Genomic DNA, 57,671 nt, shown 5'->3' on the forward strand with positions numbered 1-57,671 from the left:
CAAAAACAGATTTTGTTTTAAACAATTCTACTTACTCAGGAAAAATTCTTGTTGGAGGAAAAAACTTTGGTTCTGGATCCTCTAGAGAACACGCCGCTTGGGCAGTTTACGATTACGGATTTCGCGCTGTAGTTTCTAGTTTCTTTGCAGACATCTTTAAAGGAAATTGTTTAAACATTGGAGTTTTACCTGTACAAGTTAGCCCTGAATTTGCTGATACAATCTTTAAAGCAATTGAAGCTGACCCTAAAACAGAGTTAGAAATTAATCTACCTGAACAGACAATTACTTTATTGGCAACTGGACAAAAAGAATCTTTTGCAATTAACGGCTACAAAAAGAACAATATGGTTAATGGCTTTGATGACATTGACTACCTACAAAACATAAAAGAAGATATCGTAGCTTTTGCTGATAAGCTTCCTTATTAAGACAACAAATAAAAGCAGTTACACTAGCTTCAGCTTTAATACTGGGCTAGCAACTGCTTTCATAATTTTTATTTCAAACCACTCTATACAATTTCAAACAAAAAGAAATAGGTATTAGCACCCAGTTTATAATGAAAAAAAGAAAAATTGAAATAATGGACACCACACTCCGTGATGGCGAACAAACATCGGGAGTGTCTTTTTCTGCTGCAGAAAAACTAACCATTGCACAATTACTATTAGAAGAATTAAATATTGATCGAATAGAAATTGCTTCGGCACGTGTGAGTGAAGGCGAATTTCAAGGCGTAAAAGGCATAATGTCTTGGGCTGAAGAAAGAGGATACACTAATCGAATCGAAGTTTTAACTTTTGTTGATGGCGGTCTTTCTATTGAATGGATGAAAAAATCAGGAGCTAAAGTTCAGAACTTACTGACCAAAGGATCTTTGAATCACCTAACGCATCAATTAAAAAAAACACCCGAACAACATTTTGCTGAAATTGCAGAAACTATTGCGTTAGCAAAAGAGAACAATATAGACACCAATGTTTATCTCGAAGATTGGAGCAATGGTATGCGCAATTCTCCCGAATATGTGTTTCAATATTTAGATTTTTTAACTCAACAACCTGTAAAAAGAATTTTGCTTCCAGACACGCTTGGTGTATTAATTCCATCACAGGCATTTGAATTTATTTCTAAAATCACAGCTAGATACCCTAACATTCATTTTGATTTTCATGCACATAACGATTATGACCTAAGTGTTGCCAATGTTATGGAAGCCATTAAAGGTGGTATCAAAGGACTTCACGTAACCGTAAACGGAATGGGGGAACGCGCTGGAAATGCTCCGCTCGAAAGTACTGTAGCTGTAATCAATGATTATTTACCCGAAGTGAGCATTAACATAAAAGAAACTTCTTTATATTCTGTTAGCAAACTAGTTGAAACGTTTACTGGATACCGAATTCCTGCCAACAAACCAATTGTAGGAGATAATGTTTTTACCCAGACAGCTGGAATTCATGCTGATGGAGACAATAAAAACAATTTATATTTTAATGACTTACTTCCAGAACGTTTTGGGAGAAAACGTAAATACGCCCTCGGAAAAACTTCTGGAAAAGCCAATATCGAAAAAAATCTTCAAGAATTAGGATTAAAACTAAACCAACAAGATTTAAAATTGGTTACCCAGCGTATTATAGAATTAGGCGACAAAAAAGAAACTGTTACCAAAGAAGATTTGCCATATATCATTTCTGACGTACTAGACAGTCATACGTATCAGGACAAAATTACGATTGATTCCTATATGCTAGTTCACTCTAAAGGAATGCGTCCATCAACAACACTATCCCTAAATTTAAATGGTGAAGTAATAGAAGAAAACGCCCAAGGCGATGGTCAGTTTGATGCCTTTATGAATGCATTGACTAAAATCTACAAAAGCAAAAAAATGACTTTGCCAAAACTGATTGATTATGCTGTTCGAATCCCTCCAGGAAGTAGTTCTGATGCTCTGTGTGAAACGATTATCACTTGGATTAACAACGGAAAAGAATTTAAAACAAGAGGATTAGATTCTGATCAAACGGTTGCTGCAATTATCGCTACACAAAAAATGCTTAATGTAACTACTTAAAAAAGATACAGAGGTTCAAAGAGACAAAGTCACAAAGGCTTACAACCAAACTACACTTTGCTTCTTTGAACCTTTGCATCTCTGAACCTTAAAAAATAAAACACCAAAATAATGAAATTTAACATAGCCCTTTTAGCAGGAGACGGAATTGGTCCTGAAGTAATTAATGAAGCTGTAAAATTATCTGATGCTATTGCAAAAAAATTCGATCACGAAATAACATGGACACCAGCACTTACAGGTGCTTGCGCAATTGATGCTGTTGGAGTTCCTTATCCAGATGAAACTCACGAAATCTGCATGAAAGCGGATGCAGTTTTATTTGGAGCAATTGGTCACCCAAAATACGATAATGATCCAAGCGCAGCTGTTCGACCTGAACAAGGATTATTGCTAATGCGTAAAAAACTAGGGTTATTTGCCAATGTTCGACCTACATTTACTTTCCCATCACTTATAGATAATTCTCCTTTAAAAAGAGAAAGAATTGAAGGAACTGATCTAGTTTTCCTAAGAGAATTAACTGGCGGAATTTACTTTGGAGAAAAAGGAAGAAAAGATGGTGGAGAAACTGCTTTTGACAATTGTGTTTACACTAGAGCTGAAGTACAACGTTTGGCAAAAAAAGGTTTCGAACTTGCAATGACTCGTAGCAAAAAATTATGTTGCGTAGATAAAGCAAACGTACTAGAAACATCTCGTTTATGGAGAGAAACCGTACAAGCAATGGAAAAAGACTATCCAGAGGTTACTGTTTCTTATGAGTTTGTAGATGCTGTTGCAATGCGATTGGTACAATGGCCAAACTCTTATGATGTATTAATTACAGAAAACTTATTTGGAGATATCTTAACTGATGAAGCATCTGTGATTTCAGGCTCAATGGGATTAATGCCTTCTGCATCTGTTGGAGAACACACTTCATTATATGAACCTATCCATGGTTCTTACCCACAAGCAACTGGACTAAATATTGCTAACCCATTAGCTACTGTATTATCTGCAGCTATGATGTTTGAAGATGCTTTTGGACTAAAAGACGAAGCTGAAGCAATTAGAGCGGTTGTTAACAAATCACTAGAACAAGGAATTGTTACAGAAGACTTAGCTCCAAAAGGAACCAAAGCATACAAAACCAGTGAAGTTGGAGATTGGTTAGTTGCTAATCTATAATATGTATTTTGGTAGCAGGTTATACAACTTGAAACAAAATTCTATAAAACAAAAAAGGTGTCAATAAATTGACACCTTTTTTTATATCTTAGAAAAAAATATTAATATCCTCCTCTGTTTCCACCACCACGGTTATCTCCACCACGGTTGTTTCCACCATAACCACCACGGTTGTCTCCACCACGGTTGTTATTAAAACTTCTTCTTTCGCCTTCAGGTTTTGGCTCAGATTTGTTTACAACAATTGCACGTCCTTGAACAGTAGCTCCGTTCAATTCGTCAATCGCTTTTTGAGCCTCATCATCATTTGTCATTTCAACAAAACCGAAACCTTTACTTCTTCCAGTGAATTTATCAGTAATAATTTTAACTGAATCAACTGCTCCGTAAGCCTCGAAAGACTCTCTTAAATCTGCTTCCTCAATACTGAATGGAAGGCTTCCAACAAAAATATTCATATGTACTTATTTATAATATGCAACAAATGTAATCTTATTTTTTTCTAATCTACTATAAATTAGCTTATTTATGTTTTTATTATCAATAAAAAAAAGTAAGAAGACTCGCAAATAGATTTTTTTTATATTCTGTAAAATTGTCTAATCGTGTGAATTAATCAAAGTGACTGGCACTTTATAAAAAACACCTTCTTTAAAACGAGCCGATTTTTCAGCTGCCATGACATCATTGCCGTTTGGCGCTACAAATATAAAGGTTCCAGAAACGGTATTTGTTTCTTTATTATACTGAGTAATAACTATCTGACCACTCCCTAATTCCTTTCCTGTTTTATACAAAGTTTCTTGTTTTGATAATGAATTCATGTATGTAGCGGTAGAAACATCGTCAACACCCAAAACATACGTTTGAACTTTTGTCGAAGCTGTTTGCAAAACTACCGTATCATTATCCAAACTACCCGTAATTATAAGCTTCCCATCACCATCAATATTTGCGCTAAAACTTGTAGCTCTCCAAAAAACGTCATTTTTTAAGGATTGAAAAGCAGGATTATTAGCCACCACTTCTTCTTTATCACATGAAAAAAACAGCAAAAGTAGAGGTAATAGAAAAAACCTTTTCTTCATATTCAATTAATTTTTTTGCAAAATTATCAATTAAAAAGGTAAAACGACCCGATATCTCTCTTAAAAGAACCATAAAAAACCAACTAACAAACACTTAACTTTTAATTATAAAAATAGAAATTGTAATTCAGAATAAAATTATATCTTTGCACCCTTAATTAACAGAGGTCGAGTACCTCAAAATTTAATCATACGATTATGTCAGTAAAAATTAGATTACAAAGACACGGTAAAAAAGGAAAACCTTTTTACTGGGTTGTAGCTGCAGATGCACGCTCAAAAAGAGATGGTAAATACTTAGAGAAAATCGGTACTTACAATCCAAACACAAACCCAGCAACTATCGACTTAAACCTTGATAGTGCAGTTAAATGGTTAAACAATGGTGCGCAACCAACTGATACTGCTAAAGCAATTCTTTCTTACAAAGGAGCTTTGTTGAAACATCACCTAGAAGGTGGTATTCGCAAAGGTGCTTTAACTCAAGAACAAGCTGATGCAAAATTAGCTACTTGGTTAGAAGCTAAAACTGGAAAAGTTGATGCTAAGAAAGATGGTTTAACAAAAGCGCAAGCTGATGCTAAAGCTAAAGCTTTCAAAGCTGAGCAAGATGTAAATGCAAAACGTTTAGCTGCTGCTGCTCAAGCTGAAGCTGACGCTATCGCTGCTGCTACACCTGCTGCAGAAGAAGTTGCTGAAGAAGCTCCTGCTACTGAAGAAAATAACGAAACAACTGAAGCATAATTATATTTAGCGGGAATGCGTAAAGAAGAATGTTTTTATTTAGGTAAAATCGCTAAAAAATTTAGTTTCAAAGGTGAAGTCTTGGCTTATTTAGACACGGACGAACCTGAGTTATACGAAAACTTGGAATCAGTGTTTGTCGAATGCGACAAACACTTGGTTCCTTTTTTTATTGAAACTAGTTCATTGCACAAAAACGATTTCTTAAGAATTCGTTTTGAAGACATGACTACAGAGGAAGATGCCGATGCTATTATAGGCAACGCGATTTACCTACCTCTAAGTATGTTACCTAAACTTACTGGTAACAAATTTTATTTCCACGAAGTTATTGGCTTTGAAATTGAAGACCAACGCTTAGGTGTTTTCGGAAAAATAGCTTCTGTAAACGACACTACTGCACAACCTCTTTTTGAAGTTATTAATGGTGAAGTAGAAATGTTAATCCCTATGATTGATCATTTCTTAGTGAAAATTGATCGTGACAACAAAAAAGTCATCATGAATTTACCTGAAGGCTTAGTTGAAATGTACCTATAGAGAAGTATTCAGTTCTCCATTTTAAGTATTCAGTTTACCATTTTAAATCAAAAACTGTTAATCTACAATCATAAATCATTATGTTCCAATTCAAGCAATTTTCTATTCAACAAGATAAAACTGCTATGAAAGTTGGCACCGATGGTGTTTTACTGGGTGCTTGGACTCCTATAAACAATCATCCTTTTAGTATTTTGGATATTGGAGCCGGAACTGGACTTATTGCCTTAATGTTAGCACAAAGAACGAGTGCTGAACAAATTGACGCTTTAGAAATTGATGAAACAGCCTATGAACAAGCTGTTGATAATTTTGAAAACGCTCCTTGGAATGACCGATTATTCTGTTATCATGCTGGACTAGATGAATTCATGGAAGAGCCTGAAGATGAATATGATATTATTGTATCAAATCCACCATTTTACAGTGAAGATTACAAAACTGATAACGAACAAAGAGATTTAGCGCGTTTTCAAGATGCTATGCCTTTTGAAGATTTAGTTGAAGCAGCCGATTTATTACTCTCAGAAAACGGTATCTTCTCAGTAATCATTCCATTTAAGGAAGAAGAAAAATTCATTACCCTAGCCAAAGAATTCGAATTATACCCTTTCAAAATCACTCGAGTTAAAGGTACACCTACAAGCGACATTAAACGCAGCTTATTAGCCTTTAATCGCATTGAAAATCCAGATATTTCAATTGATGAATTAATTATCGAAACCGGAAGACATATTTATACTCCCGAATATATCGAACTGACCAAGGATTTTTATTTGAAAATGTAGATTTAAAAACAAAGAGAGAAAGTAAACTTCCTCTCTAGTATATGATTATTTTTCACAACACCAATCTCCAGGATATTGTTTCGAATAAAGTGCTCCACTACAAGTAGCCAAAGGATTAACACAATAGCCTGTTGCCTCAGAATATCTCCAAGCCCCTCCGTTTATTAATTTTTGTTCTTTTTTGGTTAATTTTTTGATACCTTCTAAGTTTAAAATGCTTTTTAACATAATTTAAATTTTTATAGTTTCGCTAATACCTCAATCGTTTAAAGACATTTGAGTTTTCTGTCTAATCTTGCGCAAGAATATTTTAAATCCTTTTTCAAGCTCAAACGAATCAGTCGCTTCAAATAGAATATTGTTTTCAATTAATTATTTTAAAAACCCAAATGGAAATATTTAAAACACAATATTAAAGATAACAACATAACTAATTAAAAAACAAACACCTATACAAAAACAACAAACATTACGAACCTATTTTGTTAAATTTTAAACCTAAAATTTGGTTGATTTAAATTAAAAGAAAATGCAACAAAATGGATGCAACCAAAATTTTAATTCTGTCTAAAAAGACTTCTGAATTGATATAATATTCTTTCTAATAATCGAAGATCTTCAGTAACAATTTCAGCATTACCTTTCATTTCCTGTTGAAAAGGAATCTTCTTATTATATGATGTTTCTAACCCCTTAGGAAGGGATATATCCAACAACAGATTTCCGTCTTTATCTGGAATAAGGGAAATGTTTTCAACTTTACCTCTAATAACACCAAACTCTCTATCTGGAAAATTAAACAATCGAATATTAACTTGTTGCCCTAATTTAATTTTTCCTGAATTCTGAGCCTTCGCTTTGGCTTTACCAATATACCCTTTTTCAGTATCGGGAATAATCGAGAAAACATTCTCTCCAGAAGTAATGGTTTGGCTCTCTGTCCATACTTGCAAGAATGTAACAACACCAGGAATTGATGATCTTAAAGTATATGCTAATTCCCAATCTTTAATCCCTTTCTTTAACTGATAATACGATTGCATCAGATTGCGCTCTAAGTTCACCTCCTCTTTCGTTCCACTTATTCTAGTACCTTGACTTGATCTAGAGTTCTCTATAAGTGCAGATTTAAGCTGCGATATTGACGAAAGCAAGCCTTTGTAGTTTTTATCCGCCTGAAGGTAACCTAGCTTTTTATTTTCTAGATCCTGTGTCGAAATAACTCCTTTTGCATATAAGACCTCAAAACGATTAACATCGTTTTTTTGAAGTTGTAATTCACTTTCATTAATACTTTTTTGCTGCTGCAAAATAGCCAGTCGTTCTTTAATTTGGGTATGCTCAGAATTTTGAGCATTATTTTCAACCTGAAAAGGTTGTAGATTTTCATTAAGTTTCCAAGCTGCATAATCCTTTTGGAATACTCCATAAGTACTTTCTAACTCTCCAAACTGCATATTGTTTAACAAAGCAAAAGGAAACTCTTTATTTCTGTCATTTATATTAAAATTATCTACTGTGTTCTTTAAAATAAAAACATCTTTATAATTAGCTGAATTTTCAATAATTGCAAGTGCAGTATTCTTAGATACTTTTGCTTTGTCCTTTACTAAAATCGCTTCTATTCTACCTGTCGTTTTTGCTACTAGTTTCTCAGGTGGTATAGATGTCGTTATACTTATCTCTGTACTTACTACATCTGGATATTTAAGAAACCATGAAACAAAAAACAACATGCATATTATCGCAAAGATCAAAACTGTCCCCCATCGTATCATCCAATGTGGCACTTTAGTAAGGATATCTTGTACCTCTTCGCTTCTTAATTCAAATTTCGTATTGTCTTCTGCCATATTTTAATTCCCTAATTGCAATTGATTACGAACCAATTCAAAATAATTTCCTTTTTGTTCCACCAATGCCGAGTGACTACCAATTTCGATAATCTTTCCTTTATCTAAAACAACAATTTGATCTGCATTCATAACTGTACTTAATCTGTGCGCAATTACCACAACTGTTTTATCCTTGAAGAAAATATCTAATTTCTCCATAATTGATTTTTCATTATTAGCATCTAATGCCGAAGTTGCCTCATCAAAAAACAGCATTTCTGGATTTTTATAAACTGCTCTTGCTATTAACAATCGTTGTTTTTGCCCTGTACTCATACCAACTCCTTCTGACCCTATTTTGGTATTATAACCTAGTGGCAAGCTAGTGATATACTCTTTAATGTTTGCCACATCTGCCGCATACATCAATCGTTCTTTATCTATTTTATCAACTCCAATAGCTATATTATTAGCAATTGTATCACTAAAAATAAACCCTTCTTGCATTACCGCACCGATATTATTACGCCATGCTTTTTGTGAAATATTTTTAAGCTGTGTATTTCCTATATTAATTTCTCCATTATTTGGCTCATAGAATTTCAATAACAACTTCATTAACGTTGTCTTTCCACTTCCACTTACTCCCACAATTGCCGTTACTTTATGCGCTGGAATAATTAAATTTAAATTATCTAAAACCGGTATATCTGAACCTAAATAACGATACGAAAGCTCTTTGATAATAATATCACTATCTCGTGGAATATCTTGCGTCTGATGCTCTTCTTGCTGTACCTCGTCTTCTTTATCATGGATTTCTGACAATCGAGCTAATGATATTTTTGCATCTTGTACCTCTCGTACAAACTCAATAAGCTGAGTAATAGGACCGTTTAAACTTCCTACGATAGAACTTATAGCAAGCATCATCCCAAGAGTAATCTGTCCGTCGATTACCAATTTTGCTGAAAGGAAAATTATAAAAATATTCTTTAATTCATTAATTACTGATGACCCTATTGTTTGTGTTTGCTCTAAAACTAATCCTTTTATAGAAACTCGAAACAATCTTGCCTGTACATATTCCCACCCCCATCTTTTTTGCTTTTCGGCATTATGCAGTTTTATTTCCTGCATTCCGTTTATGAGTTCCATAACCTTACTTTGCTCTTGGCTTACTTCTGAGAATCGCTTATAATCTAATTCTTCTCTTCGTTTTAAGAATAGAGTTATCCAGCCAAAATAGAGTATACTTCCTGCAAAAAACACTAAGAATATCTTAAGATTATAATAGGCTAAAACCCCACCCATAATAATCATATTGATAACTGAAAACAGCACATTTAATGATGAAGTGGTAAGAATTTTTTCTATACGGCGATGATCATTTATGCGTTGCATAATATCTCCTGTCATCCTTACATCAAAAAACGAAATGGGTAAATTCATTAATTTAATAAAGAAATCCGAAATTAATGAAATGTTTATTCGTGTAGATAAATGCAATAGTATCCAGCTCCTTATAAGCTCTAATCCTGTTCTTCCTGCAAAAAGAAATAATTGCGCAAAAAGGATTAAATAAATAAAATGTATGTTTTGGTTTTGTATTCCAACATCAACAATACTCTGTGTAAGAAATGGAAAAATAAGCTGTAATAAACTACTCGCTAATAAACTTATACTTAGCTGGATCAGGAACGATTTATATCGCAAAACATATTGCGACAGCAATCCAAACCCTAAACCTTTTTTATCTTCTTTATCAAAATCGGATTGAAAAAAACGTGGGGTAGCTTCTAATAATAAAGCAATTCCTTCTTGTGTTGATTCATCTGCATTGTTTCCGATCCAGAACTTAATAAAATCCTTCTGGCTATATTCGATCAACCCAAAAGCTGGGTCTGAAATATAGTAAACACCCTTTTTTATTTTATGGAGTACTACATAATGTTCCTTATTCCAGTGCAATACGCAAGGCAACGGAGCTTCTTCAAGACTTTGCACACTCAATTTTACACCTAAAGTTCGAAAACCAATTTTCTCTGCAGCATCGCTTAAGAATAATAAATTGCTTCCTTCCCTAGTAGTCTCACTAAAATCACGCAGTTCTTGAATGTTTATAGATTTACCATAGTACTTGGCAATAATTTTTAAACAGGTAGGACCGCAGTCCTTAAAATCTGCTTGTATATAATTGGGGAATTTTTTCAATTTTAAATCTTGTTTTACAAGGACAATATAGTATATTTTCTACAATCTAATATAAAATAATAAAGAGGAAATTACATCCTCTTTATCATTTTTTTCCAATAAACATAAACCAACTCTTAACAAATTATAATTTTATAAAGGAATATATTTAACAACAAACCTCTATACTATTTTTACTAAATAATTTAAATAAAACCCTTGGTTTAAGATTTCATTTAAGGCTCTATAGGTGGATCTATAAGTTCTATACGACATGGAGGAGCACAAGATCGATTGTAGGTTCTACATCTATTTGTAGCAGGATCAATACAATCTATCAAACCACCTTTAATACTTTTTTGCTCATTTTTAGTTAATTTTTGAGCACCTTCTAAATTTAAAATTTTCTTTAACATAATAAAATAATTTTTAGATTAATTAAGACTCTAGTCCTTACAAAGGACACAATTTTTATAAATATTCATACAAAAACCAGAAGCACAATCATATTTTGGCATCACAGTACTTCCTTTAATTCTTTTTTGCTCATTTTTACTTAATTCTTGAGCTCCTTCTAAATTCAAAATATTTTTTAACATAGTCCGTCTTTTAAATTGTATTAATACCTCAAAATTTATTTTTAAAATTAACAAATACCCTAATTATCATTACAATAATTAGGGCTTAAGCTAATAGCCCAATCTAGAGGCTATATTTCCAAAAAAAATGAGAATTCTTAATTATTATATAGCTTTTAAAGCTCTACCGTAATATAAAGAAAACTATACTTGACACTCAATATATCTGCAATCTGGGTATGCAATACCGTCTTCTGGACAACAAACTTCCCAATGTTTTTGTCCTCCATTAATTGCTTTTTGCTCATTTTCTGTTAATTCTTGAGCACCCTTTATTTTCGAAATATTTTTTAACATGAGTTATTGTTTTAAAATTTTATTAATAATTTAATTGATTTTCAAATACTCCGGTTTATTTCAAAATTTTACAAACCTGAGTACAACTAACTATCTAGAACACTCGATATACCTACAGTCTGGATATGCGATATTATTATCTTCTGGACAGCAAACGATAAACTCTCCAGGTCCACTTCCTTTTACTCTTTTTAGCTCATTAATAGTCAATTCTTGAGCTCCTTCTATTTTTGAAATATTTTTTAGCATAAGTGATGTTTTTTTTGAATTTATATTACTTTATAACATGGATGCTTTCACATCCTAAATCTTAAATAAAGAAAACTATTATCTAATCTGTTTCTTTATCGCGACATGGTCTACCTCTATGATCAGTACCATTAGGCGGGCAAACTCCTTCACCACCATTTATTTTTTTTTGCTCATTTTTAGTTAATTCTTGAGCTCCTTTTAAATTTGAAATACTTTTTAACATAATTGATATTTTTAAAATTTGATTATTAATTTGAGCACTAGCTAGCATTTTTATTACACTGGTCTACAATTACCATCATAACCATTTGCAACATCTCTACCAACGCATACAGTATTAGGAGGGCAATTCCCATCGGCAGTACAAGCTAATCCACCCTTAATGACCTTTTGCTCACTTTTAGTTAATTCTTGAGCCCCATTTAAATTTAAAATGCTTTTTAACATAATTGATATTTTAAGGTTTGATTATTTTAATCACATTATACAACTCTTAGCAAGGAGCTAACATAATTGAACATTGATTTGGACCAATATAAACTGGTCTATAATAAGGATCATAATTACGACAAGCTGTTTCACTCAAAGGAAGAATTTGGTAAGCACCACATTCTCCATCTGGCGGGATGTTCCCTCCTTTAATTTCTTTTTGCTCATTGTTTGTTATTCTTTTAACTCCATCTAAATTTAAAATGCTTTTTAACATAATTTGTTTTTTGAATTTGTTAATACTACTATGATCTTAAAACACTTAATTTATATTTATCTAAGATAACATACATGGTGTTCCTGCTGGAGCACACCCGCACTGCCCATCTGGACAACAAATAAGAATATCAATACCTTGACAAACTATTCCTGATCCATTAATAGATTTTAGTTCTTTTTTTGTTAACTCTTGAGCCCCTTTTAAATTTAAAATGTTCTTTAACATAATTTGGTTTTTTGAATTTGTTAATACTTCAATCATTTTAAGACACTTGAAGTTTATGTCTAGTCTTGCAAGAATTTCATATATGCTTTACATGTACACCAGAGAATCTCTCTCTAATGTTTCATTATTTTCTAAGATATCATTGATGAAATATTTCAATTCACCTAATTCATATTCGCTTGGATACAATTTTGTATTTATAATTTTAACTGGCGTGTAATTAAATCCATTTTTCGAACACCAATCGTACTGCTGTTGAATTTGCTGATTGACTTTCATAGAAATCGAGTCCACAGTCCATTTTTTTTGCCATAGTTCCAATGACATCTTTTTTATATGCCAATCTGATATAGCCTCTACAATATTTTCAGGATTAACATCATTAATCATCAAAAGTCTCTCTACAACAACTTTATATGGATTCTGATTGTTTTCTGGATTAATATTAAATAATACATTCAAAGAAATTCTCTCAGGAAATTTCCATATTAATTCAAAAGCATCCTCAAATGCTTTATGACAATGCCCGCAACTTGGACTTATAATAATTGAAAGTTTAGCTGCCGCTTCACTATTACCAAAATGCAATCCTTCTAATTTATCGAACCCATCGAATGAAGTAATCTCTTTAGATAAGAATTCAAAAAGAGTAAAATTTCTTCTAAACTTAGTTAGACCCTTTACCAATTTTTCAGCTTTTAACTTATCTTCTACAATTGGTTTTACCACAGACCATAATGACGAAACAACTATTAGAGAAAACAAATACTGAAAGAGACTAGTCAACGTAAAATTTACCCTGAATTCAGATTCAAACCCCCATAATGCGCCTTGAATTATCACTAAAAAAGAAATAATTAAACACAATACACACCATTTTTTTATTTGAAATTTTTGAATCCAAATAGAATACAAGATTACTGGTACAGCTATTAAACTAAGAAAGCCTACAAGACTAGAATTTGCTGGTCCAATCAATATTGCAAGTGCAGCTGTAACAAAAAAGATCAATGGTAAATCTGAAAAATCAAACCATTTATTGGTCTCTATATTATCTGATTTAATAACTGATTCACAAGAAGTATTTGGATTGATATTACACAACTTAGACGCCACTTGATTATCGATACCAAATTTTTCTTGAACAATAAAAACACTAATTAACAACCCAAATAAGGATGTAATTAAAAAAGCGTAATCAAATACTCTATAATCATTATAAAAACTTGACAAGACGATTAACGCCAAAAACAAGATGCCGTATTTTAATCCTTTAGGATTTTCACTCAAAGCTTTTTCTTCTTGAACATCATTAGCTTCAATTGCCAATACAACCCCATTCCAGCCCTCAGAAAAATCATCAATTGTCAAAGTAACCTTCTTATTTTTTTCAGTTTCAATTATGATTGAAGATTCTGTCTTATCAACTAGAACCAGATCATGATTAAAAATTGCCAAGAAAGAATTAGGCAATTCATGTAGTTGCTCTTTAGGAACTTTTATTACAATATTCTCTATTGACAATATATTCAATGAATCTGTAACAGCAAATAGACTTGGGTAATTGGGATGTGAAAGAAATAACTCTTCAAACTCCTTTTTTGCATTTGAATAATTATTCAAATCAAGGTACTTCTCAACCAATTTAATCATAGTGATAATCTTAATTATTATAAAAAAGGAACATCACAAATATTGATAATCTTTCAGTTAAAAAAAGTTAATTTTTTATTTTTTTAAAAAAAATGGATACATAATTTATAAATAGTTAAGTGTTTTTTACCCACTTAAAACACTAAATTACAAATAGATAACAAAAACGATGTTCAGAAATCATCTCCAAAGCTACAATCCAAATTATGGAAATACCTTTTCCATAATTTTGATATTCTAACAAATAAAACTTATGAAAAAATCCCCCTTAACATTAGAAGATTTTAAAAAAAATGAGCTTCCAAAAAAACATTACAAAATGATTAGAGGAGGTGAAGATCCAAAAGATGGTACTGTTACTACACCACCAGTAACTGACCCACCGGGAACAGTAAAACCTCCTGGGCAATCCTAATTAAGAAATGATTAGAAACTACAGGTTTATTCTTTTAAAAATCTGTAGTTTCTAGTTTTTTAGTAAACTGAGTTGGCGTTACTCCAGTTCTTTTACTGAATGATTTTGTGAAAGAAATGGCATTCTTAAAACCTACACTTTCGGCTAGCGCCTGAGTTGAATATTTTCTATATATTGAATTTGTTATTAATTCGTTGATAACATAATTAATCTTTAATTCATTGGAGTATTCGCTAAAAGTCTTACCGAATCTCTTATTAACAACATAAGACAAATAGCTAGTATTTGTTTTAATTTTTTTGGCTACAGATTGTTGGGTAAAATCAGAATTCAGGTAATAATGTTTCTTCTCTAACTGCTTTAGTTTCTCAAATATTTCTTCTTCTTTCTCTAAGTCCAAATTCATTTTAGCAACCATTTTTGGAATACTCTCTATAACTACTTCTTCTTTATCTATAGTTACTGGAGCTGCATCATTTAATTCTAGCCTTAACTTATACTCTTCAATTAAAGCATTTACCTTTTTGTCTGTCTCTCTTTTTTTCTTGACACTCTTTACATACAGAACAATTAATACCAATAACACTCCTACAAAAAGAAAAATCATCAAATTCCAAAATCGAATTTTATTCTGATTTTTAGTTTGAAGTTCCTCCATGTCTTTTTTAACGTTCACATTCCCTAAACGGAAGTTAACCTCCTGAACTTCATTATCTAATTTTGATTGAATCTGTTCAAACTTATCAAAATATTTATCGGAATACTTTAATGCTTCTTGAGGATTATCTTTTATAGTATAAATCTTAGCCAAATAATAATTTGAATTTATATAATACAAATCATTAACCTTATTCATTTGATAAATTGAGTCTACTTTTTTAAAAAAGTACAATGATTTGTCATAATCTTTACTATTGAAAAACAAACTCCCCAAATTATAACTAGCAATAAAAAGCTCTGGTTGCAAATTATTTTCTTCACTGTATAGCAAAACATCATAATATACCTTCTCCGCGTTTGCAAAATCATTCTTCATATAATAAATATTCCCTAAACTCATTTTAGAGTTTAGTTTCGTATTTAAATAATTTTTAGAGTATGTGATTGATTTAGTGTAGTAATGTTCTGCAGAATCCAAAAGCTTAGGGTTAGAATAATTTTTTCCGTAAGCTTTTTCAAAAGCACGCCCTAAATTAAAATTAATATTGCTCTTATAATTTGTAAACTTTTCTTCAGAAAATGAATGTTTTATCTGATTTATAATTTTATTTGACTCTTTTAAAGATAAGATTGCTGCTTTATAATTCCCTACCTCTATATTAATTAGTGAAATATTCATATAAAACTTCACCATCCGTATCTGGTCATTCTGCTTCTTTGCAATACTTAACCCTTTTTCAAATTTGTCAAAGGCTGCTTTTAGATTATTTTTTCTCCAATCTATAAGTCCACCATAATTTAATAAATCAGCATTTAATATGCTTTTTTCTTTTGACTGTTTTACTTTTCCTAGAAGCTTAAAAGCTTGTTCATAATACTGCTTTGACCTAATACTATCTTCTTTAAGTTGAAACAAATAAGCTTTTGCTCCACTTGCAAAAGTCTTGTGTGAATAATTACTTGATCTTTCTATTTTATCTGCAAAAACAAAAGCGCTATCTACATTAGAATTTGCACATGACCTCACTTTATCTTGTAACAGAGCGTACTCTTTATAGCTTAATTCTGAATTTTTCTGAGAAAAAACAGCACTTGAAATAAAAAAAAACAGAAGACATTTAACAAATTTCATTAACCTTTTAGTTTTGAATTACTCCAAAATTAGTTCATTAATACCAATAAGCAAATAATAATTTATAATGGAAAACATAAAATAATCACAATTTTATTCTGATTATTATTTCCAAATCCGTAAAAAATATAACGATTTACTTTTGTTTTGTTATATCTATATTGTGTAAATTTGTTTTTGAAAAAAAACATAAATTATGAAACCAGACCTATTTCAAGCACCAGATTATTACAACCTAGACGACTTATTAAGCGACGAACATAAACTCGTAAGAGACTCAGCCCGAGCATGGGTAAAAAGAGAAGTATCCCCTATCATTGAAGAGTTTGCACAAAAGGCAGAATTCCCAAAACAAATCATAAAAGGTTTAGGAGAAATAGGTGGTTTTGGCCCATACATCCCTGTTGAATATGGTGGAGCTGGACTTGATCAAATTTCTTATGGCTTAATTATGCAGGAAATCGAACGTGGTGATTCAGGAGTTCGCTCAACTTCATCTGTTCAATCTTCATTAGTTATGTATCCTATCTGGAAATATGGAAACGAAGAACAAAGAATGAAATATTTACCTAAACTTGCTACAGGTGAATTTATTGGTTGTTTTGGATTAACAGAACCTAACTATGGGTCTGATCCTGGAAGTATGATTACCAACTTCAAAGACATGGGAGATCATTACCTATTAAACGGAGCAAAAATGTGGATATCAAACGCTCCTTTTGCTGATATCGCTGTCGTTTGGGCCAAAAACGAAGAAGGAAGAATTCACGGTTTAATTGTAGAGCGTGGCATGGAAGGATTTACAACACCTGAAACTCACAATAAATGGTCACTTCGTGCATCTTCTACTGGAGAATTGATTTTTGACAATGTAAAAATCCCTAAAGAAAATTTATTACCGAACAAATCTGGATTAGGAGCTCCATTAGGATGCTTAGATTCGGCTCGTTATGGAATCGCTTGGGGTGCAATTGGAGCTGCAATGGATTGTTATGATACAGCTCTAAGATATGCTAAAGAAAGAATCCAATTTGACAAACCTATAGCAGGAACTCAACTACAACAAAAAAAATTAGCTGAAATGATTACTGAAATCACAAAAGCACAATTACTAACTTGGCGTTTAGGAGTTTTAAGAAACGAAGGAAAGGCAACAACTGCTCAGATTTCAATGGCAAAAAGAAACAATGTTAATATGGCAATTAACATTGCTCGTGAAGCTAGACAAATATTAGGTGGAATGGGAATTACTGGTGAATATTCTATCATGCGTCATATGATGAACCTAGAAAGTGTTATCACATATGAAGGAACTCATGACATACATTTACTAATTACAGGTATGGATATTACTGGGATTCCAGCTTTTAAATAGAATTCATCTATTAAAAAATACATAAAAACAATTCAAAAGCTTCTTGTTACCAAGAAGCTTTTTTATATTTGTAAAAAAAATACCAGCATGAATATTGAGACTATAAATAATAGCATTCAACCCCAAAAAGATCTTTTATTACAACATCCTCTATATAAAAAAATTCAAAGTATTGATGACTTACATTGCTTCCTAGAAAGCCATGTGTATGCTGTTTGGGACTTTATGTCTTTATTAAAAGCATTACAATCAAAACTTACTTGCACAACCACACCATGGTTTGCTAGCAAAAACCCAGAAATAAGATATCTAATCAATGAGATCGTACTAGCCGAAGAAACGGATTTAAGTATTGATGGCCGTCGTCAAAGTCATTATGAAATGTACCTTGAAGCGATGGAAGATTGTGGAGCTAGCACAAAAAACATTGAAGGTTTTTTAAATGAAGTAAACTCATTACAAAATATCTTTGTTGCAATAAAACAAAGTCAATTACACCCTAATATTAAAGCTTTCTTAGATTTTACTTTTAGAGTAATTGAAGAAGGAAAACCACATGAAATCGCAGCTGCCTTTACCTTTGGAAGAGAAGATTTGATACCAAATATGTTTACTGCAATTTTAAAAAACTTTCAAGAGAATTTCCCCAATACAGATTTAAGCAAACTAATCTACTATTTTGAGAGACATATTGAACTTGACGCAGATGAACATGGTCCTATGGCAATGAAAATGATTACTGATTTATGTGAAAATGACCCTAAAAAATGGTCTGAAGTACAAGAAATATCTATTCTATCCCTAGAAAAAAGAATCGGTTTATGGAATGCTATAGAAGAAGAAATTAGTATAAAAATCGAAATGGTATAAAAACCAAAACAGTATTTTTAGCGTAAGTATTATTGAGAAAACGACAAACATCTTAATAAATACATTATGAAAAGTAGATTCAAAATAATACTTACGTCTTTATTCGCGATTTTTACGATTAGCTGCGATTCAGCAAATGAAACAAATCAGTCCCCTTCCATTATTCCTCCAGTCGCTATTACACCACTACTAGCTGCAAAAACAATAAACTATCTAGCACTTGGCGATAGCTATACTATTGGTCAAAGCGTATGCGAAACGTGTCGTTATCCTGAACAATTAAAACGTAGTTTATCAAACTCATACCCAGCAACCGCTTTCTCACTAAAAATCACCGCTAAAACGGGCTGGACAACATCCAACTTACTATCAGCTATAAAAGCTGAAAATCTCAGCTCAAATTACGACCTAGTAACGTTACTAATAGGAGTTAACAATCAATTTCAAAACATATCTTTTTCTGTATACGAAAACGAGTTCCCAGAATTGGTAAACAAAGCCATTTTTTTAGCTAAAGGAGAAAAGTCTAATGTTATAGTTGTTTCGATACCTGACTATGCCTATACTCCCTTCGGACAATCATCTGTGTACAATAATAAAACCATTACGTTAGAGATAGACAAATACAATGCTTTTGCAGAAAGCTATTGTAAAGCCAATAATATCGTGTTTGTCAATATAACTGATATTACACGACAAGGATTATCAAATCCAAGTTTGGTTGCTCAAGACGGGCTGCATCCATCAGAATTAGCATACTCCTTATTTGTTGAACGTATTTTACCAAAGGCTAAATTTGCGATAAGTGAATAAAAAAAGCGAGAAAAATTTTTCTCGCTTTACTTTATTTTAATATTCTGGTGCTAACTCTAGCTCTAAACCTTCTAAACCTTCTGTTATTGGAATTTGACAACCTAAACGACTATTAGACTTAACATAAAAAGCCTCTGAAAGCATTGCCTCTTCTTCATCTCCCATTTCTGGTAATTCAACATCATTTAATACATAACACTGACAAGAAGCACACATCGCCATTCCACCACAAGTACCTTCTACAGGTAGCTCGTAAGCTTTACATAACTCCATTACATTCATTGCCATATCAGTTGGAGCCTGTAGTTCATGAACAACTCCCTCTCTATCTTTAATCTTTATTAATACATCCATCTTTAAATTATCGGAATTTTGATTATTAACGCATTTACAAGTAGCAAAAATACATTATCTTTTACAAAATACTAATTGCTAGGTTTAAAAGTGAATGCATATTCCTTGGATTTATCTTTTAGGTGCATTTTAAGTCCCAAAACGCTGTTTTTTTCTAATATTGTGACTACAGCAATAACAGAATAATAATCTTTATCGTTTTGAAAAATCAATGTCCCCTCATAAGTAGAATTTACTATACCTTGTTTGTCTGTTGTTGTTTTAATTTTTCGAGGATGAGAAAATTCAGCAACTGTATAGCTTTGTTTATTTGAGAATTTAGCTTTTCCTTCACAAAAGTCAAATAAAAAATCATAATTAGAAATTCTCAAACTCCCTTCCTCCGTAATTGGAGAAACAACAATCTGACCTTCATAATCAAAATCGGACCAAACTTCATACTCATTTACCCACGCCTTGTCAACATATAGGTTCCCACTAATTTCCTGAGCATAACAAGTAGAAGTAAAAATAAACAGAACGACTAGTTTGTAATAATTATTCATATATGTAAGATTTAGGTTATATCGCAAATTTAAGTTAAATATATATTAAATCGCACTACAAAACTCCTAATTCTTAACACTTTTTTTTATCAAAATTAATTTAATTCACTATTTAAATGAATATTTCTTAATTTTAACACTATTTTCTTACTAATACTTTTAATTAAAAAAGAAACAGGCCTTTATTTTGATGATATATCATTAAGTGTCTAAATTACACAAATAAACACCAAAATATTCACATTAGTATTACCGATAATCTAACATAAAGCCCAAAAACAAAACACCTTTATAATAGCAAATTGCTAGAACTACATAATGTTTACTACCGTTTCAATCTGTGGAGCAAACTTTTTAATTGTAGTTTCAACCCCTGCTTTTAGTGTCATTTGATTTACACTACAGCTTGTACAGGCTCCTTCTAAACGAACCTTAACATGTTTATCATCTTCTATAGAAACCAATGTTATATCACCACCATCTGAATTCAGAAATGGCCTGATTTCATCTAAAGCTCTTAAAACATTGCTTGTTAATTCTTCTGTTGTCATAATTTTAATATTCAATTAAAGAGTTTAATATCTTAGATTATGAATCAACTAGAAAACTATAAGCTCTCCAATTATTTCATAATCTAAGTTATCTATTTATCTCAATTATCTAATTTTTCTTTACTGCAGAACATCCTGCCATTGTTGTAATTTTTATTGCTTCAGTAGCTGGCAAACTCTCATTGCGATTTACTACTTCTTGTACCACGTTTCTAGTAATTTCCTCAAAAACAGTTTCGATAGTAGATGCAGTTTGTAGCGCCGCAGGACGTCCATAATCTCCAGCCTCACGAATAGACTGTACAATTGGAACTTCTCCTAAAAACGGAACTCCTAAATCTTCTGATAAATTCTTAGCTCCTTCTTTTCCAAAGATATAATATTTATTCTCTGGTAATTCTTCTGGTGTAAAATACGCCATATTTTCTATAATTCCTAAAACAGGTACATTGATGTTGTCTTGCATAAACATCGAAACTCCTTTTTTAGCATCTGCCAAAGCTACAGCTTGTGGAGTACTTACTACAACTGCTCCAGTTATAGGAAGTGATTGCATGATTGAAAGATGAATATCTCCTGTTCCTGGAGGTAAATCAATCAACATAAAATCTAATTCTCCCCAATCAGCATCAAATATCATTTGATTTAAAGCTTTAGAAGCCATTGGTCCTCTCCATATTACTGCCTGACTTGGTGCAGTAAAAAATCCAATTGAAAGTATTTTAACTTCATAACTTTCAATCGGTTTCATTTTTGATTTACCATCAACTAAAATTGAAACTGGTTTTTCTGATTCTACATCAAACATAATTGGCATAGATGGCCCATAAATATCAGCATCTAATACTCCAACTGCAAAACCCATTTTAGCTAATGTAACAGCTAAATTTGCTGTAACTGTTGATTTACCAACTCCACCTTTTCCAGAAGCTACAGCAATAATATTTTTAATTCCTGGTATTGCACGACCTTTAATCTCGTTTTTCTCAGGAGTTTCAACTTTAATATTTACTTTAATTTTTGCATCTGCAGAAACTAAATCATGAATTGTTTTTTTAATATCGTCTTCTGCACGTTTTTTTATGTGCATAGCTGGTGTGTGCAAAACTAAATCAACTACAACTTCATCACCAAAAGTAATGACATTTGCAACTGCTCCGCTCTCAACCATATTCTTACCTTCTCCAGCTATAGTAATCGTCTCTAAAGCTTTAAGGATTTCTTTTCTGTCTAATTTCATTTTAACTTACTATTTTCTATTGACAATAATCGCTTCAAAAACTATATTAATTTAAACCGATTTCAGATTACAAAGATAACAGATTAAGTTCTTATTCTAATGGTTTTAGATTGGATTTATTGATAGGCTAATCATTTGAAGTTATTACTAAATCATTTTACATAAATTAATAAAACATTTTACAGACAAAGAATTTAATTCTGTAAGTCACAAAACAGTCATCTAATAATCTATAAAAATAATATTATTAAATATAGCGTTTAAATTTTCCATACCTTTATTAAGACATTGAGTGCCAGTCTTTTTTAAACTTGACACTGTATTAATCAAATAATTATGAGAAAAATTACTTTATTATCCGCAATTCTTCTGTTGGCCTTTTCATTAACTTCATTTAATTCCAACAAAAAAAACAGTTTACGTATCGAATCTTATGCTTCTCTTAAAATCGATAAGAAATCTAATAATAGCAAAGTAATTGTTATGATTAATAATGTTACAATCGCTACCTTTTTTAAAAACTACCCAAAATACACAACATATCAATCAGATGTAAATCAGCTTTATAAGAGTCGAAATTACAAAATGATCTGGCATGACAATAACGAGCTTATCGAATTTGCTCATTTGCTATACCAAAAAGTAAACATGCTTGAAAAAGAAGGTGTAAAATCGACTGTGCCTTACAAAGATCAAATAGACTTAATATTTAATGAAACCGAAACTAACAAACCTTCCCAAACTGACACTGAACTATTACTAACTTCCTTATATGTATTTTACACCAACAAGGTTTACGAAGGAATCGACGCAAAGAAAGTTCAGGATTTAGGATGGTTTTTACCCAAAAAAAGCATCTCCTATGACAAACTATTAGATTCGTTGTTAGTAGACCCTAAATTATTAGACAAAGACAAAATTGGCTTATTTAGCCAATATTATAAATTACGTGATGTTTTAAACAAATATCGTGAAATCCAAAAAGCCAACGATTGGAACCCAATAACCATGGATCCAACAGCACAAGAACTAAAACCTCTTGATAGCTCAAAAACTATTGGCCAAATCAGACATCGCTTGGTAGTCATTGGAGATTTAAAAGAAGATTCCAAAAGAGAGGTGTATGACCAAGAACTGATGGATGCCGTATTAAATTATAAAAGAAGATATGGCTTAGCTCTAAATTACAAGATTACCCCTGAACACATCGATCAAATGAACGAACCTATCGAGGACCGCATAAGAACAATTATGTTAAACATGGAGCGTTGCCGATGGATTCCAGCAGAATTAGAAAATGGCAAGGAATACGTAATGGTAAATATTCCTTCTTATCATCTGATTTATGTAAAAAACGGAGCTTACGAATTGGTTTCAGACGTTTTTGTTGGCTCTAGATTAAATAAGACAGTGATTTTTAGCAGCAAAATGGATCGAATTGTTTTTAGCCCTTACTGGACAGTTCCTCAAAGCATTGTTAAAAATGAGTTGAAATCTGTAATAGCTTCCGATAAGAATTATTTAAAAGATCACAACATGGAGTGGTATAACGGAACTATTAGACAAAAGCCAGGTCCTAACAATTCGTTAGGATTAGTAAAATTTTTATTTCCGAATCCAAATGACATCTACATGCACGACACTCCTGCAAAAAGTTTATTTCTAGCTCAAGACAGAGCATTTAGTCATGGCTGTATAAATGTTCAAAAAGCCAAAGATTTAGCAGTTGCTATTTTAAAAGATTATCCAGATTGGCCTATTGATCGTATTAATAATGCTATGAGCGGTGAGAAAGAAACGGTTTGCATGCTAAAAACCAAAATCCCAGTTTACATTGGTTATTTTACTGCTTGGGTAAATGATGCTGGTGAGATTAGTTTTTACAAAGATGTATATGACAGAGATAGTCGCTTATCTACATTGTTATTTCCTGATAAAACAATCAACTAAATACACAACTCTCTGTGTAATTCTAAAAATGGCATATACTCATAAAAATAATTACATTTTGCCAATTATACTATATTATTTGTTCCAAAAAAAGACCCGACCAGCGGTTATGCTGTCGGGTCGGGAACCAAAACTCAATTCTAATTAATTGCTCAGATTAATTATTCGTATTTAAGATATTTAAGTATATCTATTTTTGTTACTTGATATGCTTTTGCCAAAACAATCACCAAAGTTAAGAAAAGTAACACAATCAATGCAATAATAAAAGGCAAGACAGGGACATCAATTCTAAAGGCAAAATTCTCTAACCATTTACTAAGCAAGAAATAGGCAGGAAATACTCCAACCACAAAGCCTAACAAACAAAAAAGCACATATTGTTTTGATAGTTCTTTAAGCAAAACATCCGTTTCTGCACCAAGTGTTTTTCTAATGGCAATTTCTTTCAATCTTCTTTCCATCGAAAATGATGCTAAAGCAAATAATCCAAAAATAGCGATAACAATCACAATCATATTAAGCACAAAAAATAAGTTTTTTTGTTTCACCTGCTCCTTGTATGTTTTTGCAAATGCTTTATCTACAAATTGATAATTAAAAGGATAATCGGGATTCACATTCTTTTTCCAATAAGTCTCTAATTTAGAAATTGTTTCTGTTAGATTTTCAGGCGAAACTTTTATATATACTTTGCCTAAATTATTCCATTTTAAGGTCTTAATATTAACAAAAATCATTGGTGGAACTTTATTCTTAAATCCTGTAAGGTGAAAATCTTTTACCACACCTACAACTTTAAATTTCATATTACCATCTTTATTACCCCAACCTGAGCTAATAACTGTATTTATTGGATTTTTAAGATTTAATACCTTAGCACATGTTTCATTTATCAACCAATTATTTATACTGTCTGATGCATACTTAGGTGACAAGTCTCTCCCCTGAACCATTTTAATTTTCATCATTTCAAGAAAACCAAAATCCATCTCTACGTTTCCAGGTTGTATAAAAACACCATTGTGTTTGAATCCTGAACTAGAATTTGTTCCTTCTCCAAAAGAGCCTGCAAAAGTAGAAACATTCTCAACCCCTTTCATTTTCATCAATTCCTGTTTGGTTGTAAAATATTTCTCTAGTCTTTTTTCTCGATCTGGGTAATTAAACGAAACGCTGATAACTTGACTTCCGCTAAAACCTAAATCTTTATTCATCATATAATTTACCTGAGAATAAACGATTAATGCTCCTATAATAAAAAAAGCAGCAATTGTAAATTGAAAAATCAACATTGAGTTTCTTATCCAAATACCACTTTTGCTTCTTGAAAAATTCCCTCTTAAAACCTTCAATGTTTCAAAATTAGCTACATAAACTGCTGGAAATATACCCGCAAGAACAATTACAGCAATAAAAATAAAAATAATTTGCAGATAAAATTCAACTCCATTCATAATGAGGGCTTTCCCCAAAAAATCATTATAAAAAGGCAAAGACAACTCTACGATAGCTAACGCTAAAAGGATAGCCAAAATAACAATTATAGCCGTTTCAAAAATAAACTGTAATACGATTTGAGATTTATTTGCCCCAACGATTTTTCGAACACCAACTTCTTTAGCTCTCTTAATTGCAGATGCTGTTGCTAAATTAATGTAGTTCACCAAAGACAAAGCCAAAATAAGCCCAGACAAACCTACCATAATATACAATAATTGTAGATCTCCCCTTCCTTCAGGATAACTCCCTCCAACACTAGAACCTACACCATAAAGTCGTGCCGTTTTAAGCTGATCAAGAATAACTGTAATTGCGCCATTTTCTTTTATATACTGTTCAACTGTCTGCCCGTTTTCTTTAGCATCTTTCATTGTTCGATTAACAAAATTAACATGCTGCATTTTCTTTAAAAGAGTTCCTGCATCTGTTCCTTTTTTCACTTTTACGCAAAGAGTATGATTAAAATTCCCCCAACTCCCCAAATCTCCTTCCTTGATAAGCCCTCCAAAAACATAATTAGGCTCAACAGAAGATGGTCTCATGATTTTATAAACCGCTTTTACGATAAAAATATTTCCATCATTGATAATCGTTTTCCCGATAGGGTCTTCATTTTTAAAAACCACTTTTGCTTCATCTTCCGAAATTGCAACACTATTTTTCTCTTTCAGAATATCTTTTTTAGCACCTTTAACAATTGGGAATGGGAATATTTCAAAAAAATCATAATCGGCAACTATGATTTTTTTACCCATCCATTTTTGATTTTGATATTTAAGTACATCTTCATAGTACCAACTATCAAAGAAAGTAATGTATTCAATTTCTGGAATTGTAGCCTTAGATGTTATTCCAAACGGAATAGGACTAGAATTCCATATATTTCCTGTTTCATCTCCCATGTTGTTGAGAACCTGATAAACGTTCTCCTTTTCTGGATTCCACTGATCGTATGAATTCTCATCATTCCAATATAATATTGCAAAAATAACTCCTGCAATCCCTATGCTTAATCCCAATACATTTAAAAACGAAAACAGTTTGTTTTGTTTTAAATGGTAAACAAATATTTTTATCCAGTTAAGTATCATCCTATTTTATGTATAATTTGGTTGGTTTGATTAGTATCAATAATTTATAAAAACAACGTTTTACAAAACTCTATCACCACTATAATTACTATTGTTATCAATTTTATCATGATTTCTATACTTTAAAAACGTCTACATTTCTTTGATTTAGCTTTTCCGAAAAAACAACCCCATCTTTCATATGAATCGTTTTTTGCGAAAAAGAGGCGTCGTAATCCGAATGTGTTACCATAAGTATTGTTGCTCCTTTGGCATGCAAATCGGTTAAAAGTTCCATAACTTCATTTCCATTTTTACTATCTAAATTCCCTGTTGGCTCATCGGCCAAGATAATCTTAGGGTCATTTACCAAAGCTCTTGCAACTGCAACACGCTGTTGTTGTCCTCCTGATAGTTGTTGAGGAAAGTGTTTCAATCGATGAGAGATATTTAACTTCTCAGCAATTGCTTCTACTTTTTGTTTTCTTTCTGATGTCTTTACATTATTATAAATCAAGGGCAGCTCTATATTATCATAAACTGAAAGCTCATCAATAAGATTAAAGTTTTGAAAAATAAACCCTATATTTTCTTTACGAACAACAGCTCTTCCTTTTTCTTTAAGACCTATCATTTCGTTATCCAACAACTTATAACTCCCACCACTTGCACTATCTAGGAGTCCGATTATATTAAGCAAAGTCGATTTTCCACATCCTGAAGGCCCCATAATGGTTAAAAAATCTCCTTTTTTAATTTTCAAATTAATACCACTTAATGCCGCAGTTTCTACTTCTTCTGTTCTAAAAACTCTAGTTAAATCTTGTATTGTTATCATGTTTTTTAAAATAATTAGTTGTTATTGATTGTGTTTTTTGATTGATGATTGATGATTGATGATTGAACTCTATTTTTTTAATTATTTAGTCTTTATTGAAAGCTCTTCTATGTCTCTATAATCCGAATAAGAAGATGTTATTACTTTTTCTCCTTCTTTTAATCCGCCTAAAACTTCATAATACGAAGGATTTTCTCTACCCAATTTGATTACTCTTTTATCGGCTTTGTTTCCATTTATAACAAAAATCCATTTTCCCGCTGTTTCCTGATTAAAACTTCCTTTTGGCAAAACAAGGATTTTATTTCTCTCTGATAAAATTAATTTTATTCCAAAGCTTAATCCGTCCTGCAAAGCAATTTTATCCTTCGAAACAAAATTTAATTCGACTGAAAAATGACCACTTTTAACTTCTGGAATTACTTTCGTTACGATTACTTCTAGTGTCTTTCCCTGATAGTCAACTTCTCCTTTTAGACCTTCACGCATTTTTTCCAAATAAAACTCATCTACTTCTGCTACCAATTTATAACCTTGTCTGGAATCTATTCTTCCTATACTTTCTCCCGCTTGAAATGTCTTTCCTAAAACTGGCTGAAATGAAGTTAGTCTTCCCGATTCTGGTGCTGTTATCAAAAAGTTCTTTTTATTATTTCTCAAAATATCCAAACTCTTTTCCATAGTTTGAATGGAACGATTGATTTGTGAAATCTGCAATGAGTTAGTTTGCTTCTCTTTTTGAATGCTTTGCTGAATTGTTTTTTTTCGCTCATCCTGAAAACGCAAACTTTCTTTAAATGCATTCCAATCATTTCTAGAAATCACATCCTTCTCATACAATTTAGAATTCATATCATACAACCGTTTAGCATCATTATAATCATGTTCTATTGCAACTAAATCTTTAGTCAAATTCAACTCTTGATTTCTAATGTTCAATTTACCAGTATTCAGATTATTAATTTGTTCTATAATTGCTGTTTCCTGTGTAAGATAATTAAGTTCTGTATTCGGATTATACAATCGAGCCAATGACTGTCCCTTAACAACTGTTGCCCCATTTTCAACAAATATTTCCTTAACAGAACCACCTTCGGTTATATTTACCAACATAACATTCAAAGGTTCCACTTTTGCTTGAAAAACCATAAAATCTTCAAAGAAATCTGTTTCAACAGTTTTTACAATAAGTTCATCTGCCTTAACATTCAGACTTCTTTTTTTGTTAAAAGAAAAAAAGACTACAATAGCCAATGCTAAAAAAGCTCCGATTCCTATTGCCAGATACCTAATTTTTTTACTTTTACGAGGAATTACTTTGTCCATGTTGTTTAATAGTTTACTGATTACCAATAAGTAAATACTGTGCCAGAAGAATTATATTTTGTAAAACACTGGTTTGCAAAGTCATTCAGAATTCATAAAAAAATCTACTGTTCGATAATGAACAGTTGACCGTTCACAACCGAACAAAAAAACATATCATGCGAAAAAAACAAGCCAATATATTAGTTGTCGATGATCAGGAAGAAATTCTTTTTTCGGTAAAAATGATTCTAAAAAAACATTTTGAATCTATTTTCACTGCAAATGACCCAAAAAAAATCATCTCACTTTTATCTGAAAATCCGATTGATGTCGTTTTATTAGACATGAATTATCGTATTGGCTTTGAAGATGGACGCGAAGGAATTCATTGGCTCAAAGAAATTCAATTATTATCACCCCAAACGGTTGTTATTTTGATGACTGCTTTTGGAAAAATAGAAACTGCTGTAGAAGGCATAAAAATAGGTGCTTTTGATTATGTTCTAAAACCTTGGAATAACGAGAAACTATTAGTTACAATTGACAATGCTGTTAATGAAAGTCGAAAAAAATCAAAAAAAACAATCCTAAAGTCTGAAGAGAAAAAATATTTCACTGGATCTTCTGATAAGATAAAACGCGCATATACAATTGCTGACAAAGTAGCCAAAACGGATGCCAATGTGCTTATTTTAGGAGAAAACGGAACTGGTAAATTTGTTTTCGCACAACACATCCATCAAAATTCGCAACGAAAAGACAAGCCTTTTGTTCATGTTGATTTAGGCTCTTTAAGCAATAATTTATTCGAAAGTGAACTGTTCGGTTATGCCAAAGGTGCATTTACAGATGCCCAGACTGATACTCCTGGTCGATTTGAAGCTGCAAGTGAAGGAACTATTTTTCTAGACGAAATTGGGAATATCCCTTTACACTTACAATCAAAACTACTACATATTTTACAAACTAAATCGGTAACCCGCTTAGGCGAAAGTAAAACCAGACCTTTAAACGTGCGTATTATAGCCGCTACTAATAGCGACATAAAAGCTGAAGTAATAAACAAAACATTCCGTGAAGATTTATTGTATCGCATCAATACTATGGAAATTACTTTACCTCCTTTGCGTGAACGAAAAGACGATATTGTACCAATGGCTGAGTATCTTCTTAATGAGATTGGAGAAAAATACAATCAGACCGATATCGTTTTTGATAATAATGTCGCCACATATCTAGAAAAATATCCATGGAAAGGAAACATCCGTGAGATGGAAAATAAGATTGAAAGGGCCTTAATTTTATCTGAAAATAATATCATTACTGTAAATGATTTAGATATTCTCGACTTTGAAGACATTCTAATGGATGACGAAAATCCATTATCAGAAATAGAGAAAAATGCTATTGAAAAATCTTTATTTAAAAACAACAGAAACATTAGTAAAACTGCCGAAGAATTAGGGCTGTCTAGAGCTTCTCTCTACCGTAGAATTGAAAAATATGGTTTAAAAAATATTGAATAATGAAAAACTGGAAATTCTACAACCTCTTATTTTTACGGGTTTTTATTGTTATAATCATCCTTTTTATCGCTCTATATCTAGCACAAAAAGAACTGTACTACAATAGTGTATTGACTGCTGTTGTAGTTATTATTGCATTGATAGAAATGTATTCTTTCATCAAAATAAAAACTAGCTTTTACGACAAAACTATTCTTTCAATTCTTCAGAATGATTACTCAACTAATTTTCCTGAAGAAGAAAAAAAAGGCAGTTTTAAGAATCTTGCTCTTTTATACACTACTCTAAAAGAAAAGCAACAAGAACAAATTTCTAAAGAATTGATTTATCGCTCTATTTTAAATAATATAGACACCGCTACTTTAATTCTAGAAAAAGATGGTAACGATTGGAATATATTCTTAATGAATGATTATTTCTCTTCCTTATTTAATGTCCCTAAAGTGAGTCATTGGAATTATCTTAAAAATTACCTTCCATCGCTTTGTGAAGAAATTGAAAACTCACATTTTAGTGAGCTAAAAACGGCTATCAGTGTCAAGATTGAACAACAGGATTTGCAAACCTTCACTCTACAAACTTCACTTACAAAGTCATTAAACAAAGAATACTTTATTATTCTACTAGACAGTATCCAGCGTGTTATTGACAAAAAAGAAAAAGAAGCTTGGATTACTTTAATGAAAGTCATATCACATGAATTAATGAATTCCCTAACACCAATTCGCTCACTTTCACAAAATTTACTTCAAATAATAGATCAGGAAAAACTCGAAGAAGATGATTTTGAAGATATCAAAAATAGTATATCTACTATTATAAACCGTAGCGATCATTTACAAGTTTTTGTAGAAAACTACCGAAAACTAACTATGTTGCCTACCCCTAATAAAAAACCAACATCGATTAATGCTCTTTTTAATGATTGCCTAAAAATCATGTCGCCAATTTTAAAAGAACAAGGAATTGAATTAATAAACAGCATTAACAGCTCTCGTTCTATTTTCATAGATAAGAGTCAAATGGAACAAGTAATTATCAACTTGATTACCAACAGTATTTTTGCTTTAAAGGATAAACATGAAAAGAAGATATTCTTATCAGCATTGAACGAAAACAATCGTTTTTTCATTACAATCTCTGATACCGGAAAAGGAATTGATCCTGAAATAAGAAATAAAATATTCCTTCCTTTTTTTACAACCCGAAAAGAAGGTGCAGGAATTGGTCTTACTCTTTCAAAGAATATTATTGAAGCTCATGGGGGCTATTTAAGCTACCAAACCGATGACAATAAAACTAATTTTGTGATTTGCTTGATTTAGTTTGCAGTCGCAGGATTTAGTCTCGGTTTGCAGTCACAGTTATCAGTCGCAGTATGGAAGTTGGAATAAAAAACAGTCGCAGTTTGCAGTCACAGTATAAGACTTTAAAATTATTAGCAAAGTACTTTTTAACTGGAAACTAGAAACTGAAGACTAAAACAGACTATATCTCTATTTCCGGTTGCCAAAAATGTTTTTCGAAATCTACTATCTGATTGTCTTTTACTTCGATACCTTCATTTTCGAGTAATTGCTGCATCAGGTTTGTTCCATCAAAGTGATGTTTACCACTAAGCAATCCCTTTCTGTTTACGACACGATGCGCGGGAACATCATCCATATTATGACAAGCATTCATTGCCCAACCCACCATTCTTGCGGAACGTGCAGTTCCCAATGCTTTTGCAATAGCTCCATACGAAGTAACTTTTCCGTACGGAATTTGCCTTGCAATCACATAAACCCTTTCGAAAAAATTCTCCTCTGCCATGGCTTTATTTTTAAGTAAAAACTAAGCGAAATAATACCGTATGATATTGAAAAGTGTAATTATCGAAATTACTCCTGTGATACTTCCGATAATAATATTCATGTTTTTAAGTATATAATCTGTTTTCTGCTCTATCTTTTGAAAGAAAGCAATATAACAGTAAAAAACCGTAAACGACCCCAAAACTGCCCCTGTTACAAAAACTGATATAAAATGGTTCTCAAACAAAAATAGTTTATACGATGCTAGTGTAACACTAACAAAAACGTAATACGGGATTGGAAAAAAATTAAGTGCTGAAAGCAACATCCCTAAAAAGAAACGGCTTTTCTTGCTATTATTTTTAATCTTGTTTTTCTTCTTCTTTGGTTCTTTTGCAATCCAAAGAAAGTAAATTGTTAAGATTGCAAAAATTACAAAACCTATTTCACGTAATAAGATTACAACATCTGGTCGCTGATCGATAATCCTTGCCGATAAAATCGCCAAATATACTTGACAGAAAATAATAAGTACTGCCCCAGCAACGAACCACAATGCATTTTTTTTCCCTTCTTTTAAATTCACTTTGGCTGCCGTCATATTTATTAATCCTGGTGGAATAATACCAATAAAAGCCGTAATAAAACCTAAAATTAAAGGGATAATAAATGTCATGCGCTACGTATCATGTATTAAAAAATGGGCATTGGGAATTAAAAAAAGAGCTACGCTTTAATTTTGAAACGAATATACGTAATTGCCTTATTAATTTCTAAGTATTGCTTCTCATAAAATGTTTGAAAAGCAGTTACCTCTTCTGGGCTTCCCTCATTTACGTATACATTATGATTTGCATATAAAACCTCATGACCTTCTCCATGTAACAACCCTAGGGTATAACCATGCATAAATTCACTATCCGTTTTTAAATTTACAACACCATCTTTTTTAAGGATTTTTTTATACAACTGCAAGAATTCCGAATTAGTCATTCGGTGCTTAGTACGTTTGTATTTTATTTGTGGATCTGGAAAAGTAATCCAGATTTCATCTACTTCATTTTCGGCAAAAATATGGTTTATCAATTCGATTTGAGTACGAATAAAAGCAACATTGTGTAAACCTGTTTCAACAGCAGTTTTAGCACCACGCCAGAAACGAGCTCCTTTTATATCGATTCCAACAAAGTTCTTGTTTGGATATCTCTCCGCTAATCCTACTGAATACTCTCCTTTTCCACAACCTAATTCAAGTACCAACGGATTATCATTCTTAAAGAAGTCTTTATTCCATTTCCCTTTAAGCGGAAATAAATCGCCTACAACTTCTTCTCTCGTTGGTTGAAAAACGTTATCAAATGTTTCGTTTTCCTTGAATCTCTTTAGTTTATTTTTACTTCCCACTTTTTTACAAATATTTCGGCAAAATTAAGGAATATAAACGAATGAATCGCATTGGATTTCAAAAATGAAAAAAACCTCATCTAACGGCTTTTTTCTACAAAAGTATTTGATGTGGTTTTCTTTGTAAAAGGCTATAATTAAATGGCACTTTTTATTTTGGGCTCTAATGTTTCATCATGTTGAGATAAATCCAATCCGATGTGTTCTGACTCCTCTGATACTCGCATTGGAATAATTAGATTTGTCAATTTAAATAGCAGGTAGGCTCCAAAGAAAGTAAATATAGAAACCAGAACCAATGCCATCATATGATGTGCAAAAACCATCCATCCGCCATGAAGCAAACTTGCTTTTTCGCCATGTGCAAAGATTGCAGTAAGAATCATTCCCATGATCCCTCCCACACCGTGACAAGCAAATACATCAAGTGTATCATCAATTTTCTTTAAGAAAGTAGCATTTACTACCATATTTGAAACCAATGCCGCACTAAATCCAAAAAACATACTTTCTGGTACTGATATAAATCCTGCTGCTGGAGTAATCGAAACCAACCCTACAACTGCTCCTATACATGCCCCTAAAGCAGATACTTTACGTCCGTTGATTCTATCAAAAAACACCCAAGTTAACATTGCTGCTGCAGATGCAGTTGTTGTTGTAGCAAAGGCCATTGCTGCCACTCCATTTGCGGCTAAAGCTGAACCTGCATTAAAACCAAACCACCCAAACCATAACATTCCTGTTCCCAATAACACAAAAGGAATATTGGTAGGTATATGTCGGCTATTTTTTCTTTTTCCTAAAACCAAAACTCCGGCTAGTGCTGCAAAACCAGCACTCATATGCACTACTGTTCCACCTGCAAAATCTTTAACTCCAAAATAGGTTCCCAAGATTCCTGTAGGATACCAAACGGCATGACATAAAGGAGCATAAATAAATATGGTGAACAAACATATAAAAAGTAAGTATGAGATAAAACGAACTCTTTCAGCAAATGAACCTGTAATAATTGCTGGTGCTATCACTGCAAACTTCATTTGAAACAAAGCAAACAACATAAACGGAATCGTATTTGCCAATTGCTTATGAGGCAAAACTCCCACATAATCCATAAAGGCAAATGTTGTTGGATTTCCTACGAAGCTATAAAAATTTCCCCCTGAATGAATTCCTATTGGTTCACCAAAAGCAAGACTAAAACCTACTACTACCCACAAAAGTGTCACTACTCCTAAGCAAATAAAACTTTGAAGCATGGTAGAGATTACATTCTTTTTCCCAACCATTCCTCCATAAAAAAAGGAAAGACCAGGTGTCATAATCAAAACTAAGCAGCATGAAGTAAGCATCCAAGCCACATCGGCAGGAACAATATGATCTGTAGTTCCAAATTCTGAAAAAACATAATCTGTTCCGCTAACCGTTGGCCAAAACGCACCTGTTATACATACAATACTTATAATAATAAAAGAGATAATCCAGCGCTTTTCTATTTTCATTTTTAAAATACTTTACTTCAACCCTATTTTTATAGGGGTCAAAGTTATAAAAAAACAAATATTTTGCTTTTTAAGTATTAAAAAAATAGCACTTGCTACTAAATTATAATCAATATTACAATTTTAAAAGCCTTTTATTGAGAGTATACCATTTTGAGGTTCTAATTAAGATATCAAATTATCAATACTATTATAACAAAATTCGAACCTCAGCTTTCAAAAGTCTAAAAACGAATCCTTTACTTACTTTTTCTTAAGTTTCGTAATTATAGAATCCTCTATCGGTGTTTTTATTTTGACAACTTCATCCACATTATCATTTGGAATAGTCATAGACAAGACATAATGCTTTACTTTCCATTCTTTTCCTTCTTTTACCATAACTCCCGATCCGCGGCAAACTTTCATTTGCGTATCAAGCAATTCATCAAACCAAGCTGTTTTTCCAGTTTTATCAAAAAAGACATGACGCTCTAATGCTGTGAAGTTCCAAGCTTTTCCTCTATCAAAGAAAGGCTTCGCCCAAACTTTAAAATCGGCTTTGTTCCAATTTTCTGTTGCATCTGTTCCAATAAAAATAGCATCATTAGCCATCAAAGCAAAATAAGGCTCAAAACTAGCATCGGCAGCTGCTTTATGCCAAGCATCAAGGGTTTTGTTGATTTTATCAGTATCAGAAGTTTGTGCTTTCGCAAAAGAGGTAATGAATACCAGTAATACAATTATTTTTTTCATAGTATAAGATTATTTGTTTTTAAAGTTAAGAAAATTGGAATATAAATAGTAAAAGGTTTTCAGTTTTCAGTCGCAGAGCTTGAAACAAAGTAAACAGTAGCTGCTATCAGTTTTCAGTCGCAGTAGAAATCATTCTAATCCTTATAATCTGTGGCAAAAAAAATTAACCGCAAAGCTCGCAATGTTTATTTTAACCTGAAACCTGAAACAAAAATGAGCAATCGCAGTTTTAAGTCACAATAGGAAAACTTGAAACCTTAAACTTGAAACAAAACTAAACACTAACACTTTTTAACAAATACAAATTAAAAAAACGAGTATATTTGAGAACTTTAAAATAATTACACATGAATTCGAAAATCTTTATAAGCTCGTTAATCATTTCCTCAATCCTTTTAGTTTCTTGTAAAAAAGAATTAGAACCTCAAGAAAGCACTCCTGCATCTGAATTGGTAAAACTAGGATTAGCACAAGACACGACAAAAGTAAATTCAGCAGTTCAAACACCAGCGCCAGTAGCTAATCCAAACACTGTAATGGGTGCTACTGGAGGAATTAATCCTGCTCATGGACAACCTGGTCACCGTTGTGATATTGCAGTTGGAGCCCCATTAAATTCTGCTGCTCCAGCACAAACAACACAGCAAACCACAACCACAACTCAAACTGCTCCTACAACAACTGTAGTAACAAATACAGCAACTACTCAAGCAACAACTACTACTGTCAAAGGAATGAATCCTCCTCATGGACAAAAAGGACATCGTTGTGATATTGCAGTAGGCGCACCATTAAACTCTGCTGCTCCAAAAACAACTACTCAGCAAACACAATCTCAGTCAGGAACCGTTAGCCAACAAATGGCTCTTCCTCTTCCTGCACCAAATACTGATGCAACTGCTCCAGGAATGAATCCTCCACACGGACAAGAAGGACACCGTTGCGATATTGCCGTAGGTGCTGCATTACCAAAGTCATAAACCAACTTATCATAAAATAAAAACCCGAATACATTTACTATGTATTCGGGTTTTCCATTTTTATTCTAAAAAGATATTTCTTATTCGATTTCAAAAATTGCTTGAATTTCAACTGCCGAATTTACTGGTAACGAAGCTGCACCAATTGTTGCTCTTGCATGTTTTCCTTTTTCTCCAAAAACTAATGCTGTTAAATTAGAAGCCGAATTCATAATACCTGCATGCCCTGTATATTCAGGAGTTGTATTAAAATAACCAGTTAGCTGAACACATTGCTTCACTTTGTTCAAATCACCTCCACAAGCTACTTTCAATACCGCAATAACATTTAGCATAGTTTGATACGTTGCTTCTTTAGCTTGTTCATCTGTAACAGTCGCACCTATTCTTCCTGGATTTAATATCTTACCATCTTTCAATGCTACTTGATTGATGTATACTTTATTATTTGAAATTGTATATGGTACATAATTCCCAACTGGCATAGGAGCTTCTGGAATCACAATATTATTGTCTTTTAATACTTTATTGACATCAAAACCTACTTTAGTTTCTGCAGGAGTAACTTTTAGCATTTTAGCACTTTCAGTATTTTTTAATCCTGAAGCAACTCTCGCCAAAGCTTTACCTTGCTCTTTTGCCAAATTCAATTCGCTAGCAGAAGGTCTTGTTCCTGTAGATCCGGCTAATGAAGTTGCACCAAAAGGAGTATTTCCTTGTGGAACTGTTTTATCCAAAGTAGCTGTTCCCATAATTCCTGTAGGTACAATTACCATTCCGTGTGATGCTAGAATGTTCCAAAAAGACAAAATCGCTGCTTCTTTTCCTGCTCCTGATCCAGCCGACATAAAAACTGTTGCTGGTTTTCCTTCTAAAACTCTTGAAGTCCAAATTGGAATACTTTTACTAAAAAAGTAACTCATATCGGCACTGATGTTTGCAAAATGAACTGGGCTACCAAAAGCTACTCCATCGTAATTAGCCAATTCTTCGATAGTTGCAACTGGCAATTTCTCTACCTCAGCATTTAGTTTTTCCTTTGGATTAATCGAAGGAACTCTTTTTATTGTTGCTTTTGTATTTGGATACTCCTGAATTCCCTCTGCCATGGCTTTTGCCATTTTATATGTTCCTCCACTTTGAGAATGGATAAGAACCAAAACATTAGTCTCTGGTGTTTTAACTTGCGCATTTGCACCAAAACCTATAAAAATTACGGTTAATAATGCGAGTAATTGCTTTTTCATGAATTTATTTTAAATGATTTATTATTTGATATCCCATTAAGTCGCTTATCTTTTCATAAAAAGCAAGTCTCTTTTTGAGGCTTCAAAATTACTTTTTACATTAACGAAAAGCGTTATTATTATCTTAATAGATTGATAAAATTTCAAAACACGACCTCTAGGAAATAATTTTACTGAACTGCTCTAAAACAGCTCATTTTACTTGCTTCAAAAAAATATAATCCAATCGCACTATAAAGTAAACCAATATTTCTTTAACTTACATAAAAACAAATCCCCTCATTTTATGAAAAAAGCAATTATTTATGGAGCAAGCGGATTGGTTGGCTCTTATATTCTTGAGTATTTGTTGAACCACTCTAACTACGATCAAATAACAATTGTAGTCCGAAAAGATCTAAACATTCAACATCCAAAATTAAAAACTTTAATTGGTGATTTCCATTCTTTGGATCATTTAGTAAAAGACATACAGACTGACGAAATCTATATCGCTCTTGGAAGTACTCAAAAGAAAACACCTGACAAAAAAATCTATTACCAAATTGATCATGACTATCCTGTATTGGCAGCAAAACTGGCTAACGAAAATGGAGCTAAAGCTGTTTTTTTAGTTTCCTCAATTGGAGCAAACCCAAACTCAACTGTTTTTTATGTCAAAACAAAAGGAGAAACAGAACAAGATATTCTTAATCTGAATTTTGACCATACCTATATCTTCCGCCCTTCAATCATTTTAGGGAATAGAAAAGAGAGTCGACCTCTTGAAAAAGTTTCCAAAATAATAGTAAAGATTATCAATCCGCTATTTATGGGTGAATTAAGCAAGTACAAAGGCATTGAAGCGAGCGATATTGCCAAAGCAATGATTAATACTGCTAATCGTCTCCATGACAAAGTCAAAATACTTCACTGGAAAGACATGACCGCTTTATTAAAATAAAAAAAGGCATTATCTAAATTTGAGATAATGCCTTTTTTAAATTATTATATATGAATTAATACTCCTTCATTTTTTCAAAAGTTGTAGTAAGTGATTTTTTGATTTTACCCAAAGCTCCTTGAAAAGCTTTTTCAAGTGTATCGGCGTGATCTGTAACAGTAATAGGCTGCAATTTTACAGGACGAACTTCAATCACACATTTCTTATCGTTTAAACTAAACTTATCTCCATTTTCATCTCCAAAATGTACTTCGATACGTGTTACCTTATCTTCAAAACGTGCCAACGATTTATTTAATTCGCCAGAGAAATAAGCTTCTAATCTTTCGTGTCCTTCTATGTTTTTGTCGGTGTTGATTTGAATTTTCATCTTACTATATATTTAATGTTTGTTTCTCAAAGCTATCAAAATTTGAACAAAAAAACGAAAGAGTTAATAAAACATTATGAAAATAAATGGAGTTTTTTTTCGTGCAATCTTGTCATTTCGACAAAGGAGAAATCACACAAAAAACGCCACAACAATAGAACCACTAAGTTGTAGAAAACATGAAAATGAAAAACTCCTTATCTTAAGTGTAATGAAAGAATGCAAAACCCCGCAACTCGAAAAAACAACCCCCGAAAGCGTTTTCTATTGGTTGAATGAACTAACAGAAATTTTAAATCCTTATTTGGAAACTGAATAATTAATCTATAAAATGACAGCTTTGTTTTTTTTTAAAGATAAAGTCTGATTTACCGAGAACTGTTTTGTTATTTTTTTTCTGTAACGATAGCCTAGAATCCTTAATGCTTTTGCCAAAGACACTTTGACTTTTGTTGCAGTGTTTTTTAATGATACGTATGTTTTGGAGCATTGTTCTTGATTATGGATATCCATACAAATTATATTTAAAAACCATTAATGTATTTATTATAAATCCAATAAAACTGCAATACAATTATAATTATTCCAAATCCTCAATATACTGCTCTTTTATTCCATTACCCAAAAAAACAACTAATAACCTCTATTTTAGTACTTTAAACCAAATTTAGATAGTTTTTTAATGGAATTTAAAGCTTTGACAACATTGACTTCCTTTATATTTTCCTTCTTTGAAATTGATTTGTAAACTGATTTTAGATTTAAAAATTCAAGATAATCAAATATTTGAGTTTGTTCTCCCAAATCAAATATTTTTGTCCAATCAACTTTAGGAATCAGTTTTAATCTGTCATAGACTGCTTTTACATCAACAACTTCTATTTCTACTTCATTAGATAAAAATTTTATATCTTCAGGATTAATATTATTCTCATCGATATATGTCAAACATTTGTTTCCGATGCTTATATCTCTACTACTAAGGTTTTTTGATCTCTTTATTTTACTAGCAATTTCCCAAATATCAGTAGATATCCCCTTCAGTTCGTCAATATTCAAAGCGTATTTCGATATTCCATCCCAAAACTTATTACCAAAACCTAATATTTTGGTAATGTTCATAAGATTGTTTTCAGATTTATTGTCCACTTCTTCTGTTTCAGCTTCCCTTGATAAAACCAAGTCTGTATTTATAAAGCACTCTGAATATTTTTCAATATTAATATTATAGTTTTCTTCCTTTAGCAGCTTCCAACTAGATTCTCGTTTTGCGTACTCTGATATCAAAGAGTTATTTGAAGACCTAACCAACTGATTGTAAACAACAACAATCAGTTTTTGTAATTCACTAATAATTCTGGCATCTACATGTTGCTCATCATAGATTTTCCATAAATCCAGTCGGTTATCAGTTAGATAATAAAAATACGATAGTGTATAAGCAACCGTAAATGATTTTAAGTTGGTATCTCCAATTGCATCTATATTTTTTCTACCAAACAGTTTGTCCACAGTTTTAAAAAGTATAGCATTTGCAATTAACTTTTTATAAAAGTTTTCACCTGGCAATTTATTCTTTTTAACTAATTCGTTTATTTTTTTAGTATAATGAATAAAATTTTTCTGAGCCCCTTGCGAAACATAATGAGGTTCTAATTCCCAAATATTAATAAATTTAGCAACATCAGATTTGACAAATTTTTGATTTGTCGGATGCTGTTCTTTAAATTTTCTTTGTTGAGAAGGAGTGGCCAATTTATTTAAAGACTCTTTATATTGACCATTCACACGTTCGAAATACCAAAGGGTAGATAAATTTCTATTCTCTGGGTCAATAACATATTTCTTTCTTGATAAAGATTCAACTTGAACAAAATACGGATTGTTCGAAGACAAATCTAATTCAGATACTTTATTTTGGCTATTTGCATAACGAGCAATGTTTGGAACTTCAATATTTTTTTGTTCAACATCTTTAATAACGGTTAGTTTCATTTGGACAAACACATTACTCAAATCTGCATCTTTAAATTTCTTTTGAGTGTGAAATAACGATGCTGTAGTCTGACCTCCATTAACAATTTGAAAATCTAGCAGTTTTGTTAAGTACAATTGATTATCACTAACTGTTGTTTCTACATTTTCAGCCGTCGCCGTAATTCCATTGTTATATGGCAGGAACATTTGAGGTTTTTCTCTAATGGTATCTCTAATCCCTTTATTAAACTTGCCTGTTTGTCCTAAAAATGCTCTAACATTACTTTCAAGTAATTCGTTTGAATATTCTTTATAAAGTTTTGAAAGAACTTGCCCTGGTAATATTGCTAAATAACACTCATATAATTCGTTTAGATTTGGCATTTTCAGACATTGAATGCCATTAATATTATCTAAAATCAAATTTTTAAAATCAATTTCAATTGGCTCTCTGTTACTTGATGACTCACTTAATTTATAGAATCTTGGAATATCCCATACATGGACAAAAATGTCTAAATCTTCAAATCCTTTAATTGTAACTTTTTCCATATCATGGTTTGAACTACCATTGATCAAGAAAAAAATATTCATTCTATCAAAATTTGATTTTTGTTTAATAATGATTTTTAAAAGTTGATTCAGTTCTGTCTGAGCAGGATCCACATAATTAATATGACCTTTAAGAGCTGCGTTTAAAAACTTTTTGATTTGATTTATACTTTTATTAAAGTCGTCTTTTGCTATGTTAAAATCGTAGGATGTCTGATTATAAAAAGTAATAAACAAATCTAGAGTTTCAAAATGAACTTTATTAGAATCATCTTTAAATTCATCTTTCAGGCAATATCCATTTATTTTCCAGTCAATTCGGCCTTGAGAATCCGGATTAATATAAGATAATACTCTAGCACCTTCTGACTTACCAATATGATCTAAGATCTCAATACAATGTTCTGTAAATTTATCTTCGAAACTCGCTCCTTCACCGTCAGAATAGACTAATGCTGCCACATCCGACTTAACAGACTCAATATAATTTTTTAAACCTCTCTCCATTATTTTATTAACTCAAGTATTGATTCGTTATTTACTAAAAACTGCTCTATTGCTGATAGTTCTATGTTGTATTTTGTGTCAAATAAACCAATTGGTAAATCTGAAACTACTAATCTTGGAAAATCACAAGTAACTTCATAAAAATTTCTTTTTCTAAAGGCATACTGACGCTTGTAATTTTCAAAATCTTCATCAAAATAACCTACTAATAAAAGCCTTTCATTGAAAATCTTTAAGGCATTCTGATTAATATTAATTTTTGTTCTGACTTGCTCAATAATAGAATTTAATGAAAACCCTTTGTCCTTAACTTCTTCAACTACATATAAGATTAAATATAGTTTATTTAAATTCTCACTATCTAATTGTCTTTCACTTGATATTTTAATTTTTGGAACTTTTGATGAAGTTAACTTTACCTCGATACCGAATGAGCCAAAATGAAAATCTTTATCATTATAATCTGGACCAGTCCAACTTTCCAATAAAGCATCAATAGTATATTCTTCATCCAACAAAGAATTGAATAGTAAAAGTTCTCCCATTAATCCTTTTTGTCTTTCAATTGTTAGCCCTAGGAAATTTATTTTATCAAATAATCTCTTCCATTTTAAAACTACATTAGAAGTTTCAATTAAAGCTTCATTTTCAGTAATACTTTTTGAAATTTCTTCAACAATATTTTCAATAAACAAACTAAAAACATCTTTCAAATGACTGTCTAAAAGATAAATATGCAATTCTTTTGCATATTCAAATTCAAATACTTCAATAAATAAACCCTTAAACTTAAAGTTTTTAAATTCAGGAAATTTAGCATTTTTAGATGTTTCAAATATGTATAAGTGATTACCCGTTATATGATTTGTAGCTGCAAAACATTTGAACGGTTTAACATGTTCAAGTTGCGTTTTTATAATAATTTCATCAGTAGGAAGCTGACTTTCCCAAATAGATTTAATATTTATCATAATTATTCGTTATCATAATTATCATCATCCTCCATTGGCTCTATATCTAATTCTTCTTTTATTGTTGCAGAATAAGAAACTTGAACTTCATTTTCAATTTTTGGAAAATGTATACTATATCCAATAATCGGAATTCCGTTTTCAACTTTCGTTGTACCTCTTTCATCTAAAGCGTAAATTAAAAGCAAACCTTTACTTTCATTTGCTCTTCTCTCTTTTATACTGCCAGCACCATTTTCAGCTAAATCTACTTGACGATCAACAACATCGTCGATTTGATTTTTAGTTATTTTATATGAATCAGAATGTTCCGTTTGATTTCTTACACTGCAAACTAATTCAATCTCTTTTCCATCAGCTGATAATCTATATTTTTGAGTGTTATACTCTGTTCTATTTTCAGGCTTCTTAATTACTCCCTCATCATATAATAATACTTTTTCACTTGTATTGGATACTATACAAATATTCCACTCTCTTATATTATTACTTTTATTCTGACTTTTAATATAATCAGATATCACTTGATTATTTATTGAAGGAATGTTTATTTTATAATTCTCAATAAAATCAGTTAATATCTCTATTTGTACATTTCTATATAATAAATATTTAATTTTATTTCTTATTTGTTTTATGTTTTCATTAGTCGGATATTCTAGTTTTTCAAATAAGTTTTTTAAATTATTAAAGTTGTTCTGAATTGATTTTTTATCTTTAAGTAACAAATAAGTTTGAGGATTTGAACCTGAAAAAGACATTGTAATATCTTGAGCCCAAAAAAGTTTAGCAACACTTGTTATAGCCAATAGTCCATGATGATTTCTAACTTTTAATGTAAAATCTTTTGGCTTTAAATTACGAGTAGTCATTTCATCAAAATCATATCTCATTTCTTCAGTAGCCATTGTAATATGGTTAAACCATTCATAAATAGTTTCTGTTGTATATAATCTACACAAATCGACATAACCCGGTCTATAACCAAACCATCTACCCATTTGCATCAACGAATCATACATTCTTGTTGTTCTTAAATAATAACTTGTTGATAGACCTTCTAAAGTTATTCCTCTAGCCAATCTACCACCACCAACAGCTATTACAGAAAAACCATCTTCATATAAAGAATAATCTATTTCATCAATATCCTTATATTCTAAATTTGTAGTTGAGCGGGTTCCATGAACAGCTCTAACATATATTTTAGAAGCTGCTTTCTTTAATTCTGCTTTAACGCTATACCAATCATGCAATTCAATTCTACTGTCTTTGTAGTCTATATTTTCAATTACATTTTCAGTTGTAGGTAAAAAATCATTTATAAATAATTCTTCTAATTCCTTTAAAAATTGAGCATCATTTGCACTTATATAATTTTTAAAATCTTTCATTCTTTCATTAATCAAAGATGCTACTCTATCAATCCATTTAACATAAAGAGCAACATGGACTAACATAGAATTATGTTTTTTCTCATGTCCTCTTAATCTTCGAATAGCACAAGTAAGAATAAAAGATTTTAAAGCTGTTTCGAGACTTTCAGGTAAATATTCAGGTAATTGATCCTTATTATTTTTATTTATTGTCCTGAAAAATGGTGGGTCATAATCATCAATAACTCTAAAAACATTTAATGGTTCGTGGCTTTCACCAGTAACTGGATTTTCTAAACCAAATATTTTAGCTGCGCCAATATAATTTTTCGGAGCTATTATATTAATAATAAAGTCTTTTGGAAATAAATCTTCGCCAATAAAATAGGTTTTACCTTTTACAATTGTAGTTAGTTCCTCATTATAATCTTGTGGAATAAATAAGTTAGCATACGGAGTCGCTGTATAACCAACAAATGTATTTTGGTCAAATACATTTAATAAAGTTCTTATTAATTTATTAATTGTTTTAATCTCATTTATATCTTTTGTCGCATTAACGGAAGCAGCATCAGCTTCATCATCAATTATTAATACTGGGACATCAAATAATTTTGGTTGACCATTTACTATTCTAATATTTGAATCTTTTGAAAACCAATCTATCAAATTTTCAAGAATACCTTTATTCTTTTTAATTACAAATACAACTGGATTTTTTCCAATTGGAATATTTAATCTATTAGCGACTTTTCTATCAAAATCACCTTCATCACCTGTTCTATAAAATGAAGAAGTTAATGAATATATATCAGTATCTGCCTTATACTTACCAGCACCAATGATTCTATTTTCACCATTGTTATTTATATAAGCAGAACTACTTCTACCAATATAACCTTCGTCAATACGTTCTTGAGTTTGTCTTCTCAAAGAGCTTATTGTCCCTGCAATAACTATTATAACTTTATATCCAGCATCAGTTGCTTTATTGATTAAACCAACATAATTTGACGTCTTACCTGATTGTACATGACCTACAACCATACCTCGCCTATCCCAGGAGCCTGATTCTTTAGGATTATAACATTTGTCTAATATTTTATCTGTAAAATCATCTAAATCATTAATAGGAAAAGAAGGATCTTTTTCGTACATGTATGATTTATATCTACTCCATAATTCCCAATTAATTTCATCCTTTCTGGAATAAAGCCAAGGTGTAATGTCTCCATTCATTTCAGTAATTGAACCTTTACCGATACTGAAATCTGCTACTAATATTTCAAATAATTCTCTTTTGTCAATTACCTGACCAACAGATGCCATTGTTGACTCAACTCTGTCAATAATGTTCAAAATTATTTCGTCAGCTATTTCGTCATTTTGTTTTGCATGTGATAAAAGTGTATGCGCTATTAATCTAGCTGAGCTTTTTATATCGTTCATATTAAATTAAATAATCATTTATTAATGGAAATAGATTAAATGGTGCTGAATTCATTATTTGTTGTTTAGCCAAATTTTCAGGTATACCTTGAAGTAAATAAATTTTATATAACTCTGCTGCTAACTGGATTAAATCATCGCTAGGAATCTCAGGAATGTTTTCTAACTCATGAAAAGATGGATTCTCATTTTGATTATATAAAATCAATTCTAATGGGATATTTTCTTCAATAAGTTTTAAGGCTTTTGAAAAAAGTCTGTTTTCATTTTCAGAATCAAACAATTGTTTTATAATTGGGTGCTTCTTATTTATTTTATATTTTTTTATACCTTCTCTGTTTGTTTCATCTTTCCACAAACTCTCAAAAGATCGATTATTATAATCCGAAGATACCGTTTTTTGCCCTCTCCAATTGTATATTTTCGCCGACTTCATAACAGCCATTTTTGCAATTCTGGCTAATTCTTTTCTTATTTCGATAGGTGGTGTTGCAGTTGATTTTTTTATATCAAGATTCCAATCAAAATCATTTGCGTTAGGAAAATTAATCGCAATTCTGGCTAATTTTGAATATTCTCTCTTTTTTTCAATTCCTAACCAGTCACCAGACACAAGTAACCTATCTCCTCGATATATATAAAAACCTTGTTGTTGATGCCATCCTAAAGGACCACCTGATTTTTCATAATCTTCATTGCTAATTTTTGACATATGTGGAAGAATAAAATATGTTACTTCAACATTATTGATTAACACTTCTAATTGTCCCATTTCAGGCTTTGGAGTAAGATTTAAAAGGAAAGGATTCCATGGTTCAATTTCATAGGTATTTGTAAAAAGTTTGATCTTTTTACTTTCGATAAACCGATGAAAAACTAAACTTAAATGCTCATTTACAGTAGTCATTTCTTGATAGAAAGCATTTTTAACAGCTTCATTCTCAACTTTAGAATTACCTACGATTCTGTCTAATAATTCCCAAACAATAAAAGTTCCGCTTTTTAGTCTATTAAGTGGATCTAAATAAGATTCATCTGAAACATAATCTAATAAAGTCCATTTCTCTTCGCTATTAATAAAATCAATATCCCAACAACGCTTAATCGTTGAGAAACCTTCTTTCTTTGTAATAACCGTAAGCCTTTTACATTGCGAAAATGAAGCCGTTTTTAGCCCCATACCAAACCTGCCCAAGTCTTTTTCATCCCTAGTATCTTCAGGATCTTTACTTCCTGGAGTCATAGCACTAATTAGCTCCTCTAAATTCATTCCCTTTCCATTATCAAGAATAGAAATGACTGAATCTTTACCTTTCCAAAGAAAATCAATTTCAATATTAACTGCGCTTGCAGAAATACTATTATCAATGATGTCTGCTATTGCAGTGGAAAGGTTGTAGCCAAAACTACGATATGAATTTATCGTTGATTTTGGATTTGGATTTGCAATTTCAGCTTTGTATTTATCCATTTTATTTTTTTTAAGGCAAAGACTTTACAGCTTATTTTGCTTAATGCGTTAGACTAATCTCAAAGTGTTTACTGTATGAAATGATAGCTCAGATATGTTTATAGTTGATAAAGTCTATTCTATCTATTAAGCTCTTTTCCACTAATACTCCAATTGATCTGAATTGTTGTGAATATATTTTTTTTTGGATTTAACTCTTTAGCTGGATTATTAATTATTTTAATTTGTGGCACATCGTTTAAATTAGAAACTATAATTAAAAAATATTTTTCTTTTTTTCTTTTTGCTATCAACCATTCCTTACTCGTAAAAACGATACCACCAGACGCATCATTTATTCCTTTAATTTCTACGAAATATGTTTGAGTATTTTTTATTTCAAAATCATAACCACACCCTTTTTCTCTAGTGTCTATTAGTATACCTTCTATTGGTAAACCATTTTCTTTATGATATTGAATAAAGTAGTCTTCTGCTTTTTTGCCAGTTGGTCCTCTTAAAATAAATCTCCCACTCCCATCATATTGTTTATCTGAGATTACCGTATTTATAATTTCTAAATTTTGATCTTCTTTAAAAATATTTTTATTTAAAATATCAAGGATTATCTCTCTTAAATCTTCTTCGCTCATACCTTCAAATGCATTTACAACATTTACCCGGCTTGGGCTCATTGGTCGTTGATACCATCCAACTCTATGACCATGTATCGGATCAAATTCGTCTCTCCAATTTTTCACAGAACTTTCTTTAACATTCAGTTTTATAGAAATATCTTTAAAAGCTTCGTCCCAAGTTGTATAACCTAAATTTCTAAATCCAGTATCGTTAAATCGAGATAGATAATAACTAATTATTAGTGTTAATTTATGATTAGCTTCCATTTGTCTCTACTATTTCTGGTTGTATTTTTTTATTTTCGGGAATTGGATTCAAAACATTATGAACTATTTCTGCAATTTGATATGCTAAATATGGAGGTACCGCATTTCCAACCTGATGAAATTGGCTAGTACGCTCTCCACAGAAATAATAATTATCTGGAAAAGTCTGAATTCTTGCTGCTTCTCTTACTGTTAAACTTCTACATTGAAAAGGATCGTAATGAATAAAGTAATGACCATCTTTTGAAATATGACTAGTAACAGTTGTTGCTGGAATATTTGGTAATTGTACTCTAAATCTGTCTGTAAATTTTCCTGATTCTACATTTTCATGATCTGGTAGCAGATCACTTCCCGCTTGTTTGTAATCTTCTAATCGAGGAAAATTTTTGTTTAATTTAGTGTATCGTGCTGCAAATAAATATCTTTTTAAATCCTGTAGCAGATGTTTTCTTGACACATGATGAAGAACACCTCCTAAGCGATTATCATTGTACCATGCAAATAATGGATGTGTTTCATCAATATTATTCTTCAAAGTTTTAATGAAAGGCACACCAAGATTTATTGGAAGTTGTTTTTTAACTACACCATTAACCTGAGGAATAATTTCATCTATCACTCTGTTAAATTCTGTAATATGATTTTGCCAGTTTTTTGGTGAATCTTCTAATTTTTCGTAAAAACGCTTCTTTTTTATTTTTCCATCTTTATCATACACAGTCCCACTGTGAGTGAATGTTCTAGTAACTCCACTTCTAAGTATTGGCAACTTCTCTATAATGGATTCTAATGTTACCTGATTTTTGCTTTGAAGTATGCTAATTGGGCCATTTACATCTTCTCTAATGCCTAATAAAATAACTCGATGCCTTTTTTGAGGTACACCATAATCTTCTGCTTTAATTATATAGTCTCTAGGTTCAAATATTGGATTTCCATTGTCATCAAAACCTCTTGGCTCAACAGTTAGTGAATAAATGCGATATTTAACTTTTTGTTCATTATCAATAAATGTTCCTTCAGACATGCATGCATCAAGAGGATTTTTTAAATCACTCAATATTTTATTGAAAACATTAGTTTTTTCTGTTTCTGCGGACAATATACCTTTAACGTTTTCCATAACAAAAACTGCAGGATTATGTCTGGCAAGTATCCTTAAGTATTCTTTATATAGACCAACTCTTTTATCTGTTTTTTCGTTAAGAATTATTTCCTGACGTCTGGCACGTCCTACTAATGAATAAGCCTGACAAGGTGGGCCACCTATCAGTACCCAATTTTGGTTTCCATTTAGTGCTCGTTCAATTCTTTCATCAACTTCTTCATCACTTACACCATTTAAATCCTTTTTATCGGGTGTTCCTAGTGTTCCACACCAAGCTTCTTCATTTGCCTGATCTGCTTCGATCGGATGATTACTATAAAGTTGATCTATTGTAATTTCTCCTCTAACGAAATTGTAATAATCATTTGGTATTTCCCCAATTGGGAATTGTCGGTAAAAACTTCTTAGTTTAAGTGTTTTATGAGCATATTCATCCTTTTCAATTGATAAGGAAATTTTGAAAATTCGATTTCTATCTTCGTTTGTTAAAGATGAAAATCCTTCTGCTAAACCTCCTGGACCTGCGAAGATATCTATAATTGGTATTTCATCCATTTGGATTCTTTAATTTATAAATTAATTTTGGTGTAGATTAGGTCAAATGCTTTCCTTATTCCCCATAATTAATAATTCTTGAATGTTTGCTTTCATTACTTTTACAAGCTTCTATACTGTATTAGTAAATTGTTTCCATTTTGCCTTTAAAATTTTATAAGTTTTTCTTCTTATGGAAAAACTTATTTAACCAATAAATAACAGTCAATTATTCATAGAAACACGAGTTATTTTTTATTATCATAGAGCCCTTACTAAAACTAAATCATATTAATTTACAACAAATATAACTTTTAACTAATAATTTTCATTATGGAAAACCGTAATAGTCAAATTTATATTAATAATATCAAAAGGAATTATCACGTGTTTATGTAGCTTTTTTACAACTTCCAAAAAATTATTATGTTGAAAATTTAGAATCCTATTTATCTTTCTTCCCCCATTTAATTTTGATTTTCCCGCCTTCGTCTACGGCAAGTAAATGCAAAACGATTCCTCTGTTGCGAATGGCATCGCGCTCGGCTTTGGTGGCTAGTTTGGCATCATTTTTAGAGTTTCGGAGTGGTATTGTCATCGCTAGATTGGTATTATTACCTAGAGAATAAACTCCTTCGACATCAAAATTTAAAACACTCGAACTCACCTTTAAACCTAAGACATCAATATCATGTCCTCTTAAAGCTAGGTTTCCTGACAAATCACTGAATGTAATATTTTTCACATCTCGAAACGGAAATGCAAACTTCCCTATTTTTACAATTGGCTGAAAGTTTACCAACGCACCATTATTGACTTTAAAACTAACATTTCCGGTTGCTGATTTTGGCACTAAATTCCCTTGAGAATCCATTACCCCTGCTATATTTGCTTTGGTTGTTAAATTTCCTTTTATATCTTTTGCTTCAAAAGAGGTAATATCGAAATTATTAAATGAAGTTAGAAAACTAGTAATATTCACATTATTAACCTGTGCATTTGACTGAAGTCTATACTTATTCCCAATTGGACTCAACACTCCCGAGAAAGCAACCGTTCCTCCTGATGTTTTCAAAAATCCATCCTGAACCGTTACATTTGAATTGGTTAATTTAATTGTAGCTTTAGCATTCGAGCCTGTTAGTTTTCCATAGGCTAACTTATCTAATTTAAGTTGCAACACCACTTGACATTTATTTATGACTGTATGCAACTGATCTGAAAAGCTCTCTCGATTGGCTGTTTTTTTAGCAGTATGTTTCTTCTGTTGCGTTGCTGTAATCACACCTATAAATTGTTTTACATCGATACTTGGACTATAAATATTCCAATCAATCAACATTTTTTCAGGAGCATCGTAATACAGATTCAAGAAATTATCGACTCTACCTTCTACATACACTGTATTGTGTCGGTCTTTGAACGCGAATTTTTTAATTAAAAGTGCCTGTTCTGTAAAGTCCAACTGTATGTTTGTTTTTTCAAAGTTTAGCCCTTTTGGAATATATTTTAAACTTGCATCTGCAACTCGAACGCTTCCTATAAACTTGGGTTTTCTAAAATACAAATCGATGATATCACATTCAAACTTAAAATTGACTTTGGCTTGTCCGTTTGAAAAATGCATTAAATCATTGTTGATGATATTGTTGAGGTTGGTCACATCAAAATCAGCATTTAGCGTTCCTGTTGCAACTGGCTTATCAAGATTATGTATCATTGCATCTGGAATCGCAAAAGACATTTTGTTGTATGCTCCTTTAAAATTCTTTATTATTATAGCCGAATTAGCGTCTTCACATCCCAGTTCTTCTTTGAATATATTGGTAAACTTTCCGTTGAAGCTACAGTCTGAAATAGATCCATCCGGGATATGCAATTCGTTGTTTTCTACTACGGCTGTTACATTAATCTTTGGGTCACCTTCGGCATTAAAATCACCATCGAGAACACATGTTACTCCTATTGGTTTTTTTAAATCATAAAACTTTAACTTTGAGCTAATATTGTTGGCTAATAAATTGGTTGCATCCTTCCATAGAATCCTTGTTCTTATATCAATCAAGAAATTGGAATTCGCTTGATTTACGTCAAAACTGGATTTAACATTAAATTTATCTCCTCCTATTTCAAGTCCATCAACATTGGCCGTAATTTTATTTTGCTCTAACTTATATACAACTGCAATAATCCCTCTGATTCGTTTGTCTTTGGCAAAGCTTCCTTTTTCTGTATTGAATGCCATACTTTTTACGTTGGTATCTACAAAAACATCGGTTTCCCAATTCTTTCCATCGTAATCGATTTGGGCTTTTAATGCCGTTACTTCAAAGTCAAATAATTTATTTCGTGGTTTATTTTCGGAAATAAAATGCACATTACTCATCCTAATCTCATCAACCAAGGTGGTTTTTGCATTCTCTTTTCTTTCTTTTTTTGGCTTTTTCCTAAAAATATCCGTGTTTGTTATTCCGTTTGGGCCGTTGTACAAATCGAGTGTTGCATCATTTATTTCGATTTTATGAAAGTCTATTTTGTCAGATAACAAACTCATGACATTCAATCGCACTTCTATTTCTTTTGCTACAAGAAATGTTCTTTTATGCTCTGCCCACAAACTATCTTTTAAATCAACATCTTTTAAGGCTAAGGTTAGATTAGGAAAGCCCGTAAGAAACTTATACTGAATATCTCCAATATGTATTTCCCCACTAATATTATCATTTATCTTATCGTTTATTTTAGAAACAATTTCGGCTTTGTTATTGCTAAAGTAATATGCCAATGCACCTGAAGCAATTAATACCAAACCAATGAGCCCTAAAACAAAGAAAGCAATGCGTTTAGCATACTTTTTAAAATGAGCTGACTGAAGAAAATGTTTCATTGAAGTGTAGAATTTGTAAAGTAATTCTAAAGATAACCTAAAACTGAAGAAACAACACTATTTCCTTACATAAAAGCGGCTTTATTGTGGGATGTGAAATGTGAGAGATGTGGGATGTGGGATGTGAGATATAGAGATTAGTTAATCTCCATATTTCATTTTTTACTTTTTACATTTCACTTTTTACATTTTCACACCTTACTTTTTACATTTCACATCTCGCATCCTACTTTTTATGTGCTTCTCTAAATTCTTTTAAAACGGCATCCATAACCCAATTGGTTCTCGCTGCCGAAACCCCATTAGACGGACAACCCGGATTACCTAATAATTCTTGCACTACAGTTTCTATAAGTGGTTGCTGGATATGTATCGGATTCTCTATTGGGAAGCTTTCTATATTTCTGTCTTTATCTTCAAATAATATCGGATCATTACCAAAAGTTGAAAATGATATTTTGCCTTTATCGCCTACGATTTCGACTTTGTCTTCACGCTTATAACTTGCAAAGTTCCATAATCCAGAACCATGAATTCCGTTTTCGAACAAAAATGACATCGAAACACTATCTTCGGCTGGATATGCCATAAGTTGCGATGTGGCATGACCTCGAACCGACTTAATCGGACCGAAAACAAAATCTAAGAAATCTAATGTGTGACATGCTAAATCAACGAATATTCCACCACCCGAAATATGTGGCAAAACAGTCCATGGCAAATTAATTTCATCATCATATCTTGCTTCAAAAGGATGGTATAAAACACAATTTACATGCCTTGGTGTTCCAATAGCTCCTTGATCGATTAATTCCTTGATTTTTAAAAAACGAGGCAAACACCTGCGATAATAAGCAACAAACAATGGCACATTGTTTTCTTTACACGCTTGTATCATTTCGTTGCATTCCTCAAAATTCATCGCCATTGGTTTTTCGACATACACTGGCTTTCCTGCTTTGGCACACAAAAGCGTATATTCTTTATGCGATGATGGTGGCGTTGCAATATAAACCGCATCTACCTCTGGATCATTTATCAAATCGATAGCATTCGAATACCATTTGGGAACATTATGACGCTTGGCATATTCCTCTGCCAAGGCTGCATCTCTACGCATTACAGCAACTAAGGCTGAATTTTTAGTTTTTTGAAATGCTGGTCCGCTTTTTACTTCGGTTACATTACCACAGCCAATAATTCCCCATCTAACAATTTCCATTTTTTTGGTTTTTAGTTGTTCCAAATTTAAGAGAAAAGAATTGCTTAAAAAAGTTAGTCACCGATTCGTGGATTATTTTTCACGCAGATCTAAAAGGATTTAAGCTGATGCACGCAGATTTTTCGCTAATTAAATCGGCCTAAATCTGTAGAATCTGCGTGAAACAATAAAAAACTACGAATTTTAAAACTTCGCGTCCTTTGCGTATTCCGATAGCTATAGGGACTTTGCGAACTTAGCGGTTAAATTTAATCTCATAAAAAAAACAGGCTCCTCAAATTAGAGAAGCCTGTTTTTAACTATTTAAGTCTTAAGTCTTACTTTTTAGGTAATGCTTTAAATCCCATATTGTACAATGTAAATGCCTGAATATCGACATTTTCTTGAATTGTAGCTGCTACTGATTTTCCTGCTCCATGTCCTGCTTTTACATCGATACGGATTAAAACTGGATTATCTCCTGTTTGCTTTTCCTGTAATTCTGCTGCAAATTTAAAACTATGTGCTGGTACTACTCTATCATCATGATCTCCTGTAGTTACCATAGTTGCTGGGTAATGAACTCCTTTTTTTACATTGTGAACTGGTGAATATCCTTTGATGTATTCAAACATTTCTTTGCTATCTTGAGATGTTCCATAATCGTATGCCCAACCTGCTCCTGCAGTAAATGTATGGTAACGTAACATATCCATAACTCCTACTGCTGGTAAAGCAACTTTCATTAATTCTGGACGTTGTGTCATTGTTGCTCCTACTAATAATCCTCCGTTTGATCCTCCGCGAATTGCTAAGAAATCTGACGATGTATATTTTTGAGCAATAAGGTATTCTGCAGCTGCGATGAAATCATCAAATACATTTTGTTTTTGCATTTTTGTTCCTGCATCATGCCATTTTTTACCGTATTCTCCTCCTCCACGAAGATTTGGAACTGCATAAACCCCACCGTTTTCCATCCAAACTGCATTTGCAATACTAAATGACGGCGTTAAGCTTGCATTAAAACCTCCGTAACCGTATAAAATAGTTGGGTTTTTACCATCTAATTTTAATCCTTTTTTATAAGTAATCATCATTGGAACTTTTGTTCCATCTTTTGAAGTATAGAATACTTGTTTTGATTCGTAATCTGCGCTTTTGAAATCAACTTTTGGTTGTTGGTAAATTTCTGATTTTCCAGATTTTACATCAAAAGAATAGATAGTTCCTGGAGTTGTATAATTTGCAAATGAATAGTACAACACTTTATCGCCTTTTTCTCCACTAAATCCACCTGCTGTTCCTAGTGCTGGCAATTTTATTTCGCGAACTAATTTCCCTGCATAATCATATTGTTTTACTACAGAAACGGCATCTTTCATATAATTTGCAAAGAAATACCCTCCTCCTGTTGATGGTGAAAGTACATTCTCAGTTTCAGCAATAAAATTTTTCCAGTTTTCTGGTTTTGGATTGCTTACATCAACCGTTACGATACGTTTGTTTGGTGCATTTAAATCGGTTTCGATAAACAATTTTGTTCCTTCGTTTTCGATTACTGAATTATCGCTATTAAAATTATCTACAATAGTAACTATTGGGCTATTCCCTTTAGTTAAATCTTTAATATACAACTCATTTCCATAAGTAGAATTAGCAGCTGAAATGATTAAATATTTCATATCATCAGTTACATAACCTCCAATATATCTTCTTTTTTGATCCAATCCAAAAACAACTTTGTCTTCTTTTTGTGGAGTTCCCAATTTGTGGAAATACAATTTATGTTGGTCTGTTTTAGCCGATAATTCGCTTCCTTTTGGTTTGTCATAACTAGAATAGTAAAATCCTTCGTTTCCTTTCCAAGCAATTCCACTAAATTTCACATCTACCAATGTATCTTCTACTATTTTACGAGTTTGAGCATTGATAATAATTACTTTTCTCCAATCGCTTCCTCCTTCTGAAATAGAATAGGCTGCGATAGTACCATCTTTAGTAAAATCCAATCCTCCTAACGATGTGGTTCCGTCTTTTGAGAATGTATTTGGATCTAAGAAAACTTCATCTTTACCGTTTTCTCCTTTTTTATATATTACAGATTGGTTTTGTAATCCGTTGTTTTTATAATAATATGTAGACTTTCCTTTTACAAAAGGAGCTCCTATTTTTTCATAGTTCCATAATTTTTCCATTCGTTTTTTTAACTCATCACGAAAAGGAATTTGGTCTAAATATGCATAGGTAACTTTGTTTTGTTCTTTTACCCAAGCAGCAGTTTCTGCAGATTTATCATCTTCTAGCCAACGGTATGGATCACTTACTTTAGCATCAAAATATGTATCAATAGTCTCTCCTGTTTTACTCACAGGATATTTTATTGAATTCGATTTTTGACTTTGTCCAAACGCGACTGTTGTAGCGGTTATAGCCATTAGAATACTAATTTTTTTCATTGTTATAATATTTCGGTTTATAGCAAAAATAGTTATTTTTTCTCTCTAATTAATATAAAAAACGCTAACTATATCGTTAGCGCTTTTAGCCATCTTTTATAAGATTTATTATCCTACAAATTGAAGTTTACTCCTAGAACTACATTGCGTCCTATATTAGGAATTCCATCTGTTTTTAATCGTGATAAGTGTGCGATGTATTTTTTATCGAATAAATTATTTCCGTTTATATTTACATCAAAAGCTGTTTTACCTAATTTCACTTTTCCTCCAAATCCTAGATTAACTAGAGAATATCCTTTGGAAGCTGTTTCAAAACCACTTACATTATCCTGATTAAATGTTGAACTCACATTTAAAGTTGCATATCCATCTTGGAACCAGTTTTTGATATTAAACTCTGTTCTTATAGTATTGTTCCAGTTGTTTGCAGGAATTAATGGTAAGTAATCTCCATTTTGTTTCTTACCTGTTACTGTTTCAAAACTAGTTTCAAAATGCAACCAATCTAAAGGATGTGGGTGAAAATGCAATCCAACTTCTCCACCATACAATTTAGCATTGTCCTGAATGTAGGCAAAAACATCATTATTGTCGATGATTTCTCCTGTTGGTGATGTATAGATATAGTTGTTTACGTGGTTATAAAATCCATTTACAAAAAATTCAAAATGGCTATTTTTATATTCTAAGTTCAAATCGGTTTGTACGTTTTGCTCTGTTTTTAAAGCTCCGTTTCCAATTTCATAACGATTTGTTCCTTCGTGAACTCCATTTGATGTTAACTCTGCTAAGTTTGGCGCTCTAAATCCTGAAGCAACATTTAAACGCAATGTTAGATCATCAGCAAGATTAGTTTTATAACCCAACGATGCATTAAAACTATCAAACGATTTGTCTAATGCTTGAAAATATCCCTCTTCTCCTTCTACTCCGTGTGCAAT

General features: G+C 31.8%; 55 protein-coding genes (2 of these 55 running past the window's edge). 15 read left to right on the forward strand and 40 right to left on the reverse strand.

The window, feature by feature from the left end; translation table 11 throughout:
• From leuD to leuB, 3 genes are all read left to right on the forward strand, one after another.
• Positions 1-431, forward strand: partial view of a 3-isopropylmalate dehydratase small subunit gene (gene leuD, locus LNQ49_RS10860; protein ID WP_229988826.1) — the 3' portion only. Its footprint begins 166 nt before the window's first position; the window shows 431 of its 597 coding nt (coding positions 167-597); the start codon falls outside the window, past its left edge; the stop codon is at positions 429-431.
• Between the two features lie 131 nt (positions 432-562).
• Positions 563-2,083: an alpha-isopropylmalate synthase regulatory domain-containing protein gene (locus LNQ49_RS10865; protein WP_229988827.1), complete on the forward strand. Its 1,521-nt coding sequence runs from the start codon at positions 563-565 to the stop codon at positions 2,081-2,083.
• A 111-nt stretch (positions 2,084-2,194) separates the two neighbouring features.
• Entirely contained in the window at positions 2,195-3,256 is a 1,062-nt protein-coding gene (gene leuB, locus LNQ49_RS10870; protein ID WP_229988828.1) for a 3-isopropylmalate dehydrogenase, read from the forward strand.
• Positions 3,257-3,357: 101 nt separating this feature from the next.
• On the opposite strand, the gene rbp is transcribed toward leuB, so the two are convergent.
• Positions 3,358-3,714, reverse strand: coding sequence for an RNA-binding regulator (gene rbp, locus LNQ49_RS10875; protein ID WP_229988829.1), 357 nt, complete (start codon positions 3,712-3,714; stop codon positions 3,358-3,360).
• Positions 3,715-3,855: 141 nt separating this feature from the next.
• Positions 3,856-4,344, reverse strand: coding sequence for a DUF6252 domain-containing protein (locus tag LNQ49_RS10880; RefSeq protein WP_229988830.1), 489 nt, complete (start codon positions 4,342-4,344; stop codon positions 3,856-3,858).
• Positions 4,345-4,542: 198 nt separating this feature from the next.
• Between LNQ49_RS10880 and LNQ49_RS10885 the strand changes: the two genes are divergently transcribed.
• From LNQ49_RS10885 to LNQ49_RS10895, 3 genes are all read left to right on the forward strand, one after another.
• A complete protein-coding gene (locus LNQ49_RS10885) occupies positions 4,543-5,088 on the forward strand; it encodes a 30S ribosomal protein S16 (RefSeq protein WP_229988831.1) in 546 nt (181 codons plus the stop codon).
• A gap of 15 nt (positions 5,089-5,103) precedes the next feature.
• Positions 5,104-5,628, forward strand: a complete 525-nt coding sequence (gene rimM / locus LNQ49_RS10890) for a ribosome maturation factor RimM (RefSeq protein WP_229988832.1) — start codon at positions 5,104-5,106, stop codon at positions 5,626-5,628.
• A gap of 80 nt (positions 5,629-5,708) precedes the next feature.
• Entirely contained in the window at positions 5,709-6,416 is a 708-nt protein-coding gene (locus LNQ49_RS10895; protein WP_229988833.1) for a tRNA1(Val) (adenine(37)-N6)-methyltransferase, read from the forward strand.
• A gap of 45 nt (positions 6,417-6,461) precedes the next feature.
• Here LNQ49_RS10895 and LNQ49_RS10900 read toward each other — a convergent pair whose 3' ends face one another.
• The 12 genes from LNQ49_RS10900 to LNQ49_RS10955 all read right to left on the reverse strand — a co-directional run bounded on the left by LNQ49_RS10900 (position 6,462) and on the right by LNQ49_RS10955 (position 14,218).
• Entirely contained in the window at positions 6,462-6,644 is a 183-nt protein-coding gene (locus LNQ49_RS10900; RefSeq protein ID WP_229988835.1) for a hypothetical protein, read from the reverse strand.
• A 329-nt stretch (positions 6,645-6,973) separates the two neighbouring features.
• Positions 6,974-8,269, reverse strand: a complete 1,296-nt coding sequence (locus LNQ49_RS10905) for an HlyD family secretion protein (RefSeq protein ID WP_229988836.1) — start codon at positions 8,267-8,269, stop codon at positions 6,974-6,976.
• 3 nt (positions 8,270-8,272) lie between these two features.
• Positions 8,273-10,465, reverse strand: coding sequence for a peptidase domain-containing ABC transporter (locus LNQ49_RS10910; RefSeq protein ID WP_229988838.1), 2,193 nt, complete (start codon positions 10,463-10,465; stop codon positions 8,273-8,275).
• A gap of 215 nt (positions 10,466-10,680) precedes the next feature.
• The gene (locus LNQ49_RS10915) at positions 10,681-10,860 is read right to left on the reverse strand and encodes a hypothetical protein (protein WP_229988840.1); all 180 of its coding nucleotides are present in this window, start codon (positions 10,858-10,860) and stop codon (positions 10,681-10,683) included.
• A 30-nt stretch (positions 10,861-10,890) separates the two neighbouring features.
• Complete coding sequence (locus tag LNQ49_RS10920; RefSeq protein WP_229988842.1) at positions 10,891-11,043, reverse strand: hypothetical protein; 153 nt, start codon at positions 11,041-11,043, stop codon at positions 10,891-10,893.
• A 183-nt stretch (positions 11,044-11,226) separates the two neighbouring features.
• Positions 11,227-11,379, reverse strand: a complete 153-nt coding sequence (locus LNQ49_RS10925) for a hypothetical protein (RefSeq protein WP_229988843.1) — start codon at positions 11,377-11,379, stop codon at positions 11,227-11,229.
• 90 nt (positions 11,380-11,469) lie between these two features.
• Positions 11,470-11,628 carry a hypothetical protein gene (locus LNQ49_RS10930; RefSeq protein WP_229988844.1) on the reverse strand — a complete coding sequence of 53 codons (159 nt, stop codon included), beginning with the start codon at positions 11,626-11,628 and terminating at the stop codon, positions 11,470-11,472.
• 82 nt (positions 11,629-11,710) lie between these two features.
• Entirely contained in the window at positions 11,711-11,854 is a 144-nt protein-coding gene (locus tag LNQ49_RS10935) for a hypothetical protein (RefSeq protein ID WP_229988845.1), read from the reverse strand.
• Between the two features lie 53 nt (positions 11,855-11,907).
• A complete protein-coding gene (locus LNQ49_RS10940) occupies positions 11,908-12,078 on the reverse strand; it encodes a hypothetical protein (RefSeq protein ID WP_229988846.1) in 171 nt (56 codons plus the stop codon).
• 46 nt (positions 12,079-12,124) lie between these two features.
• Positions 12,125-12,337, reverse strand: a complete 213-nt coding sequence (locus tag LNQ49_RS10945; protein ID WP_229988847.1) for a hypothetical protein — start codon at positions 12,335-12,337, stop codon at positions 12,125-12,127.
• A gap of 60 nt (positions 12,338-12,397) precedes the next feature.
• Complete coding sequence (locus LNQ49_RS10950) at positions 12,398-12,565, reverse strand: hypothetical protein (protein ID WP_229988848.1); 168 nt, start codon at positions 12,563-12,565, stop codon at positions 12,398-12,400.
• A gap of 87 nt (positions 12,566-12,652) precedes the next feature.
• Complete coding sequence (locus LNQ49_RS10955; RefSeq protein ID WP_229988849.1) at positions 12,653-14,218, reverse strand: vitamin K epoxide reductase family protein; 1,566 nt, start codon at positions 14,216-14,218, stop codon at positions 12,653-12,655.
• Between the two features lie 253 nt (positions 14,219-14,471).
• On the opposite strand from LNQ49_RS10955, the gene LNQ49_RS10960 reads away from it, so the two are divergent.
• Positions 14,472-14,633, forward strand: a complete 162-nt coding sequence (locus LNQ49_RS10960; RefSeq protein WP_229988850.1) for a hypothetical protein — start codon at positions 14,472-14,474, stop codon at positions 14,631-14,633.
• Positions 14,634-14,667: 34 nt separating this feature from the next.
• On the opposite strand, the gene LNQ49_RS10965 is transcribed toward LNQ49_RS10960, so the two are convergent.
• Complete coding sequence (locus LNQ49_RS10965) at positions 14,668-16,425, reverse strand: helix-turn-helix domain-containing protein (protein WP_229988851.1); 1,758 nt, start codon at positions 16,423-16,425, stop codon at positions 14,668-14,670.
• Between the two features lie 196 nt (positions 16,426-16,621).
• Here LNQ49_RS10965 and LNQ49_RS10970 point away from each other — a divergent pair, with 196 nt between their 5' ends.
• The 3 genes from LNQ49_RS10970 (at position 16,622) to LNQ49_RS10980 (ending at position 19,483) form a co-directional block, all read left to right on the forward strand.
• On the forward strand, positions 16,622-17,800 hold the full coding sequence (locus tag LNQ49_RS10970; RefSeq protein ID WP_229988853.1) for an acyl-CoA dehydrogenase family protein: 1,179 nt from the start codon (positions 16,622-16,624) through the stop codon (positions 17,798-17,800).
• An 87-nt stretch (positions 17,801-17,887) separates the two neighbouring features.
• Positions 17,888-18,670 (forward strand): DUF3050 domain-containing protein, encoded by a 783-nt coding sequence (locus LNQ49_RS10975; protein ID WP_229988855.1) that lies wholly within the window; start codon positions 17,888-17,890, stop codon positions 18,668-18,670.
• A 66-nt stretch (positions 18,671-18,736) separates the two neighbouring features.
• Complete coding sequence (locus LNQ49_RS10980) at positions 18,737-19,483, forward strand: SGNH/GDSL hydrolase family protein (RefSeq protein ID WP_229988856.1); 747 nt, start codon at positions 18,737-18,739, stop codon at positions 19,481-19,483.
• A 36-nt stretch (positions 19,484-19,519) separates the two neighbouring features.
• Here the strand turns inward: LNQ49_RS10980 and LNQ49_RS10985 are convergent, their stop codons facing one another.
• The 4 genes from LNQ49_RS10985 to LNQ49_RS11000 all read right to left on the reverse strand — a co-directional run bounded on the left by LNQ49_RS10985 (position 19,520) and on the right by LNQ49_RS11000 (position 22,173).
• Positions 19,520-19,837 carry a 2Fe-2S iron-sulfur cluster-binding family protein gene (locus LNQ49_RS10985; RefSeq protein WP_039116982.1) on the reverse strand — a complete coding sequence of 106 codons (318 nt, stop codon included), beginning with the start codon at positions 19,835-19,837 and terminating at the stop codon, positions 19,520-19,522.
• Positions 19,838-19,908: 71 nt separating this feature from the next.
• Entirely contained in the window at positions 19,909-20,382 is a 474-nt protein-coding gene (locus LNQ49_RS10990) for a hypothetical protein (RefSeq protein ID WP_229988857.1), read from the reverse strand.
• 311 nt (positions 20,383-20,693) lie between these two features.
• Positions 20,694-20,933, reverse strand: coding sequence for a NifU family protein (locus LNQ49_RS10995; RefSeq protein ID WP_035622017.1), 240 nt, complete (start codon positions 20,931-20,933; stop codon positions 20,694-20,696).
• 109 nt (positions 20,934-21,042) lie between these two features.
• Positions 21,043-22,173 carry an Mrp/NBP35 family ATP-binding protein gene (locus LNQ49_RS11000; protein WP_229988858.1) on the reverse strand — a complete coding sequence of 377 codons (1,131 nt, stop codon included), beginning with the start codon at positions 22,171-22,173 and terminating at the stop codon, positions 21,043-21,045.
• Between the two features lie 336 nt (positions 22,174-22,509).
• Here LNQ49_RS11000 and LNQ49_RS11005 point away from each other — a divergent pair, with 336 nt between their 5' ends.
• Positions 22,510-24,123 carry a L,D-transpeptidase family protein gene (locus LNQ49_RS11005; RefSeq protein ID WP_229988859.1) on the forward strand — a complete coding sequence of 538 codons (1,614 nt, stop codon included), beginning with the start codon at positions 22,510-22,512 and terminating at the stop codon, positions 24,121-24,123.
• Between the two features lie 161 nt (positions 24,124-24,284).
• On the opposite strand, the gene LNQ49_RS11010 is transcribed toward LNQ49_RS11005, so the two are convergent.
• The 3 genes from LNQ49_RS11010 to LNQ49_RS11020 form a co-directional block, all read right to left on the reverse strand.
• On the reverse strand, positions 24,285-26,717 hold the full coding sequence (locus LNQ49_RS11010; protein ID WP_229988860.1) for an ABC transporter permease: 2,433 nt from the start codon (positions 26,715-26,717) through the stop codon (positions 24,285-24,287).
• Between the two features lie 115 nt (positions 26,718-26,832).
• On the reverse strand, positions 26,833-27,534 hold the full coding sequence (locus tag LNQ49_RS11015; RefSeq protein WP_229988861.1) for an ABC transporter ATP-binding protein: 702 nt from the start codon (positions 27,532-27,534) through the stop codon (positions 26,833-26,835).
• Between the two features lie 81 nt (positions 27,535-27,615).
• On the reverse strand, positions 27,616-28,860 hold the full coding sequence (locus tag LNQ49_RS11020) for an efflux RND transporter periplasmic adaptor subunit (protein WP_229988863.1): 1,245 nt from the start codon (positions 28,858-28,860) through the stop codon (positions 27,616-27,618).
• Positions 28,861-29,018: 158 nt separating this feature from the next.
• Here LNQ49_RS11020 and LNQ49_RS11025 point away from each other — a divergent pair, with 158 nt between their 5' ends.
• Together LNQ49_RS11025 and LNQ49_RS11030 are read left to right on the forward strand one after the other, a co-directional pair.
• Positions 29,019-30,368, forward strand: coding sequence for a sigma-54-dependent transcriptional regulator (locus tag LNQ49_RS11025; RefSeq protein WP_229988864.1), 1,350 nt, complete (start codon positions 29,019-29,021; stop codon positions 30,366-30,368).
• Complete coding sequence (locus tag LNQ49_RS11030) at positions 30,368-31,693, forward strand: sensor histidine kinase (RefSeq protein WP_229988865.1); 1,326 nt, start codon at positions 30,368-30,370, stop codon at positions 31,691-31,693. The genes LNQ49_RS11025 and LNQ49_RS11030 overlap by 1 nt, the downstream gene beginning before the upstream one ends.
• Before the next feature lie 163 nt (positions 31,694-31,856).
• Here the strand turns inward: LNQ49_RS11030 and LNQ49_RS11035 are convergent, their stop codons facing one another.
• The 5 genes from LNQ49_RS11035 to LNQ49_RS11055 all read right to left on the reverse strand — a co-directional run bounded on the left by LNQ49_RS11035 (position 31,857) and on the right by LNQ49_RS11055 (position 35,808).
• Positions 31,857-32,183 (reverse strand): MGMT family protein, encoded by a 327-nt coding sequence (locus tag LNQ49_RS11035; RefSeq protein ID WP_229988866.1) that lies wholly within the window; start codon positions 32,181-32,183, stop codon positions 31,857-31,859.
• A 21-nt stretch (positions 32,184-32,204) separates the two neighbouring features.
• Complete coding sequence (locus LNQ49_RS11040) at positions 32,205-32,840, reverse strand: LysE family transporter (RefSeq protein WP_229988867.1); 636 nt, start codon at positions 32,838-32,840, stop codon at positions 32,205-32,207.
• A 50-nt stretch (positions 32,841-32,890) separates the two neighbouring features.
• On the reverse strand, positions 32,891-33,568 hold the full coding sequence (gene trmB, locus LNQ49_RS11045) for a tRNA (guanosine(46)-N7)-methyltransferase TrmB (protein ID WP_229988868.1): 678 nt from the start codon (positions 33,566-33,568) through the stop codon (positions 32,891-32,893).
• A 137-nt stretch (positions 33,569-33,705) separates the two neighbouring features.
• Positions 33,706-35,073, reverse strand: a complete 1,368-nt coding sequence (locus LNQ49_RS11050) for an ammonium transporter (protein WP_229988869.1) — start codon at positions 35,071-35,073, stop codon at positions 33,706-33,708.
• A gap of 243 nt (positions 35,074-35,316) precedes the next feature.
• Positions 35,317-35,808 (reverse strand): nuclear transport factor 2 family protein, encoded by a 492-nt coding sequence (locus LNQ49_RS11055; protein ID WP_229988870.1) that lies wholly within the window; start codon positions 35,806-35,808, stop codon positions 35,317-35,319.
• 347 nt (positions 35,809-36,155) lie between these two features.
• Here LNQ49_RS11055 and LNQ49_RS11060 point away from each other — a divergent pair, with 347 nt between their 5' ends.
• Entirely contained in the window at positions 36,156-36,788 is a 633-nt protein-coding gene (locus LNQ49_RS11060) for a hypothetical protein (protein WP_229988871.1), read from the forward strand.
• Between the two features lie 80 nt (positions 36,789-36,868).
• Here the strand turns inward: LNQ49_RS11060 and wrbA are convergent, their stop codons facing one another.
• Positions 36,869-38,035, reverse strand: a complete 1,167-nt coding sequence (gene wrbA, locus LNQ49_RS11065) for an NAD(P)H:quinone oxidoreductase (RefSeq protein ID WP_229988872.1) — start codon at positions 38,033-38,035, stop codon at positions 36,869-36,871.
• Positions 38,036-38,321: 286 nt separating this feature from the next.
• Here wrbA and LNQ49_RS11070 point away from each other — a divergent pair, with 286 nt between their 5' ends.
• Positions 38,322-38,978: an NAD(P)H-binding protein gene (locus LNQ49_RS11070; protein ID WP_229988873.1), complete on the forward strand. Its 657-nt coding sequence runs from the start codon at positions 38,322-38,324 to the stop codon at positions 38,976-38,978.
• A gap of 55 nt (positions 38,979-39,033) precedes the next feature.
• Here the strand turns inward: LNQ49_RS11070 and LNQ49_RS11075 are convergent, their stop codons facing one another.
• The 12 genes from LNQ49_RS11075 to LNQ49_RS11125 all read right to left on the reverse strand — a co-directional run.
• Positions 39,034-39,348: an HPF/RaiA family ribosome-associated protein gene (locus LNQ49_RS11075; RefSeq protein WP_229988874.1), complete on the reverse strand. Its 315-nt coding sequence runs from the start codon at positions 39,346-39,348 to the stop codon at positions 39,034-39,036.
• Positions 39,349-39,672: 324 nt separating this feature from the next.
• A complete protein-coding gene (locus LNQ49_RS23360; RefSeq protein ID WP_428978338.1) occupies positions 39,673-39,861 on the reverse strand; it encodes a PDDEXK family nuclease in 189 nt (62 codons plus the stop codon).
• 135 nt (positions 39,862-39,996) lie between these two features.
• A complete protein-coding gene (locus LNQ49_RS11080) occupies positions 39,997-42,384 on the reverse strand; it encodes an AIPR family protein (protein WP_229988876.1) in 2,388 nt (795 codons plus the stop codon).
• The gene (locus LNQ49_RS11085; protein ID WP_229988877.1) at positions 42,384-43,355 is read right to left on the reverse strand and encodes a PD-(D/E)XK motif protein; all 972 of its coding nucleotides are present in this window, start codon (positions 43,353-43,355) and stop codon (positions 42,384-42,386) included. Before LNQ49_RS11085 ends, LNQ49_RS11080 begins: the two co-directional genes overlap by 1 nt.
• Positions 43,356-43,357: 2 nt before the next feature.
• Entirely contained in the window at positions 43,358-46,180 is a 2,823-nt protein-coding gene (locus tag LNQ49_RS11090) for a Z1 domain-containing protein (RefSeq protein ID WP_229988878.1), read from the reverse strand.
• 1 nt (position 46,181) lies between these two features.
• Positions 46,182-47,651, reverse strand: a complete 1,470-nt coding sequence (locus tag LNQ49_RS11095; protein ID WP_229988879.1) for an ATP-binding protein — start codon at positions 47,649-47,651, stop codon at positions 46,182-46,184.
• A 119-nt stretch (positions 47,652-47,770) separates the two neighbouring features.
• Positions 47,771-48,535: a protein NO VEIN domain-containing protein gene (locus tag LNQ49_RS11100; protein WP_229988880.1), complete on the reverse strand. Its 765-nt coding sequence runs from the start codon at positions 48,533-48,535 to the stop codon at positions 47,771-47,773.
• Positions 48,525-50,201, reverse strand: coding sequence for a DNA cytosine methyltransferase (locus LNQ49_RS11105; protein ID WP_229988881.1), 1,677 nt, complete (start codon positions 50,199-50,201; stop codon positions 48,525-48,527). The genes LNQ49_RS11100 and LNQ49_RS11105 overlap by 11 nt, the downstream gene beginning before the upstream one ends.
• 424 nt (positions 50,202-50,625) lie before the next feature.
• The gene (locus LNQ49_RS11110) at positions 50,626-53,067 is read right to left on the reverse strand and encodes an AsmA family protein (RefSeq protein ID WP_229988883.1); all 2,442 of its coding nucleotides are present in this window, start codon (positions 53,065-53,067) and stop codon (positions 50,626-50,628) included.
• Between the two features lie 226 nt (positions 53,068-53,293).
• Positions 53,294-54,289: a Gfo/Idh/MocA family protein gene (locus LNQ49_RS11115; RefSeq protein WP_229988885.1), complete on the reverse strand. Its 996-nt coding sequence runs from the start codon at positions 54,287-54,289 to the stop codon at positions 53,294-53,296.
• A gap of 317 nt (positions 54,290-54,606) precedes the next feature.
• Positions 54,607-56,706, reverse strand: a complete 2,100-nt coding sequence (locus LNQ49_RS11120) for a prolyl oligopeptidase family serine peptidase (protein ID WP_428978352.1) — start codon at positions 56,704-56,706, stop codon at positions 54,607-54,609.
• Between the two features lie 134 nt (positions 56,707-56,840).
• On the reverse strand, positions 56,841-57,671 hold the end of the coding sequence (locus tag LNQ49_RS11125; RefSeq protein WP_229988889.1) for a TonB-dependent receptor. Its footprint extends 1,377 nt past the window's final position; the window shows 831 of its 2,208 coding nt (coding positions 1,378-2,208); its start codon lies beyond the right edge, outside the window; its stop codon occupies positions 56,841-56,843.

Origin of the sequence: Flavobacterium pisciphilum, assembly GCF_020905345.1 — a bacterium.
GTDB classification, from domain to species: domain Bacteria; phylum Bacteroidota; class Bacteroidia; order Flavobacteriales; family Flavobacteriaceae; genus Flavobacterium; species Flavobacterium pisciphilum.

What these genes read in the sequence shown, in the direction of transcription:
- LNQ49_RS10865 (WP_229988827.1), top strand. Translation starts at nt 563, where the DNA reads ATGAAAAAAAGAAAAATTGAAATAATGGACACCACACTCCGTGATGGC.
- leuB (WP_229988828.1), top strand. Translation starts at nt 2,195, where the DNA reads ATGAAATTTAACATAGCCCTTTTAGCAGGAGACGGAATTGGTCCTGAA.
- rbp (WP_229988829.1), bottom strand. Translation starts at nt 3,714, where the DNA reads ATGAATATTTTTGTTGGAAGCCTTCCATTCAGTATTGAGGAAGCAGAT.
- LNQ49_RS10880 (WP_229988830.1), bottom strand. Translation starts at nt 4,344, where the DNA reads ATGAAGAAAAGGTTTTTTCTATTACCTCTACTTTTGCTGTTTTTTTCA.
- LNQ49_RS10885 (WP_229988831.1), top strand. Translation starts at nt 4,543, where the DNA reads ATGTCAGTAAAAATTAGATTACAAAGACACGGTAAAAAAGGAAAACCT.
- rimM (WP_229988832.1), top strand. Translation starts at nt 5,104, where the DNA reads ATGCGTAAAGAAGAATGTTTTTATTTAGGTAAAATCGCTAAAAAATTT.
- LNQ49_RS10895 (WP_229988833.1), top strand. Translation starts at nt 5,709, where the DNA reads ATGTTCCAATTCAAGCAATTTTCTATTCAACAAGATAAAACTGCTATG.
- LNQ49_RS10900 (WP_229988835.1), bottom strand. Translation starts at nt 6,644, where the DNA reads ATGTTAAAAAGCATTTTAAACTTAGAAGGTATCAAAAAATTAACCAAA.
- LNQ49_RS10905 (WP_229988836.1), bottom strand. Translation starts at nt 8,269, where the DNA reads ATGGCAGAAGACAATACGAAATTTGAATTAAGAAGCGAAGAGGTACAA.
- LNQ49_RS10915 (WP_229988840.1), bottom strand. Translation starts at nt 10,860, where the DNA reads ATGTTAAAGAAAATTTTAAATTTAGAAGGTGCTCAAAAATTAACTAAA.
- LNQ49_RS10920 (WP_229988842.1), bottom strand. Translation starts at nt 11,043, where the DNA reads ATGTTAAAAAATATTTTGAATTTAGAAGGAGCTCAAGAATTAAGTAAA.
- LNQ49_RS10925 (WP_229988843.1), bottom strand. Translation starts at nt 11,379, where the DNA reads ATGTTAAAAAATATTTCGAAAATAAAGGGTGCTCAAGAATTAACAGAA.
- LNQ49_RS10930 (WP_229988844.1), bottom strand. Translation starts at nt 11,628, where the DNA reads ATGCTAAAAAATATTTCAAAAATAGAAGGAGCTCAAGAATTGACTATT.
- LNQ49_RS10935 (WP_229988845.1), bottom strand. Translation starts at nt 11,854, where the DNA reads ATGTTAAAAAGTATTTCAAATTTAAAAGGAGCTCAAGAATTAACTAAA.
- LNQ49_RS10940 (WP_229988846.1), bottom strand. Translation starts at nt 12,078, where the DNA reads ATGTTAAAAAGCATTTTAAATTTAAATGGGGCTCAAGAATTAACTAAA.
- LNQ49_RS10945 (WP_229988847.1), bottom strand. Translation starts at nt 12,337, where the DNA reads ATGTTAAAAAGCATTTTAAATTTAGATGGAGTTAAAAGAATAACAAAC.
- LNQ49_RS10950 (WP_229988848.1), bottom strand. Translation starts at nt 12,565, where the DNA reads ATGTTAAAGAACATTTTAAATTTAAAAGGGGCTCAAGAGTTAACAAAA.
- LNQ49_RS10955 (WP_229988849.1), bottom strand. Translation starts at nt 14,218, where the DNA reads ATGATTAAATTGGTTGAGAAGTACCTTGATTTGAATAATTATTCAAAT.
- LNQ49_RS10960 (WP_229988850.1), top strand. Translation starts at nt 14,472, where the DNA reads ATGAAAAAATCCCCCTTAACATTAGAAGATTTTAAAAAAAATGAGCTT.
- LNQ49_RS10965 (WP_229988851.1), bottom strand. Translation starts at nt 16,425, where the DNA reads ATGAAATTTGTTAAATGTCTTCTGTTTTTTTTTATTTCAAGTGCTGTT.
- LNQ49_RS10970 (WP_229988853.1), top strand. Translation starts at nt 16,622, where the DNA reads ATGAAACCAGACCTATTTCAAGCACCAGATTATTACAACCTAGACGAC.
- LNQ49_RS10975 (WP_229988855.1), top strand. Translation starts at nt 17,888, where the DNA reads ATGAATATTGAGACTATAAATAATAGCATTCAACCCCAAAAAGATCTT.
- LNQ49_RS10980 (WP_229988856.1), top strand. Translation starts at nt 18,737, where the DNA reads ATGAAAAGTAGATTCAAAATAATACTTACGTCTTTATTCGCGATTTTT.
- LNQ49_RS10985 (WP_039116982.1), bottom strand. Translation starts at nt 19,837, where the DNA reads ATGGATGTATTAATAAAGATTAAAGATAGAGAGGGAGTTGTTCATGAA.
- LNQ49_RS10990 (WP_229988857.1), bottom strand. Translation starts at nt 20,382, where the DNA reads ATGAATAATTATTACAAACTAGTCGTTCTGTTTATTTTTACTTCTACT.
- LNQ49_RS10995 (WP_035622017.1), bottom strand. Translation starts at nt 20,933, where the DNA reads ATGACAACAGAAGAATTAACAAGCAATGTTTTAAGAGCTTTAGATGAA.
- LNQ49_RS11000 (WP_229988858.1), bottom strand. Translation starts at nt 22,173, where the DNA reads ATGAAATTAGACAGAAAAGAAATCCTTAAAGCTTTAGAGACGATTACT.
- LNQ49_RS11005 (WP_229988859.1), top strand. Translation starts at nt 22,510, where the DNA reads ATGAGAAAAATTACTTTATTATCCGCAATTCTTCTGTTGGCCTTTTCA.
- LNQ49_RS11010 (WP_229988860.1), bottom strand. Translation starts at nt 26,717, where the DNA reads ATGATACTTAACTGGATAAAAATATTTGTTTACCATTTAAAACAAAAC.
- LNQ49_RS11015 (WP_229988861.1), bottom strand. Translation starts at nt 27,534, where the DNA reads ATGATAACAATACAAGATTTAACTAGAGTTTTTAGAACAGAAGAAGTA.
- LNQ49_RS11020 (WP_229988863.1), bottom strand. Translation starts at nt 28,860, where the DNA reads ATGGACAAAGTAATTCCTCGTAAAAGTAAAAAAATTAGGTATCTGGCA.
- LNQ49_RS11025 (WP_229988864.1), top strand. Translation starts at nt 29,019, where the DNA reads ATGCGAAAAAAACAAGCCAATATATTAGTTGTCGATGATCAGGAAGAA.
- LNQ49_RS11030 (WP_229988865.1), top strand. Translation starts at nt 30,368, where the DNA reads ATGAAAAACTGGAAATTCTACAACCTCTTATTTTTACGGGTTTTTATT.
- LNQ49_RS11035 (WP_229988866.1), bottom strand. Translation starts at nt 32,183, where the DNA reads ATGGCAGAGGAGAATTTTTTCGAAAGGGTTTATGTGATTGCAAGGCAA.
- LNQ49_RS11040 (WP_229988867.1), bottom strand. Translation starts at nt 32,840, where the DNA reads ATGACATTTATTATCCCTTTAATTTTAGGTTTTATTACGGCTTTTATT.
- LNQ49_RS11050 (WP_229988869.1), bottom strand. Translation starts at nt 35,073, where the DNA reads ATGAAAATAGAAAAGCGCTGGATTATCTCTTTTATTATTATAAGTATT.
- LNQ49_RS11055 (WP_229988870.1), bottom strand. Translation starts at nt 35,808, where the DNA reads ATGAAAAAAATAATTGTATTACTGGTATTCATTACCTCTTTTGCGAAA.
- LNQ49_RS11060 (WP_229988871.1), top strand. Translation starts at nt 36,156, where the DNA reads ATGAATTCGAAAATCTTTATAAGCTCGTTAATCATTTCCTCAATCCTT.
- wrbA (WP_229988872.1), bottom strand. Translation starts at nt 38,035, where the DNA reads ATGAAAAAGCAATTACTCGCATTATTAACCGTAATTTTTATAGGTTTT.
- LNQ49_RS11070 (WP_229988873.1), top strand. Translation starts at nt 38,322, where the DNA reads ATGAAAAAAGCAATTATTTATGGAGCAAGCGGATTGGTTGGCTCTTAT.
- LNQ49_RS11075 (WP_229988874.1), bottom strand. Translation starts at nt 39,348, where the DNA reads ATGAAAATTCAAATCAACACCGACAAAAACATAGAAGGACACGAAAGA.
- LNQ49_RS23360 (WP_428978338.1), bottom strand. Translation starts at nt 39,861, where the DNA reads ATGGATATCCATAATCAAGAACAATGCTCCAAAACATACGTATCATTA.
- LNQ49_RS11080 (WP_229988876.1), bottom strand. Translation starts at nt 42,384, where the DNA reads ATGGAGAGAGGTTTAAAAAATTATATTGAGTCTGTTAAGTCGGATGTG.
- LNQ49_RS11085 (WP_229988877.1), bottom strand. Translation starts at nt 43,355, where the DNA reads ATGATAAATATTAAATCTATTTGGGAAAGTCAGCTTCCTACTGATGAA.
- LNQ49_RS11090 (WP_229988878.1), bottom strand. Translation starts at nt 46,180, where the DNA reads ATGAACGATATAAAAAGCTCAGCTAGATTAATAGCGCATACACTTTTA.
- LNQ49_RS11095 (WP_229988879.1), bottom strand. Translation starts at nt 47,651, where the DNA reads ATGGATAAATACAAAGCTGAAATTGCAAATCCAAATCCAAAATCAACG.
- LNQ49_RS11100 (WP_229988880.1), bottom strand. Translation starts at nt 48,535, where the DNA reads ATGGAAGCTAATCATAAATTAACACTAATAATTAGTTATTATCTATCT.
- LNQ49_RS11105 (WP_229988881.1), bottom strand. Translation starts at nt 50,201, where the DNA reads ATGGATGAAATACCAATTATAGATATCTTCGCAGGTCCAGGAGGTTTA.
- LNQ49_RS11110 (WP_229988883.1), bottom strand. Translation starts at nt 53,067, where the DNA reads ATGAAACATTTTCTTCAGTCAGCTCATTTTAAAAAGTATGCTAAACGC.
- LNQ49_RS11115 (WP_229988885.1), bottom strand. Translation starts at nt 54,289, where the DNA reads ATGGAAATTGTTAGATGGGGAATTATTGGCTGTGGTAATGTAACCGAA.
- LNQ49_RS11120 (WP_428978352.1), bottom strand. Translation starts at nt 56,706, where the DNA reads ATGGCTATAACCGCTACAACAGTCGCGTTTGGACAAAGTCAAAAATCG.